The sequence below is a fragment of the Sphingomonas sp. SL1004 genome, assembly GCF_057815015.1.
Map to the genome: position 1 here is coordinate 3934268 of NZ_JBYMUX010000001.1, position 55887 is coordinate 3990154.

Annotated in this window: 61 protein-coding genes and 1 tRNA gene (1 of these 62 running past the window's edge); 41 read left to right on the forward strand and 21 right to left on the reverse strand. The window is 64.5% G+C overall.

The genetic code is table 11. The annotated features are described in order from the left end of the window. Positions 1–71 precede the first annotated feature (71 nt). Both AC3D24_RS18100 and zwf read left to right on the forward strand, forming a co-directional pair. The gene (locus AC3D24_RS18100) at positions 72–1619 is read left to right on the forward strand and encodes a cation:proton antiporter (RefSeq protein WP_489032492.1); all 1548 of its coding nucleotides are present in this window, start codon (positions 72–74) and stop codon (positions 1617–1619) included. 109 nt (positions 1620–1728) lie between these two features. Continuing rightward, on the forward strand, positions 1729–3231 hold the full coding sequence (gene zwf, locus AC3D24_RS18105; RefSeq protein WP_489033221.1) for a glucose-6-phosphate dehydrogenase: 1503 nt from the start codon (positions 1729–1731) through the stop codon (positions 3229–3231). Positions 3232–3363: 132 nt separating this feature from the next. Here the strand turns inward: zwf and AC3D24_RS18110 are convergent, their stop codons facing one another. Continuing rightward, positions 3364–3651 carry a hypothetical protein gene (locus AC3D24_RS18110; protein ID WP_489032493.1) on the reverse strand — a complete coding sequence of 96 codons (288 nt, stop codon included), beginning with the start codon at positions 3649–3651 and terminating at the stop codon, positions 3364–3366. A gap of 28 nt (positions 3652–3679) precedes the next feature. After that, entirely contained in the window at positions 3680–3910 is a 231-nt protein-coding gene (locus tag AC3D24_RS18115) for a hypothetical protein (RefSeq protein ID WP_489032494.1), read from the reverse strand. A 119-nt stretch (positions 3911–4029) separates the two neighbouring features. Here AC3D24_RS18115 and AC3D24_RS18120 point away from each other — a divergent pair, with 119 nt between their 5' ends. Further along, the gene (locus tag AC3D24_RS18120; protein ID WP_489032495.1) at positions 4030–5091 is read left to right on the forward strand and encodes an SDR family oxidoreductase; all 1062 of its coding nucleotides are present in this window, start codon (positions 4030–4032) and stop codon (positions 5089–5091) included. Positions 5092–5270: 179 nt separating this feature from the next. Here AC3D24_RS18120 and AC3D24_RS18125 read toward each other — a convergent pair whose 3' ends face one another. After that, positions 5271–7655: a hypothetical protein gene (locus AC3D24_RS18125; RefSeq protein ID WP_489032496.1), complete on the reverse strand. Its 2385-nt coding sequence runs from the start codon at positions 7653–7655 to the stop codon at positions 5271–5273. Between the two features lie 130 nt (positions 7656–7785). On the opposite strand from AC3D24_RS18125, the gene AC3D24_RS18130 reads away from it, so the two are divergent. Both AC3D24_RS18130 and AC3D24_RS18135 read left to right on the forward strand, forming a co-directional pair. Next, on the forward strand, positions 7786–9069 hold the full coding sequence (locus AC3D24_RS18130; RefSeq protein ID WP_489032497.1) for a Xaa-Pro dipeptidase: 1284 nt from the start codon (positions 7786–7788) through the stop codon (positions 9067–9069). Positions 9070–9345: 276 nt separating this feature from the next. Continuing rightward, positions 9346–10671, forward strand: a complete 1326-nt coding sequence (locus AC3D24_RS18135; RefSeq protein WP_489032498.1) for a hypothetical protein — start codon at positions 9346–9348, stop codon at positions 10669–10671. A 298-nt stretch (positions 10672–10969) separates the two neighbouring features. Here the strand turns inward: AC3D24_RS18135 and rplL are convergent, their stop codons facing one another. The 3 genes from rplL to AC3D24_RS18150 form a co-directional block, all read right to left on the reverse strand. Further along, positions 10970–11344: a 50S ribosomal protein L7/L12 gene (gene rplL / locus AC3D24_RS18140; RefSeq protein WP_056047577.1), complete on the reverse strand. Its 375-nt coding sequence runs from the start codon at positions 11342–11344 to the stop codon at positions 10970–10972. Between the two features lie 64 nt (positions 11345–11408). Continuing rightward, positions 11409–11924, reverse strand: coding sequence for a 50S ribosomal protein L10 (gene rplJ / locus AC3D24_RS18145; RefSeq protein ID WP_055879768.1), 516 nt, complete (start codon positions 11922–11924; stop codon positions 11409–11411). A gap of 276 nt (positions 11925–12200) precedes the next feature. Beyond that, complete coding sequence (locus AC3D24_RS18150; RefSeq protein ID WP_489032499.1) at positions 12201–12557, reverse strand: GFA family protein; 357 nt, start codon at positions 12555–12557, stop codon at positions 12201–12203. Positions 12558–12897: 340 nt separating this feature from the next. On the opposite strand from AC3D24_RS18150, the gene AC3D24_RS18155 reads away from it, so the two are divergent. Next, positions 12898–14700 carry a tryptophan halogenase family protein gene (locus AC3D24_RS18155; RefSeq protein WP_489032500.1) on the forward strand — a complete coding sequence of 601 codons (1803 nt, stop codon included), beginning with the start codon at positions 12898–12900 and terminating at the stop codon, positions 14698–14700. Between the two features lie 612 nt (positions 14701–15312). Here the strand turns inward: AC3D24_RS18155 and rplA are convergent. Both rplA and rplK read right to left on the reverse strand, forming a co-directional pair. Beyond that, on the reverse strand, positions 15313–16005 hold the full coding sequence (rplA, locus tag AC3D24_RS18160; protein WP_136189394.1) for a 50S ribosomal protein L1: 693 nt from the start codon (positions 16003–16005) through the stop codon (positions 15313–15315). Positions 16006–16009: 4 nt separating this feature from the next. Beyond that, a complete protein-coding gene (gene rplK / locus AC3D24_RS18165) occupies positions 16010–16441 on the reverse strand; it encodes a 50S ribosomal protein L11 (protein WP_056047586.1) in 432 nt (143 codons plus the stop codon). A 426-nt stretch (positions 16442–16867) separates the two neighbouring features. On the opposite strand from rplK, the gene AC3D24_RS18170 reads away from it, so the two are divergent. Continuing rightward, entirely contained in the window at positions 16868–17833 is a 966-nt protein-coding gene (locus tag AC3D24_RS18170; RefSeq protein ID WP_489032501.1) for a hypothetical protein, read from the forward strand. Positions 17834–17969: 136 nt separating this feature from the next. Here the strand turns inward: AC3D24_RS18170 and AC3D24_RS18175 are convergent, their stop codons facing one another. From AC3D24_RS18175 to AC3D24_RS18195, 5 genes are all read right to left on the reverse strand, one after another. Then, the gene (locus AC3D24_RS18175; RefSeq protein WP_489032502.1) at positions 17970–18575 is read right to left on the reverse strand and encodes a hypothetical protein; all 606 of its coding nucleotides are present in this window, start codon (positions 18573–18575) and stop codon (positions 17970–17972) included. A 222-nt stretch (positions 18576–18797) separates the two neighbouring features. Further along, positions 18798–20297: a hypothetical protein gene (locus tag AC3D24_RS18180; protein WP_489032503.1), complete on the reverse strand. Its 1500-nt coding sequence runs from the start codon at positions 20295–20297 to the stop codon at positions 18798–18800. A 747-nt stretch (positions 20298–21044) separates the two neighbouring features. Beyond that, entirely contained in the window at positions 21045–21581 is a 537-nt protein-coding gene (gene nusG / locus AC3D24_RS18185; RefSeq protein ID WP_055872668.1) for a transcription termination/antitermination protein NusG, read from the reverse strand. A gap of 13 nt (positions 21582–21594) precedes the next feature. Next, positions 21595–21792, reverse strand: coding sequence for a preprotein translocase subunit SecE (gene secE, locus AC3D24_RS18190; RefSeq protein ID WP_056047594.1), 198 nt, complete (start codon positions 21790–21792; stop codon positions 21595–21597). A gap of 580 nt (positions 21793–22372) precedes the next feature. Continuing rightward, a tRNA-Trp gene (locus AC3D24_RS18195) sits at positions 22373–22449 on the reverse strand. 168 nt (positions 22450–22617) lie between these two features. Here AC3D24_RS18195 and AC3D24_RS18200 point away from each other — a divergent pair. Further along, on the forward strand, positions 22618–23631 hold the full coding sequence (locus AC3D24_RS18200; protein WP_489032504.1) for an alpha/beta fold hydrolase: 1014 nt from the start codon (positions 22618–22620) through the stop codon (positions 23629–23631). Positions 23632–23685: 54 nt separating this feature from the next. Here AC3D24_RS18200 and AC3D24_RS18205 read toward each other — a convergent pair whose 3' ends face one another. Then, positions 23686–24417 carry a hypothetical protein gene (locus tag AC3D24_RS18205; protein ID WP_489032505.1) on the reverse strand — a complete coding sequence of 244 codons (732 nt, stop codon included), beginning with the start codon at positions 24415–24417 and terminating at the stop codon, positions 23686–23688. 267 nt (positions 24418–24684) lie between these two features. Between AC3D24_RS18205 and rpsL the strand changes: the two genes are divergently transcribed. The 31 genes from rpsL to AC3D24_RS18360 all read left to right on the forward strand — a co-directional run bounded on the left by rpsL (position 24685) and on the right by AC3D24_RS18360 (position 47403). Then, positions 24685–25056, forward strand: a complete 372-nt coding sequence (rpsL, locus tag AC3D24_RS18210; RefSeq protein ID WP_010164594.1) for a 30S ribosomal protein S12 — start codon at positions 24685–24687, stop codon at positions 25054–25056. 136 nt (positions 25057–25192) lie between these two features. Beyond that, on the forward strand, positions 25193–25663 hold the full coding sequence (gene rpsG, locus AC3D24_RS18215) for a 30S ribosomal protein S7 (protein ID WP_055872660.1): 471 nt from the start codon (positions 25193–25195) through the stop codon (positions 25661–25663). 94 nt (positions 25664–25757) lie between these two features. Further along, positions 25758–27854, forward strand: coding sequence for an elongation factor G (gene fusA, locus AC3D24_RS18220; RefSeq protein ID WP_489032506.1), 2097 nt, complete (start codon positions 25758–25760; stop codon positions 27852–27854). Positions 27855–28067: 213 nt separating this feature from the next. Next, the gene (gene tuf, locus AC3D24_RS18225; protein ID WP_132741515.1) at positions 28068–29261 is read left to right on the forward strand and encodes an elongation factor Tu; all 1194 of its coding nucleotides are present in this window, start codon (positions 28068–28070) and stop codon (positions 29259–29261) included. Positions 29262–29429: 168 nt separating this feature from the next. Further along, the gene (locus tag AC3D24_RS18230) at positions 29430–30392 is read left to right on the forward strand and encodes a hypothetical protein (RefSeq protein WP_489032507.1); all 963 of its coding nucleotides are present in this window, start codon (positions 29430–29432) and stop codon (positions 30390–30392) included. 284 nt (positions 30393–30676) lie between these two features. After that, positions 30677–30985 (forward strand): 30S ribosomal protein S10, encoded by a 309-nt coding sequence (gene rpsJ, locus AC3D24_RS18235; RefSeq protein WP_007406109.1) that lies wholly within the window; start codon positions 30677–30679, stop codon positions 30983–30985. A 288-nt stretch (positions 30986–31273) separates the two neighbouring features. Continuing rightward, the gene (gene rplC / locus AC3D24_RS18240; RefSeq protein WP_056060507.1) at positions 31274–32020 is read left to right on the forward strand and encodes a 50S ribosomal protein L3; all 747 of its coding nucleotides are present in this window, start codon (positions 31274–31276) and stop codon (positions 32018–32020) included. A gap of 2 nt (positions 32021–32022) precedes the next feature. Next, positions 32023–32649 carry a 50S ribosomal protein L4 gene (gene rplD / locus AC3D24_RS18245; protein ID WP_056047616.1) on the forward strand — a complete coding sequence of 209 codons (627 nt, stop codon included), beginning with the start codon at positions 32023–32025 and terminating at the stop codon, positions 32647–32649. Beyond that, entirely contained in the window at positions 32642–32956 is a 315-nt protein-coding gene (locus AC3D24_RS18250; protein WP_056047618.1) for a 50S ribosomal protein L23, read from the forward strand. Before rplD ends, AC3D24_RS18250 begins: the two co-directional genes overlap by 8 nt. Positions 32957–32960: 4 nt before the next feature. After that, positions 32961–33800 carry a 50S ribosomal protein L2 gene (rplB, locus tag AC3D24_RS18255; RefSeq protein WP_055872649.1) on the forward strand — a complete coding sequence of 280 codons (840 nt, stop codon included), beginning with the start codon at positions 32961–32963 and terminating at the stop codon, positions 33798–33800. A gap of 1 nt (position 33801) precedes the next feature. Next, positions 33802–34077 carry a 30S ribosomal protein S19 gene (gene rpsS, locus AC3D24_RS18260; protein WP_031393761.1) on the forward strand — a complete coding sequence of 92 codons (276 nt, stop codon included), beginning with the start codon at positions 33802–33804 and terminating at the stop codon, positions 34075–34077. Then, positions 34077–34454: a 50S ribosomal protein L22 gene (gene rplV / locus AC3D24_RS18265; protein ID WP_056047621.1), complete on the forward strand. Its 378-nt coding sequence runs from the start codon at positions 34077–34079 to the stop codon at positions 34452–34454. Before rpsS ends, rplV begins: the two co-directional genes overlap by 1 nt. Then, positions 34454–35161: a 30S ribosomal protein S3 gene (gene rpsC / locus AC3D24_RS18270; RefSeq protein ID WP_055872646.1), complete on the forward strand. Its 708-nt coding sequence runs from the start codon at positions 34454–34456 to the stop codon at positions 35159–35161. The genes rplV and rpsC overlap by 1 nt, the downstream gene beginning before the upstream one ends. Before the next feature lie 15 nt (positions 35162–35176). After that, the gene (gene rplP / locus AC3D24_RS18275; RefSeq protein WP_031393758.1) at positions 35177–35611 is read left to right on the forward strand and encodes a 50S ribosomal protein L16; all 435 of its coding nucleotides are present in this window, start codon (positions 35177–35179) and stop codon (positions 35609–35611) included. 4 nt (positions 35612–35615) lie between these two features. Further along, complete coding sequence (gene rpmC, locus AC3D24_RS18280) at positions 35616–35822, forward strand: 50S ribosomal protein L29 (protein ID WP_055872644.1); 207 nt, start codon at positions 35616–35618, stop codon at positions 35820–35822. Between the two features lie 10 nt (positions 35823–35832). Further along, entirely contained in the window at positions 35833–36105 is a 273-nt protein-coding gene (gene rpsQ / locus AC3D24_RS18285; protein WP_031393756.1) for a 30S ribosomal protein S17, read from the forward strand. A 267-nt stretch (positions 36106–36372) separates the two neighbouring features. After that, complete coding sequence (gene rplN / locus AC3D24_RS18290; RefSeq protein ID WP_031393755.1) at positions 36373–36741, forward strand: 50S ribosomal protein L14; 369 nt, start codon at positions 36373–36375, stop codon at positions 36739–36741. Then, positions 36741–37058 carry a 50S ribosomal protein L24 gene (gene rplX / locus AC3D24_RS18295; protein ID WP_056047623.1) on the forward strand — a complete coding sequence of 106 codons (318 nt, stop codon included), beginning with the start codon at positions 36741–36743 and terminating at the stop codon, positions 37056–37058. Before rplN ends, rplX begins: the two co-directional genes overlap by 1 nt. A 49-nt stretch (positions 37059–37107) precedes the next feature. Continuing rightward, entirely contained in the window at positions 37108–37671 is a 564-nt protein-coding gene (rplE, locus tag AC3D24_RS18300; RefSeq protein WP_082441396.1) for a 50S ribosomal protein L5, read from the forward strand. 65 nt (positions 37672–37736) lie between these two features. Next, the gene (rpsN, locus tag AC3D24_RS18305; RefSeq protein ID WP_056015537.1) at positions 37737–38042 is read left to right on the forward strand and encodes a 30S ribosomal protein S14; all 306 of its coding nucleotides are present in this window, start codon (positions 37737–37739) and stop codon (positions 38040–38042) included. A gap of 10 nt (positions 38043–38052) precedes the next feature. Then, positions 38053–38448, forward strand: coding sequence for a 30S ribosomal protein S8 (rpsH, locus tag AC3D24_RS18310; protein ID WP_031393751.1), 396 nt, complete (start codon positions 38053–38055; stop codon positions 38446–38448). Further along, complete coding sequence (gene rplF / locus AC3D24_RS18315; protein ID WP_056047628.1) at positions 38448–38981, forward strand: 50S ribosomal protein L6; 534 nt, start codon at positions 38448–38450, stop codon at positions 38979–38981. The genes rpsH and rplF overlap by 1 nt, the downstream gene beginning before the upstream one ends. Continuing rightward, positions 38981–39337, forward strand: a complete 357-nt coding sequence (gene rplR, locus AC3D24_RS18320; protein WP_031393749.1) for a 50S ribosomal protein L18 — start codon at positions 38981–38983, stop codon at positions 39335–39337. The genes rplF and rplR overlap by 1 nt, the downstream gene beginning before the upstream one ends. 3 nt (positions 39338–39340) lie before the next feature. Then, positions 39341–40132 (forward strand): 30S ribosomal protein S5, encoded by a 792-nt coding sequence (gene rpsE, locus AC3D24_RS18325; RefSeq protein WP_132898059.1) that lies wholly within the window; start codon positions 39341–39343, stop codon positions 40130–40132. 6 nt (positions 40133–40138) lie between these two features. After that, entirely contained in the window at positions 40139–40315 is a 177-nt protein-coding gene (rpmD, locus tag AC3D24_RS18330; protein ID WP_055872633.1) for a 50S ribosomal protein L30, read from the forward strand. A gap of 120 nt (positions 40316–40435) precedes the next feature. Then, complete coding sequence (gene rplO / locus AC3D24_RS18335) at positions 40436–40978, forward strand: 50S ribosomal protein L15 (RefSeq protein WP_248522399.1); 543 nt, start codon at positions 40436–40438, stop codon at positions 40976–40978. Between the two features lie 303 nt (positions 40979–41281). Next, the gene (gene secY, locus AC3D24_RS18340) at positions 41282–42646 is read left to right on the forward strand and encodes a preprotein translocase subunit SecY (RefSeq protein ID WP_055872627.1); all 1365 of its coding nucleotides are present in this window, start codon (positions 41282–41284) and stop codon (positions 42644–42646) included. 52 nt (positions 42647–42698) lie between these two features. Then, complete coding sequence (locus AC3D24_RS18345) at positions 42699–43346, forward strand: adenylate kinase (RefSeq protein ID WP_489032508.1); 648 nt, start codon at positions 42699–42701, stop codon at positions 43344–43346. Between the two features lie 576 nt (positions 43347–43922). Beyond that, the gene (locus AC3D24_RS18350; RefSeq protein ID WP_353468787.1) at positions 43923–44615 is read left to right on the forward strand and encodes a winged helix-turn-helix domain-containing protein; all 693 of its coding nucleotides are present in this window, start codon (positions 43923–43925) and stop codon (positions 44613–44615) included. A gap of 9 nt (positions 44616–44624) precedes the next feature. Continuing rightward, positions 44625–45971 carry a sensor histidine kinase gene (locus AC3D24_RS18355; RefSeq protein WP_489032509.1) on the forward strand — a complete coding sequence of 449 codons (1347 nt, stop codon included), beginning with the start codon at positions 44625–44627 and terminating at the stop codon, positions 45969–45971. Between the two features lie 172 nt (positions 45972–46143). Continuing rightward, entirely contained in the window at positions 46144–47403 is a 1260-nt protein-coding gene (locus AC3D24_RS18360) for an MFS transporter (protein WP_489032510.1), read from the forward strand. A gap of 33 nt (positions 47404–47436) precedes the next feature. On the opposite strand, the gene rsmD is transcribed toward AC3D24_RS18360, so the two are convergent. Together rsmD and AC3D24_RS18370 are read right to left on the reverse strand one after the other, a co-directional pair. After that, positions 47437–47979 (reverse strand): 16S rRNA (guanine(966)-N(2))-methyltransferase RsmD, encoded by a 543-nt coding sequence (gene rsmD / locus AC3D24_RS18365; RefSeq protein WP_489032511.1) that lies wholly within the window; start codon positions 47977–47979, stop codon positions 47437–47439. Beyond that, positions 47979–49571 (reverse strand): pseudouridine synthase, encoded by a 1593-nt coding sequence (locus tag AC3D24_RS18370; RefSeq protein ID WP_489032512.1) that lies wholly within the window; start codon positions 49569–49571, stop codon positions 47979–47981. Before AC3D24_RS18370 ends, rsmD begins: the two co-directional genes overlap by 1 nt. 120 nt (positions 49572–49691) lie before the next feature. Here AC3D24_RS18370 and AC3D24_RS18375 point away from each other — a divergent pair, with 120 nt between their 5' ends. Both AC3D24_RS18375 and AC3D24_RS18380 read left to right on the forward strand, forming a co-directional pair. After that, complete coding sequence (locus AC3D24_RS18375; protein WP_489032513.1) at positions 49692–50123, forward strand: response regulator; 432 nt, start codon at positions 49692–49694, stop codon at positions 50121–50123. A gap of 88 nt (positions 50124–50211) precedes the next feature. Next, entirely contained in the window at positions 50212–51543 is a 1332-nt protein-coding gene (locus tag AC3D24_RS18380) for an AmpG family muropeptide MFS transporter (protein WP_489032514.1), read from the forward strand. 2 nt (positions 51544–51545) lie between these two features. Here the strand turns inward: AC3D24_RS18380 and AC3D24_RS18385 are convergent, their stop codons facing one another. The 5 genes from AC3D24_RS18385 to trpB all read right to left on the reverse strand — a co-directional run. After that, entirely contained in the window at positions 51546–52022 is a 477-nt protein-coding gene (locus AC3D24_RS18385; protein WP_489032515.1) for a DUF6628 family protein, read from the reverse strand. A gap of 68 nt (positions 52023–52090) precedes the next feature. Further along, entirely contained in the window at positions 52091–53410 is a 1320-nt protein-coding gene (locus AC3D24_RS18390) for a bifunctional folylpolyglutamate synthase/dihydrofolate synthase (RefSeq protein ID WP_489032516.1), read from the reverse strand. Between the two features lie 116 nt (positions 53411–53526). Beyond that, positions 53527–54378, reverse strand: coding sequence for an acetyl-CoA carboxylase, carboxyltransferase subunit beta (gene accD / locus AC3D24_RS18395; RefSeq protein WP_254686890.1), 852 nt, complete (start codon positions 54376–54378; stop codon positions 53527–53529). Further along, positions 54375–55187, reverse strand: a complete 813-nt coding sequence (trpA, locus tag AC3D24_RS18400) for a tryptophan synthase subunit alpha (protein ID WP_489032517.1) — start codon at positions 55185–55187, stop codon at positions 54375–54377. Before trpA ends, accD begins: the two co-directional genes overlap by 4 nt. A gap of 160 nt (positions 55188–55347) precedes the next feature. Beyond that, positions 55348–55887 carry the 3' portion of a tryptophan synthase subunit beta gene (trpB, locus tag AC3D24_RS18405; protein ID WP_489032518.1) on the reverse strand. Its footprint extends 702 nt past the window's final position, so the window shows 540 of its 1242 coding nt (coding positions 703–1242); the start codon falls outside the window, past its right edge; it ends in the stop codon at positions 55348–55350.

Here is a 55887-nt window from a genome sequence, read left to right on the forward strand (position 1 = left end):
GGGAGGAGGATCGCGCGGACTACGCGCGGAAACCATCGGACCCATAGCCGCCCGCCACCCGTTGCGTGCGCGTGCACCTATTTGAAAGTCTCGACGCGATCCTGCTCGCCGCGCTGGTCCTGCTGGTCCTCGCACGCAAGCTGAACGTCCCGTACCCCACGCTACTGGCCGCAGCCGGGCTCGGTTTCGCCGCACTGCCGTTCGCGCCGGAGATCAGCGTCGAGCCGCATCTCGCGCTCGCCCTGTTCATCGCGCCGGCCTTGCTCCACGCCGCCTACCACACCAGTCCGCGCGCGCTGCGCCGCTACTGGTTCCCCTTGTTGTCGCTCGCGGTCTTCGCCGTGCTCGTCACCACCGCCACCGTCGCGCTGGTCGGCGTGACGCTAGGCGGACTCCCGCTCGCCGCCGCGTTCGCGCTAGGCGCGATCGTCGCGCCCCCCGACGCCGCCGCCTCCGAGGCGGTACTGGGCGAAGTCGGCATCCCCCGCCGCGGCCTGCTCCTGCTCCAGGGCGAGAGCCTCCTCAACGACGCGACCGCATTGCTCCTGTTCGGCCTCGCCAGCGCGTTCGCGACACATTCGGACACCCCCGTGACGCCGTGGGCGCTCGCGGCCGCAGTCCCCGGCGGCATCGTCTTCGGCGCGGTGGCGGCGGTGGCCTACCTCCGGATCGTCCGGCTGTTTGCGGGCACGTTGGGGTCCAGCCTCGCCGACTTTGCGGTCACGTTCGGCATCTGGCTGCTCGCCGAGCGATTGCACATCTCGTCGGTGCTGGCGGTCGTCGTCTTCGGCATGATCCTGTCGCAGCGCCGGCCGATCGACCAACCCGCACGCGATCGCCTGCAGAGCGAGGCGGTATGGTCCGCCGCCGTGCTCGTGCTCAACATCGTCGCGTTCATGCTGATGGGCCTGCAGTCGCGCGACGTACTGATCCATCTCCCCGCCGCCGAACGCTGGCCGGCGATCGGCTTCGCCGCCGCCGTCCTCGCCACCGTGCTCCTGACGCGCGTCGCATGGGTGTTCTTCGTGCGCTTCGTCGAGGGCGTGATCGCCGCGCGCTATGCACCCGCCTGGCTTCCGAAGCCACCGCCGTGGAACGCGTCGGTCGTGCTGTCATGGTCGGGTATGCGTGGCCTCCTGACGCTGGCCACCGCTTTTGCCTTGCCGCAATCCGTGCCGGGTCGCGACCTCATCGTGCTCGCCGCGTTCGGCGTCGTCATCGGCACGCTCGTGATTCAGGGCCTGACGCTCGGCCCGCTGATCCGTCGGATGAATCTTGGCGAGGATGCCGGACTGGCCGACAAGATCGCGCCCGCCCGGAAACGCCTGATCGAGGCCGGCCTCGCGGTACTTCCCGCGCGGGAGGGCGACGCCGCCGACGCGCTCCGTTTCCGTTATGGCGCAGCCGGCAAGGTCGCGGTCGAGGCCGACGATCCACAGGCGACGTCCGAGTTCGACGAACTCCACCTCGAGATGATCGCCTGCCAGCGAAAGGTGTTGCACGCGATGCGCGACACGGGTGAGATCGCCGAGGACGTCTATCGTCGTCTGCAACAGGAGCTCGACTGGTCGGAGGTCGATGCGCGCTCGTTCGGCGACAACGTCCTCAAGGCGACCTGACGCGTTCCGGTCCGGCCCGCGGAACATCGACACGCGCCCCGATGTTTGAGAAGACGAACGATAAAGGGTGATCCATGTTCGAAATCGAGACGCGTTCGTGAGCCAGTCCGTGAAGCCCCCCGCCGTAAAACCCGCCCCGCCTACGACGCTCGTGATCTTCGGCGCCATGGGCGATTTGACACGTCGACTGTTGATGCCAGCACTGATCAACATGACCCGGCTGGGTCTGGTCGGCGACGACTTCCACGTGCTCGGCGTCGGTATCGACCAAGGCAATGATCAGGTTCTCCGCGATGCGCTCGGCAACTTCGACGCGAAGGGCGGCGAGGGGGCAGGGGATAAGGGAGACGCCTGGGCACAGCTCAAGGATCGCGTGGGCTATCTCCAGGGCGATTTCACGCAGGATGCGGTCTACGAACAGCTCAAGGCGAGGGTGAGCGGCAACGTCGCCTTCTATTTCGCGGTTCCGGCGAAGTTCTTCGGCACGATCGTCGACAAGCTCGCCGACCACGGCGTGATGGCCGAGACGCCGCACGCGTTCCGCCGGATCGCGATCGAGAAGCCGTTCGGCCACGACCTCGCCTCCGCCCGCGAGCTCAATGCGCGCATCCTCGCCCGAGTGTCCGAGGCGCAAGTCTATCGGATCGATCATTTCCTCGGCAAGGAAACGGTCCAGAACATCATGACTGCGCGGTTCGCCAATATGATGATCGAGCGCGTCTGGAATGCGGATTGCATCGCCCACGTCCAGATCACCGCGGCCGAGACGGTCGACGTCGGCACCCGCGGCAAGTTCTACGACGGCACCGGCGCGCTGCGCGACATGGTGCCGAACCACCTGTTCCAGCTGCTCGCGATGGTCGCGATGGAGCCGCCCGCGAGCTTCGATGCCGAGGCGATCCGCAACGAGAAGGGCAAGGTGCTCAAAGCCGTCCGCGTCTATTCGCCGGGCAAGGCCAAGCGGAACGGCGTCCGCGGCGCGTACACCGCGGGCAAGGTGCAGGGCCACGATGTCCCCGCCTACACCTCGACCGCCGACGTTGCGCCCGACAGCCACACCGAGACCTATGTCGCGCTGAAACTGATGGTCGACACGTGGCGCTGGGCCGGCGTGCCGTTCTATTTGCGCACCGGCAAGGCGATGACTTGCCGCGATACGGAGATCGTCATCACCTTCAAGCCGGTGCCGTTCGCGTCGTTCCACAAGACCGCGGCCGAGATGCTGCCCCCCAACCGCCTGATCATCCAGATCCAGCCCGACGAGGGGCTGAGCATGGACATCAACATCAAGCGGCCCGGCCTGGAGGTGGCGACCGCGCCGATCGCGCTCGATTTCCGCTACGCCGACGCCTTCGATATTGGCCACCTCACCGGCTACGAGTCGCTGATTTACGACCTTTTCGTGGGTGACCAAACCCTCTTCCAACGCGCCGACGCGATTGAGGCAGGTTGGGCTGCGGTGCAACCGTTTCTGGATCTTTGGGCGCATGACGCCGGCATGCCGGAACCCTACGAGGCGGGTACGCTCGGACCTGCCGCAGCGGATGCCCTCCTCGCGCACGACGACCACACTTGGCACGAACTCGCCCCCGCGGGCCAGACCGTCCCATGAGTCCACCCCGGCGAAGGCCGGGGCCCAATTGGGGAACGTTGCTAACGAGCGACAGTGCTTCGTTATGCCGACCTTGCCAATTGGGCCCCGGCCTTCGCCGGGGTGGTATGTTTATTCACATGCGATTCGTGCTCAAACGCGCTCGGTCAGCTCGATCTCGCCCTCGACCTCCATCTCGTCCTCATCGCCCATCTCGTCCATGTCAGGCATCGTGAAGTCCGCCTTCCAGTCGTAGACCTTCTCGTCCCCGCCCTGCACCCAGACGCGGACCGCGCCTTCGGTAATCTCGCCGCCCATCGCGCCGACGAAATCCGCCACCAGCGAATCCGCCGCATCCTCGTGATCGGTTGCGCCGGGAATCGTCGCGGCGGTCATCTCCTCGTCGAGTTCGATGATCTGCGCCCAATATTGCTTCGCCATATGTCGCTCCTGCGTAGATGAAAGGCCGTCAACCGGCGGTAACGATCGGGTGTTCCTCACGCAGCCGGTCCGCCAGCCGCTCGACCGCGTCGACCTCGCTCGCGCTGCCGGACGGCGTCACCGCCCAGTTGCAATGCGCGTGCGTCGCAAGGCTATAGACCTTCACGTCGCCGACGATCAGCCGCCACCGCCGCCGGTCGCCGCTATTGTACCGGACGAGGTTGGTGACGAACAGGCTCTGGAGATCCGATGCGGTCATCCGCGCCCCATAGCGACAATCGCTTGCCCGCCGCCACCGCAAACGGCCCGCGGTGGATCCCGTCCAGATTACGGCGCGTTTGGGATCGGAACAGATCATCTAGATTACGGGAATTGCACATGTCCAAGACGGCACTGGTAGTGGGAACGAGCGGGATCGTCGGCAGCGCGACCGCCGCGGCGTTGGTGAAGTCGGGCTGGACCGTCCACGGTCTCGCGCGGCGCCCGACTGAGCAAGACGGCGTGCAGCCGGTCGCGGCGGATCTCCAGGATCCCGCCAGCCTCGAAAAGGCCCTAGCGGGCCTCAAGCCCGATGCTGTGTTCATCGCTACCTGGTCACGCCAGGACAGCGAAGCGGAGAACATCCGCGTCAACGGCGGCATGGTCCGCAACCTGCTTGGCGCGCTCTCGCCTGCTGGCAGCGTCGGCCATGTCGCGCTGGTGACGGGCCTGAAGCATTACCTCGGACCATTCGAGGCGTACGGGAAGGGCACGCTCCCGCAGACCCCGTTTCGCGAGGAACAAGGCCGCCTCGACGTCGAGAACTTCTACTACGCGCAGGAAGACGCCGTGTTCGAGGCGGCGGCACGCGACGGCTTCGGCTGGAGCGTTCACCGTCCGCACACGATCATCGGCAAGGCGGTCGGCAACGCGATGAACATGGGCACCACGCTCGCCGTCTACGCGACGTTGTGCCGCGAGACCGGCCGTCCGTTCCGCTTCCCGGGCTCGGCCGCGCAGTGGAACGGCCTGACCGACATGACCAGCGCCAGCCTGCTCGCCGACCATCTGATCTGGGCCGCGACCACGCCTGAGGCCCGCAACGAGGCGTTCAACGTCGTCAATGGCGACGTCTTCCGCTGGAGCTGGATGTGGAGCCGCATCGCCGAATGGTTCGGTATCGAGGCCGCGCCTTTCGACGGCACGATCCTGACACTGGAGGAACAGATGGCCGACGACGCCGGCATCTGGCGCGAAATCGCAGCCCGCGAAGGCCTCGCCGAGGCCGACCTGTCACGACTTGCATCGCCGTGGCACACCGACGCCGATCTCGGCCGCCCGATCGAGGTGGTGACGGATATGAGCAAGAGCCGCCGCCTCGGCTTCAAGGAATACCAGCCCACCGACGATGCGTTCTTCGACCTGTTCGCAGAGCTGCGGGCGGATCGGCTGATCCCGTAACATCGGGCGCAGAAGCGGGCCTCAATAGCACCGGCTGTTGAAATCCTCCCCCGCCAGGGGGAGATGGCAGGCGCAGCCTGACGGAGGGGGCGGCAAGCGAAACGCGCGTTCCGTGTCCTACCCCTCCGTCACCTTCGGCGACACCCCCCCCTTGCGGGGGAGGATTTAGCGGTCGAACGTCAGCTTTCGACCGCCACCGTTGCCATCACCCCCGGATCATCCCGCAGCTTCAAATACAGCGCGCCGCCAACCGGCTTGGGCACGGTCAGCGAAGCCCCGGTAAACCCCTCCGGCACCCGCACCGCATCCGCGAAACCGGCATTCGCCGCCACCGAATCGATCAGGAACAGGTCAGTCCCCGCCAGCGTACACGCATCCTTGCACATCACCCCGGCCAGCGCCGGCACCCGCACCAGGCTCGTCAACGGCACCCAATCGCCCGAGACGCCGTCCTGCACCAGCCGCCACCGCAGCGGCCCATGCGCGGACACGCCCAGCGCCTTGCCCAGCTCGACCGACACCACCGCGATCCGCTCGTCCTGCACGGTCAGCCCGCGCCCCGACGCGACGCTCGTCGTCGGCCCACCGGCAACCGCCCCGATCTCGACGCTGTCCCCCGCCGCAAACCGCGTCGCTCCCTCCGCACGCAGCGAGAAGGTCAGCCGGGCATCCTGCGCGATCGCCGTATCACCGGCCAGCACGACCTGCAGGCCAGGGGAGGGTGGAGCCACCACGGTCTTCGCGATCAGCGTTGCCTTCGGCCGCGCCGCTGCAACGACGAACTTGACCGACCGCTTCCGCCCGTCGCTCAGCGTAACGAGCGCCGTCTTCGCCTGACCTGCCGCAAACGACGCGGCATCTGCGGTCAGTTCCAACCGATCGGTCTTGTCGGCGCGCACCACTTCGCCCGGCTTGAACGCCACGCCATCGATGCTCAGCGCAGAAACCAGATCAAGCCGCGTCCCCGCCAGCGTCCCCGAAGCATCGCCTGCATACAGCGTAAAGCCGTCGATCCGCCCCGCCTCGGCCAACGCGGTCAGCGCGATCCTCTCCGGCGCCTCGACCCCGTATTGCTTCACCAGCAGCGTCAGTTTCCCCGGCGCCGTCTTCGCCAAGGGCAGGGTAAGCCCGATCCGGTCGCCAGTGGAGGTCCATGCCAGCGGCACGTCTCCGGTACCGCCAACCAGCGTCACCGCCTCCACGCAGCTCGGCGTGGGCCCGGCCAGCGCCACCGCATTGTCACGCCCGACCACCAGATTCTCGGGATCGGTATCCACCATCGTCCACCCGCCGGCCCGTGGCACCTGCAACCGAAACCGCGGCCCGTCGAACGGCGTGAACCCCCAGCGCCCATGCAGGCTTGCATCGGTCACGCTGCTCAAGCCAGCCGTCCGCATCCCGACTTGATCGAGCACATAGCCGCCCCGCTCGGCATCCGCCTGCACCGGCAGCTCGACCACGCCGCCCTGCGGCGTCGTCACCCGCAGCATCATGTCGTGGGCAAACTTCGTGGCATAGATCAGCGGCGCACCCTCGACCGGCAACACCAGATCGGGCTTCGCCGCACAGACCAGCCGGTCCGCCTCCGCCCGCCGCATCGTCGGCGTCTGCGGCGCACCAGCCTCGATCACCGGCATCGCCACGACCATCACCGATTTCGGACTCGCGAACGACGGCGCCGCGTTCAGCAACAGCGCCAGCCGATCGTCCCGCGCCCGCGCCAATGCCGGAATGTACCGGAACTGCGTCGACTGGAACGCGCCGAAGATCTTCGCGATATCGCGCACCACGCCAATATACGGGCTGTAATACCCCAGCCCGCCCTCAGGGGTCGCACTCAGTTGCAACGCCAGATCGGTCGGCGCCCCCACCAAAGTATCCGCCAGCGTCGAACTCTGTCCATCCGCCAGCACCAGCGAATCGCGGCTTTGGGTGAGGCACGACGCCTGCAGATCCGCGGCCAGATCCAGACACTCCGCCTTCAGCTTGATCGCCAGGCTCCGCGACAACAACGGCGACACCGCCTCGATCCGCTCCGGCCGCGTCCGCTCCAGCGCATGGATCCCGTCGAGAAATGCATCGAGCCGCGCACGGTCGAGCGACGCCTGATCCAGATCCTGCACCGCGCGCACGAACGCCCCCGGCTGTTTGCGCACCGCGGACACCACCGCATCGAACCCGCCGCTCTCCGGCACCAGGAACACCACCAGCTGCCGCGCACCGTCCGGCACCGTCAACGCCAGCGCGTTCTTCTTCGCCTTCCACGTCTCGGCCTTGAAGAACCAGGACTTGGGCGGCGGCTCGGTCGCGCCCCGCAGGAACGCCGCGACCAGCAGATAGCGCGCGCCGTCATCCTTCTTGCCCACCGCCAGGTCCGCCCCGATCGCAACACGGTCCCCCGTTGCCAGCGTCGGCACCTGCGCGATCGGCAACGTCGTCGTCCCGTGCGTCACCGCCACGCGAAGAGTCGGCCCGGTCAGGTCGAACGGCGCCGGATCCGCCCGCGCAGCCATGGGCACCAGCGCAGCAGTCAGCGCGCAGAACGGAAGAAATCGAAGCATCATCACGGGCGATCTCGTCGTCGGAAGCATCCCCGATGGCCTGTACCGGTGTCGAGAATAGGGCAAGCCGCAGCACTTGCCCGATCGACTGGCGTCCCGCACACAGCGCGCTACTCGGGGAAGGGACAATTACATGATCGGGCGCATTCTCATCGCCACGCTGCTCGCGACCACCGCGGCCACCGCAACTACCACCGCAGACGCCAAAACCGTCGTGGTCACCGCCGCGCACATGATCGACGTCCTCGCCGGCAAGCGCGTCGACGACCCACAGGTCACGATCGTCGACGGCCGCATCACCGCCATCGGCCGCAAGGGTGACGCGGTCCGCGCCGGCGCCGAGCGCGTCGACCTCGGCACGCGCACGCTGCTCCCCGGCCTGATCGACATGCATGTCCACCTCACCAGCGACCCGACGCTCAGCGGTTATCGCCAGCTCGAATTCACCGACAATTTCTGGACCGTGGTCGGCGTCGCCAATGCGCGCAAAACCCTCGACGCCGGCTTCACCACCGTCCGCAACGTCGGCTCGGCCAATTATGACGACGTCGCGCTGAAGCAGGGCATCGAGCGCGGCTACGTCCCCGGCCCGCGCATCGTCCCCGCCACCTACGCGCTCGGCGCGACCGGCGGCCACTGCGACGCGACCGAGTTCCCGCCCTCGATCCAGGTCCCGCACCCGCAGATCGCCAACACGCCCGACGAGTTCCGGGGCGCGGTCCGCACGATCCGCAAATACGGTGCCGAGGTGGTCAAGGTCTGCATGACCGGCGGCGTCCTCTCGAAGACCGACAGCGTCGGCGCGCAGCAGATCAGCCTTCCCGAGATCAAGGCGATCGTCGAGGAAGCGCACATGCTCGGCATGAAGGTCGCGGTCCACGCGCACGGCGTCGAGGGCATCAACGATGCGCTCCGGGCAGGTGTCGACACGATCGAGCACGCCAGTCTCGCCGACGCCGAATCGTTCAAGCTCGCCAAGGCCAGCGGCGCGTGGTTCGACATGGATATCTACGACGACGACTATATCCTCGCCGAGGGCGCCAAGAACGGTGTCTTCCCCGAAAGCCTGGAAAAGGAACGCCAGGTCGGCCTCAAGCAACGCCAGACCTTCCGCGCCGCGCATGCCGCCGGGGTGAAGATGCTCTTCGGTACCGACGGCGGCGTCTACCCCAACGGCAACAACGCGCTCCAGTTCGCCAAGATGGTCGAATGGGGCATGACGCCGCTGGAGGCGATCCAGGCAGCGACTTCCAGCGCCGCGATCGCGTTGGGGAAGACGGCAGACGTCGGCGCGATCCAGCCCGGCCGTTTTGGTGACCTGATCGCGGTCGATGGCGACCCGCTAGCCGACGTCCGCCAGCTGGAGCATCCCAGCTTCGTCATGAAGGGCGGGGCAGTGGTCATCGCACCAAAGTAAACCGCATTCGCTGATCCTCCCCCGCCAGGGGGAGGTGGCAGGCGCTTGCCTGACGGAGGGGGAGGAAAGGGCAACCAAGGTTTCGTGTCCTCCCCCTCCGTCACCTTCGGCGACACCTCCCCCTGGCGGGGGCGGATAGACGTTCAGCGCTCACACCCCCAGCCACGTCTCACCGCTACCAAGGCGCAACTCGTCGCAACGCGGGTTGCCGTCGGCCCGTGTTCAGCCTCCCCCGCCCACAACGCCGCGACGACCGCGCGCAGGGGATTTTCGACGATGACGACCGACCGCGGGGCGCTGGCCGCCCTGCTCGCCACCATGACGATGTTCGCGTCGGCAAGTCCGGCCATGGCACAGGCCGAGCAGACCGCTCCGGTCCGCGGGCTGGAGGGCCTGGCGAACCCCGCGCCGCAGACCGGCACGTCTATCCCGATTCCCGACGCACCGAAGATCGTCCTGCCGAGCGAGACGCCCGCGCCCCGCCGCGCAACCCGCCCGCGCGCTCCGGAAAAAGCCGTCGCCGACAAGGCCGCCGCCGAGCGCCCAGCCGTGCGCACCGAACCGAATTCGCGGCAGACGCGCGACGCCACAGAGCCGACGCGTTCATCGGCCCGGACCCAACCCGCGCCAATAGCCACGCCTGCTCCCGAGCCGGCGTCGCAACCGTCCGAAACTCCCTCGACGGAGTCCGCCCCGCAAGTCGTCGCCCCGCAATCCGTGGAGCCGCAATCCGTCGAGCCGCAACCCACGCCCGACACGACGACCCAATCGACGGTCACCGCGCCCGAGACGGGCAGGGCAATGCCGCTCTGGCTTTCGCTTGCGGTTGTCATCGTCGTGCTCGGCGCGCTCTGGGCGCTCCGCCGCAAACCCCGCGGGCGTCGGCAGGACCGCGAAGAGGTCGAAACCGCCGTCGAGCCCACACCGGAGCCGTCCGCGCCCGAGCTTGCCGCCGCGCCCGAACCCGCTGTCATCTCCAGTGCCGCTGCAGCCACAACCCGATCGGTCCAGCCCGTAGCGGCTCCGGTTGTGCCGGCTACGTCCGCCGCGCCGAAATTCCTCGAACCCCGCGCAAAGACGCCGCCACCACCGCCAGCCGCCCCGCGGGCCCGCGTAACCTGCGATCTCCGCCCCTTGCGCGCCGGCCTCAACCTCCTGAGCGCCACCGTCGAGTGCGAGCTCGTCGTCACCAACACCGGTACCGCGCCTGCCGAAGCGATCCGCGCCGGCGTCGCGCTGCTGACCGCGCATGCCGGCCAGGACACCGATCTCGCGCAGTTCAACGCCGCGCCGATCGGCCGCCCGGCCACGCCGCCGTTCGCGCTCGCACCTGGCGAGACTCGCACGATCCGCACCGTCGTCGCGATCGCGCGCGACGCGATCCGGACGATGACCGCGGCCAACCGCCCGATGTTCGTCCCCGTCGTCGCTACCAATATCCTCTACACCACCGCCGGTGACGACGCGCAGACCTCCCGCGCGTGGGTCGTCGGCATCGAACGCGTCGACTCCGCCAAGCTCGCACCATTCTGGCTGGATGCCCCCGCGAAGATGTTCACGACGGTCGCCGCCAGGCCGCATGCGGCGACGTTCGAGCGGTAAATTGAAGGGAGGGGGCGAAGACGCTTGCCCCCTTTCCGTTCGTGCTGAGTAGAGACCGAGTAGCTCCGTAAGGAGCGTATCGAGGGCTCGTATCGAAGCACCGGTCCCGCACGCAACGTCAGCGGACCAGCCATCAACACACACGAAAAAAGGGCGACCCCATCGCTGGGGCCGCCCTTTTTCTTAGCTGCGGCCAGCAGGGGCAAAGCCCCTGCTTCGTCGGTCGGTGCAAGCACCGCCGGCCGGCCTTGCTGGAGAGACGATTTAGGCTACGCTAAATCGTCTCTCCAGCTGCGGCTTACTTAACCTCAACCGTGGCGCCAGCTGCTTCGAGCTGAGCCTTGATCTTGGCGGCCTCGTCCTTCGACACGCCTTCCTTGACGGCCTTGGGAGCCGACTCGACCAGCGTCTTGGCTTCGGTCAGGCCGAGCGCGGTGATCGCACGGACTTCCTTGATGACGTTGATCTTCTTGCCACCGTCGCCGGTCAGGATGACGTCGAATTCGGTCTGCTCTTCTGCTGCAGGAGCAGCGGCGCCGCCGCCTGCTGCCGGTGCTGCGACCGCTGCTGCGGCCGAAACGCCCCACTTCTCTTCGAGCAGCTTCGAAAGCTCAGCTGCTTCGAGAACGGTCAGTTCGCTCAGGCTCTCAACGAGCGCGTTCAGGTCTGCCATGATAAATCTCCATCTCGGGGCTCGTGCCCCATCAGTTCAAAAAGGTAACGAAAGGCCTGCAAGATCAGGCGGCTTCCTTCTCCGCGTAGGCGGAAAGCACGCGCGCGAGCTGCGCTGCCGGAGCCTGCGTGATCGTTGCCAGCTTCGTGGCGGGTGCCACGATGAGGCCAACGATCTTGGCACGCAGTTCGTCCAGCGAGGGCAGCGTTGCGAGCGCCTTCACACCGTCGACGTCGAGGGTCGTCGCGCCCATCGCCCCACCCACGATTTCGAACTTGTCGTTCGTCTTCGCGAATTCCACGACCACCTTGGCGGCCGCGACGGGATCGATGGAGCTGGCCAGACCGACCGGACCCGTGAGCATGTCGCCCAGCGAGCTGTAGTCGGTGCCGTCCATTGCGATCTTGGCAAGCTTGTTCTTCGAGACCTTGTAGGTCGCGCCGGCGTCGCGCATCTTGTTCCGCAGCACAGTGGACTGTGCGACGGTCAGGCCGAGGTTGCGCGTGACAACGACGACGCCGACCTCGGAAAAGGTGCGGTTCAGCTCGGCTACGGCCGCGGTCTTTTGATCACGATCCATGCCATTCTCCACGTTTTACGAGTTCACCGCTTGCGCAGTGGACCCGGTTACTAACCGGAGGCGCAGACAAACCCGCGCTTCCGGGTGTCTCGTCGATGGGGCATGGGAGAGGGCGGCACGCAGATGGGCCGACAAAATCTCATTCCCCGTCTAGGTGGGAGATTAAGCACCGGCAAACCCGCTGCACCCACTGTCTCGGACGGAGTTCGACGAGCAAGCCCGCCGAACGAAGCCGCGCCTTAGCGGAATTGGCGCGGGAGTCAATCGTCAGGTCGGTCAGGCGTCCAGGTAAAGCCCGGTATCGGCGCCATCGAGCCGCCGTATGCGGGCCGCCGTTAGGATATCGGTCGGCATCAGGCGCGCGTTGATGCCGATCCTGTCGATCGTCGGGTCGACTTTCGTCCAGTGCGTCACACACCCGCATCCGCCGCAGCGATGGAAGCGCAAGGTCCGGGCGCCCCAACTATAGATGCCGGTCGGCCCCGATGCCCCAACGCGCACGTCGCCCGCCCGGTAATACGCCCAAAGCACGCCGTAGCGGCGACAGATCGAGCAATTACAGTCGGCGACCCATTCGGGTGCATGTCCGGTGGTCAGCGTCACCGCGCCGCAATGACAGGAAGCTTCGATCATAGGCCGACCCGTGGCCCAGATCCGCGCGACGTTCACGCGTTTTCGTATCGCCGGTCATGCGGACAAAGGGGGGCAATCGCGCTTCCGTCCGCCTGCTCGAGCTCGCCGAACTTTCGCGATATCATGTCGGACTGCGTCAGCGGGAACGCCCGATGAGGACAACGGCACCGGCCTAGTCGCAAAAAAGCGCGGCAGACAAGACAGTCTGGCTCATGGAGGGAGGCACGTAAAGACATACCACCCCGGCGAAGGCCGGGGCCCAAATAGGAAGGCCATCGTCACGACGGACCGCGCTCCGTTAGCGACGTCTCCCAATTGGGCCCCGGCCTTCGCCGGGGTGGTGCAAATTGGGGAGGGGGTCAGTCACAAACATCGAAACCCGACCGATCCCGACCCCACCCGCCAACGCGCCCATGATAGCCTCCACCCCAGGAGGCCGCCCATTCCCAAGCCCATCACCGATATCGTCATCGTCGGCGGCGGCACCACCGGGTGGCTGGTGGCGGCCCAACTCAACCACCGCCTGCAATGGGGCCTCGGCCACCCCGACGGCGTCCGCATCACGCTGATCGAATCCCCCGACATTCCGATCATCGGCGTCGGCGAGGCGAGCATACCCCCGATCCGCGCCATGCTAAGTCTGCTCGACATCGACGAGGACGAGTTCGTCGCCCGCACCCAGGCCACCTTCAAGCTCGGCGTCCGCTTCGATGACTGGGACCGCGCCGACCCGAGCGGGGCAGGGGCCGCAGCCAGCGGTACGCCCGTGCGCAGCTTCGTCCACCCCTTCACCGGCGGGCTGCAACTCGCCGGCCGCAACCCCGCAGCCTCGCTGCTTGCGTACGGCCTTCCCGAAGACGTTACGATCAACCCCCAACTAGCCAATCTCGTCGGCCACGGCGTCGCCGCCATCGCCGCGCACCGTTCCCCGCGCAGCCCGGCCGACGCCCCCTATGCCGGCGCGATCAACTACGCCTATCACTTCGACGCAGGCCTGTTCGCCGCCTTCCTCCGCGAAATCTGCACCGCGCGCGGCGTCGAGCACGTCCGCGACACCGTCGTCGGCGTCGACCAGGACGATCGCGGCCATATCGCTGCCCTTCACCTCGGCTCGGGCGCCCGCCGCGCGATCGAACTCGTCATCGACTGCTCCGGCTTCCGCGGCCTGCTCATCAACGAAGCGTTGCACGAGCCCTTCATCTCCTATGCCGACTATCTCCCCAACGACCGCGCCGTCGCGATCCAGATCGCGCACGACCAAACTAGCGCCCTTCTTCCCGCGACCGTTTCCACCGCCAGCGACGCCGGCTGGACCTGGCGCATCCCGCTGCGCTCGCGCGTTGGCACCGGCCACGTCTTCGCGAGCGGGTTCATGACCGACGATCAGGCGATCGACACGCTCGTCCGCCGCAACACCGGCTTCGCGCCACTCACCGACGCCCGCGCGATCCCGATGCGGGTCGGCCGCTGCCGCAACTCCTGGGTCGGCAACTGCGTCGCGATCGGCCTCGCCAGTGGCTTCATCGAGCCGCTCGAATCGACCTCGATCCAGTTCGTCGACTATGCCTGCCGCCGCCTGCTCCGCGCGATGCCCAGCCGCGCGTTCGAGGCCGCGCAGATCGCCCGCTTCAACACCGAGATGGCGGAGCTGTACGAGGAGGTTCGCGATTTTCTCGGCCTCCACTTGACCCTCGGCAATCGCCGCGACACGCCCTATTGGCGCGCCGTCGCGCACGATGCGAAACGCTCGGACGCGCTCCAGCACTGCCTCGATCTCTGGCGCCACGCTCTCCCCGACGATTTCGACCCACGCGGCCACGTCGCATTCGGCGCTGGTAGCGTACGCGCGGTGCTGTTCGGCAAGGGTTTCTACACGAGACCGATCGCTACCGGCACCGACCTCCTCCCACGCGAACACTGGGACCGCTACGCCCGCCAGATCGCCGGCCTCCAGCAGCGGCTGATCGGCTCGCTCCCGTCGCACGCCGAGATGCTCCGGATCACCGTCGACCGCGCCGAGATTGGCGCCACCGTCGCACGCAAACCGCCAGCCTTCGCGATGCCCGACAAGCACGACCCGTTCGCGCACGAACCGCAGATCATGGCCCCGGACACGCACCTCGCGCGAGCGCTGGGCGGGTAGGGCGCCGATCTTGATCCTCCCCCGCCAGGGGGAGGTGGCGCGAAGCGACGGAGGGGGAGGACGCGGAGCAGAGGTTTCCCTTTCCGCCCCCCTCCGTCTGGCAAGCGCCAGCCACCTCCCCCTGGCGGGGGAGGATCGTGAAACCAGCACATTCAGATACCGGTCCGTTCCCTTCCACCGCCCCGAGCCGCGCCACCGCCGCGCCTCCGCTGCGCCTCCGCTGCGCCCCGCTCCGCCGCCCCGCTCCGCCGCGCCCTGCACCGCCGCGTCGCGCCACGCCGCGTCCTCCCCCGCCCCCCTGCCGTTCGTGCTGAGTAGCGACCGAGTAGGCTCGCAGCGCCGTATCGAGGGCGCGTATCGAAGCATGGGCCCCTCGCACAAACCTGTCCCATGATACGCTGCTTCGACGAGCTCAGCCGCTACTCGGGACGAACGGGACAGGCATCCCGCCACCCTCGCCGAAGCCAGACGCAAAAAGGGCCGGGATCGCTCCCGGCCCTTCTCAACTCCAGCGGCAGGACGGGAGTAAATCCCGTCCTCGTCGGTCGCGGTAGAACCGCGCCGGCCGCGCTTTCGCCGTCTCGGGATTAGCTTGCGCTAATCACGTGCGGCTCAGGCGCCAGCAACCTCAGCCGTATCGACCTTGATGCCTGCACCCATGGTCGACGAGATCGCGACCTTCTGGACGTACTTGCCCTTGGCGCCGGTCGGCTTGGCCTTGACCACCGCGTCGACCAGTGCGTCGAAGTTCGCGCGCAGGTCTTCCGCTGGGAACGACGCCTTGCCGATGCCCGAATGGATGATGCCGGCCTTTTCGACGCGGTATTCGATCTGGCCGCCCTTGGCTGCCTGAACGGCCGCTGCGACGTTCATCGTCACCGTGCCGAGCTTCGGGTTCGGCATCAGGCCCTTGGGACCCAGCACCTTACCGAGGCGACCGACGATGCCCATCATGTCCGGGGTCGCGATGCAGCGATCGAAATCGATCGTGCCACCCTGGATGATTTCCATCAGGTCTTCGGCGCCGACGACGTCTGCGCCTGCTGCGAGGGCTTCTTCAGCCTTCGCGCCGCGGGCGAACACGCCGACGCGGACGGTCTTGCCGGTGCCCTTGGGCAGCGTCACCACGCCGCGGACCATCTGGTCTGCGTGACGCGGATCGACGCCCAGGTTCAGCGCGACTTCGATCGTCTCGTCGAACTTCGACGTGGCGCCCGACCGTGCGAGACCGATGGCCTCGTCGATGCCGTGCAGCTTGACGAGGTCGACCGTGACGGCCTTCTGCTTCTTGCTCAGCTTAGCCATGATCTCAGCCCTCCACCACTTCGAGGCCCATTGCGCGGGCGCTGCCTTCGATGATCTTCGTCGCAGCGTCGATATCGTTGGCGTTGAGGTCCTTCATCTTCGTCGTGGCGATCTCGCTCAGCTGCGAGCGCTTGATCGTGCCGGCGACGACCTTGCCGGGCTCCTTCGAACCCGACTTGAGACCAGCGGCCTCCTTGATCAGGTACGATGCTGGCGGGGTCTTGGTCTCGAACGAGAACGAGCGATCCGCATAGACCGTGATGACGGTCGGGATCGGCATGCCCTTCTTCAGTTCGCTCGTGCCGGCGTTGAACGCCTTGCAGAACTCCATGATGTTCACGCCGCGCTGACCCAGCGCAGGCCCGATCGGCGGCGCGGGCTTTGCCTCGCCTGCAGGGACCTGCAGCTTGATGTATCCGGTAATCTTTTTAGCCATGTCACTCTCTTGTATGGGGCTTTGAGCGCAACAGCGCCTCGCCCGGTGAGTCTAGCGGTGATGACGGCTACCCTTCGGCAACCTCCCGCAATTCCAACAATGAAGGTGGAAGCCGGCGCGCATACCCCAAAACCCGCAAAGCGGCAACACCCGCTTCCCCCTTCTTCCCCGCGCCCTTCTCCTCCGCGCCTCCGCGCCTCCGCGCGAACCCCGAATCTTCTACTCCTCTAACTCCTCTTCGCGCCCTCGCGCCTTTGCGTGAACCAATCCTACTAAAGACTGCGCCTCCTTGTTCTCCCGCGAAGGCGGGAGCCCAGTCTGGATCCCCGCCTTCGCGGGGAAACAAACTTGGACATCCGCGCCGAGTACCCCGCACCCAGCACAAGCCCCCTTGCAATGTAGGATATCGAGGCAGACCCAATAGCGATGGCGCGCCCCTCCACCCCCTACCAGTTCACCCGCCGCCAGGCCGCGCAGAACGCCGCGTTCCTCGCCGTCCTCCGCCGCACCGGCAACGCCCGCGAAGCCGCCAGCTCGCTAGGCTACAACCGCTCCACCTTCACCAAGCGCCGCGCCGCTCACCCCGCCTTCGCCGCCAAATGGGACGCCGCCCTGGCCTTCGCCTCCGCAGCCCTCAAAGATCCTCCCCGGAACGGGGAGGGGGACCGCCGACCAGAGGTCGGGGGTGGAGGGGGCTCGCCCCAAACGCGACGCGCCGACACCACGCCCACCACGACAAGAACCGCCAACGGCCGCCTCCAGCTCCGCCGCCCGCCCGCCAACCGCCTGGGTCACGCCGCCGAGCAAGCCTTCCTCACAGCACTCTCCGCCACCGCCAACATCCGCCTCTCGGCCGCCGCCGCCGCCGGCTTCAGCCACTCCGCCTTCTACGCCCGCCGCAAAGCCAGCCCCGCCTTCGCCCGCGAAATGCGCCTCGCGCTGGAGGCCGGCTACGAACAGGTCGAGGCCGCGCTACTCGCCGGGTCCATCCTCGGCGCGCACGACCATGACGAGTGGCGCCACAACGATCCCCCGCCGATCCCGCCGATGACCGCGAACCAGGCGCTGCAACTCCTCCACCTCCACGCCAAGACGGTCCACCTCCAGGAGGAGCCGCCCCACATCAAACGCCGCCGCGGCGAATCGAGCGAAGCGCACAGCTACCGCCTGACGGCAATGTACGAAGCCCGCCAAGCCCGCGCCCGCGAAACCTTCGACATCGCCGAAGCCGCCCGCAACGAACGCGGCGAACCGACGCTGACCAACCCGTATCCCATACGCCTACCAGCGCTCGATCAAGTCACCGGCTGGAGCAAGGCCGACCCGACCAAGGCGCCGCATGACCGCGATGTCGCGCTGTTCGGCGGCTGGCGCCTGAGGGGCCGGAAATGACGGTGCCAGTTTTGAGGAGAGGAAAGCGGACAGGCCGCTTTCGCAGATGCCGTGCTATCTTGGATGTCCGTTCATAGGAAGGTTCTGTAGCCAGACGCTCTGAACCTGCGGCGTTCCCAAGATTTATTCGCCATCCCTACCTGCGTTTTACTCGGCTTACTATTATACCAATCTCGCGAGAGGTTAGGGGAGTAGCGAACCTATTCAAGCGCTGTGCGCTGTAAGTGGCATGTTGCATGGCAGTAACAAATATCTCGACTAAACCTTTTAGATGCACGTCGCGGAACGCCGCCTGCCGTCCGTCAGCCTTCATCTCCTCGAGCTCGGACAGTGCCTTCGTTGACATTCCCTTATCGCGAGCCATCAGTTGCCAGCGCTTTAATCGAATTTCGAAACGGCCATCGATGGCAATTGCCGTCTCAAGTTCAGCTACGGCAACGTCAAGCGCCCCCCTAAGTTCGGCCTTCTCGGCCAGCACTTCGTGATAGGCGCCCGTTCCGCCAGGATGCGATTGAAGATCGCTGAGCGCGTCTTCGTATCGCTTCGGCAGATCGGCGGGGGCCGGACTTCGTGACGTCGATCCTGCGTCCATCCAGAGAAGATATATACGGCAAAGGCCATGCTTTGTGAAAACGGTCTGTCTTACCTTTGCCCAATCTTTGGCGTAAATCTCGGCAAGTCCGAAATCAGGGGATCGTGTAAGCAGGATACACTTAATTAAGGGTCGGTAAATGCGCTCCAACCGATTATTCTTTCCCTGGTTTAGTCTAAGAGCCTCCTCGTATTTTTCCTTTGCCTCTAAGAACCGCTGCTGAACCTCTAAGCTAAATGCCTCGAGATAAGAGCCAATCTCTTTGTTATTGTAATCACTATTAAGAAGCGTAATGCAGGTTTCGACGTCACTACTGTGACCCGTCCTTATTGCTGCGAGTCCAAAGTAACGGAGAAGTTCGGTCCGTGAGGCCTAAGAGAAGGATTCTCTTGCCGTGAACGCTTTTTTCAAAAGACGATGCGCTGCCGAGTGCTGCCTTGCATGATAGAGGCGCACACCCGCCTGGAACCAGTGCGATGCGGAGATAAATTTTTCGATGAACGTCGGGAGTTCGTCCTTACCCGTCCAAAGCGCTGCTTGGATGCGAGCTTCTATCCGGATAAATTCATTTTCCTGTGTTTCAAAATCTATCGGTGACTTCGCAAAGTTTTCAATAACCGAACGGCGCCAATCTACGAGGTCCGTACGAACCAGATGGCGAGCTAGCCGTCCTGACAAGAACGGCGTCAGTCGATATAGTCCGCCGCCGTCGCGCTCGACAAAGCCAATCTTCATGCACTTCGAGATAATATTGAGAATTGACTCGCTGGCGCCTTCGAAAATCACGTCTAGATCTCGAGGATCGCAGGGACTTACGTCGTTCAAAAACAATAGAAGGCGCTGGCAGTGTATGTCATCGTGCAAAGTCCCAAATGCCCAATCCACATAATAGGCGATGGACTGGAGTGCGGTGTTCTTCGCATGAGCAACCAGTTCGTCAACCTCTCCAAGATCGATTACCGAGCTGGCCGCCTGAGCAAGTGTTACAAGCAAGCCAAGATTACCTTGCGCTGCCTCGATCATGTCATCGACAGCCTTTGCGGTCCACCGGTCCGGCTGGGGGTCGAAATGTGCTAAAAGGGATTCAGTAAACGGAGTGACTTCGTAGCTCGAAAAGCCAGGCACCCTCTGTTCCGCTAGTTTATCAAAGCAGGCTTTTCTACGGTCAATGGATAATGGCATTTGTGACACGATGAAGAGCTTAGGCCTCTGTGAAGAAGCTAGGGCACCGACCACGTCATCGAACCATTCGGGCAAGTCTACATTGTTCTGAAGGATCATCTCGTGCCGGAAAACGACATAGTTCCCAGCTTGGAAGATCCGGTCGATCCTCGCAGCGACACCGGAAGGCAGAGCGGCTTCCTCAGCCTCCTGCACATGCTGCAGCCGCTCGATATCAGCACCCAGCCCCAAGCTTTCTAGCTTGAGGCAGACTTGCAGTGGGAGGGAAGCGGCATTGATATCGATCGGGATGATGCGCCCGTTCGGAGTCATCGACCTGTTCAGCTGCTTTACAAGCGTAGTGCGTCCAGCCCCCGGAAAGCCGGATATCCACATCGCTGGGAAGCATTTGAACCGCTCCTTTTGCGCAGCTGAGCGCATCGGCTCAAGTATATCATCACGTGAGAACATCGGATGGGCTACGTCCATCGCGGGCTCGATGAAACGCTGCACCAGATGATTTGCGTCGTCACGCGTAATGTTCGGCCTAGAGGTGCGAACATCAAGAAGTCGCTTCAGATCCGAATAAACTGGCTTAAGTTCGCTGGGCAGATCGTCGTTCCACGTTATCGGAAAGTCGTCCAGCCGGAGAATTAATGGGGAAAGTATTCCATCGGCGACTAGCTCGGCCGCTTGGCTCAGCTCCCGCACGCAACCTCCGGCCGTCACGCAATCCTTAGACCAAAAAACGATGATAAATTTTGAGGCTGGAAGCTCCCGCCTCGATATTTCGTCCCAAAGTTCGGCACCCTCGTCGCCTGACGTTGAGTAAAGGTACGCCCAGTCAGCAGGAAGTTTCTCCCATATATAGCGGGCGAACCCCTCATCCTTCGAGCTCACCGAGAGAAATACAGGAAACATAGTTTTGTAGGCTCCGCATGACCCGCGACAGGCTAAGAGATCCTAGTCTGCCTCCGAACGCATCTTACACGACAATAACCATCGCCCTCCATTCTGCTAGGGTCAACGAGCGGCGTCTATCAAGAATGGCGGTAAGCGCCCTGTGAGCCTTGGACTGGGCGTTTCTTTCGAAGCGCGTGTTCGCTTACAGATTCGTCAAGCGAAAGGCCGCGTGCACGTGGCGCAGTAATTGGCGGGATAGCATGCGGTTTTTGGGCCTATGGATTTGCGAGCTGGGCGTCCCCAAGTCCAAAAGTGCTTCTTCGGACAAATCGTCTGCCTCTTCACGTCATCCTGACGAAAGTCAGGATCCAGAGCCAAGCAGACCAGCGTTCCGTAATTCTTGATCCCAACTTTCGTCAGGATTACCGAACGTGCAGGAAATGTGCGGCACTCTGAGCGCTCCTAAATCCCGCGTCGTCGGCCGAGCCGATGGCCCGCCGGCCGGGCTGGCGCCGTCTCGCGATTAGCCATTGGCTAATCGCGTGCGGCTTGGCCTTACTTGCTTCTTTCGACCTGCTCGAACTCGAGCTCGACCGGGGTCGCACGCCCGAAGATCGACACCGAAACCTTAACGCGGCTGCGATCGAAATCGAGTTCTTCCACGAGGCCGTTGAAGGTCGCGAACGGGCCGTCGAGGACCTTGACCTGATCGCCGATCTCGTAGTCGACCTTGACCTTCTGCTTGGGCGCAGCGGCGGCTTCTTCCTTGCTGTTGAGCATCCGCGTGGCTTCCGCCTCGCTGATCGCCTGCGGCTTGCCCATGCTGCCCAGGAAGCCGGTGACCTTCGGCGTGTTCTTCACCAGGTGATACACGTCGTCGTTCATGTTCAGCTTTGCCAGCACGTAGCCCGGCATGAACTTGCGCTCGACCGCGATCTTCTTGCCGCGACGGGCTTCCGTCGTGGTCTCGGTCGGGACTTCGATCTGCTCGACGAGCTGCTCGAGACCCATCCGGGTCGCCTCGGCCATGATCGAGTCGCGGACCTTGCCCTCGAAGCCCGAATAGGCGTGAATGATGTACCAGCGCGCCATGACGGAACCTTGCTTACTGAGCGAGTTTGAGGAGGGCGGAGACGATCGCTTGCAGGATCGAGTCGACGCCCAGGAAGAACAGCGCGAGGATCGTCGTCATGATCACCACCATCACGCCGGTCATGACCGTCTCGCGACGCGTCGGCCACGTGACCTTCGCGGTCTCGTTGCGGACCTGCTGGATGAATTCGAGGGGGGACGTCTTCGCCACGATGTTCTTCGAACCCGCTGATTGAGAAACTGAGATGCGAGGCATAGACCCACTAGCCGCTCCCTGTGAAGGGGCGCGGCGGCAGGTCCGTCCTCGCTGTCGGAAGCGCGGCAGATAGCTTTGGTGGCCGGGTAAAGCAAGGGCGCGGCAGGAGAGGGGCGGGGCGCCGCGCGATGTGGGCCGCGCGAGACCGCCGACGGACTGCAATTGAATGCAGCCGAGAGGACGCGTGGCGGAGAGAAGTGGCGGGGGAGAGCGCTTGGGTCACTCGATCCCCCGCACGATCGTCTTGCCGGTGCCGGTTTGACCGGCGGCTCCGCTCCCACGGTTTCTATTTATCGTTCGGCTTGACGACGGCGTACGATGCATACGCCGAACGCAGGCGAAAAAAAAGGCCGGTACGAGACCGGCCATGAAAGTTTTTAGGAGAGGATGCCTGAAAGGCCTGATCTTTGTGCATCGCAGCAGATAATTTCTCAAGTGCGCAATATGCATCAAGGAATGCAGTTTCTGCAATCGCGATGGGCGCAAGAATGCGGCTGGCGCAATCGTCACCATGTCGGTCGAATTTTTAAGGGGGTGGCAGGAGTGCTCGGATTCGAACCGAGGGCCTTCGGTTTTGGAGACCGACGCTCTAACCAACTGAGCTACACTCCTACACGGACGCGCCCCTTACCCAGCGTTTTCGAGAAGGGCAAGCGCCGCGCGTGCAATTCGTTCTGGCAACCGCTCCCGCATCATCGTCGTAAGGATGGTGCGTTGCACGACACTGGGTTTGCCCGTTAACCTTAGGCCGTCTCGTTGGATGTAGGAAAGCGTAATCGTATGAAGGCGGGAATGAAGATGCTGGGGCTGCCGATCGCCGCGCTCCTGATGGGGGCGGTGCCGGTACCGCAGGTGCCGGACCTCGGCCCGCAGCTCGAACGCTTCACCTACCCCTGGCCGGTGCAGACGATGGAAGTCGATATCGTCGGCGCGCCCGCACAGATGGCCTTCATGGATATCGCGCCGCAGCGGCCCAACGGCCGCACCGTCGTTCTGCTGCACGGCAAGAACTTTTGTGGCGCGACCTGGGGCAGCACGGTGCGGGCGCTCAGCGAGGTTGGTTACCGCGTCATCGTTCCCGACCAGATCGGCTTCTGCAAATCGTCCAAGCCGCGGGCGGCGCAGTATAGTTTCGAGATGCTGGCGACGTTCACCAAGCGGCTGCTCGAATCGCGTGGGATCACGCGCGCGACGATCGTCGGGCATTCGATGGGCGGCATGCTCGCGATGCGGTATGCGATCCTCTATCCGGCGTCGGTCGAGAAGCTGGTGCTGGTCAATCCACTCGGCCTGAAGGATCGCTCCGAAGAGGGCGTGCCCTACACCGACGTCGACACGCTGTGGGCGAACGAGAAGAGGACGAGTTACGCGTCGATCAAGGCGTATCAGCTCGAGAATTATTATCACGGTGTGTGGAAGCCGTCTTACGATCGCTGGGTCTGGATGCAGGCGGGTATGTATCAGGGGGCAGGGCGCGACACCGTGGCGCTGGCACAGGCGAAAACCAGCGAGATGATCAAGGCGCAGCCGGTCGCGCACGAACTCTACCGGATCACGCCTCCCACGACGCTTATCGTCGGCACGCTCGACAAGACGGCTTTTGGCCGTGCGCAGGCGCCGGCGAATTTGCGCAAGTTTCTCGAGCCTATTCCGATGGTTGCGCCGCGCGCGGTGAAGCAGATGCCGAATGCGAAACTCGTGATGCTCGAGGGGCTAGGGCACTCGCCGCAGGTCGAGGATCCGGCGCGATTCGAGAAGACGTTGCTGGCGGTGCTGGAAACGCCGCGGCGTTAGGGGGCGGGCGGCCTTGCGATCCTCCCCCTGGCGGGGGAGGATCGTGAGGTCCGATCAGACTCGAGCAAACACGGGGTTGTCGTTCGCCGCGGGTCCGACGAGCGGCTTCATCACCAAGGCGAGAGTCACCATGAGCGTCAAGGTTGCTGGCATCGGTAGTCCGGCCGCCGCCATCAGTTCGGCGAATCCTGTCAGCAGCGATATCCGGCGGTCCCGGTGCACCATGGCCAGTGCAAGCGGGATGGCCATCGATACACCGGGCATGACCAGTGCGTAGCCAAGGCCGCAGGTCAGCGTGGCGGCGGTAAGCATTTCCGGCATGAGTGGTCTGTCGGACAGCGTTGCGGTCAGCCACGCCAGACTCCCGAATGCGAGCGCCGCTAGCAATCCCGTCATCTCCGGTTGAGGGGGCGCCGACCAAAAGCCTACCCAACTTGGCGCGAGGGATGGCGTGCCGAGCGCGACGATCGTGATGCACGCGAAGAGCGGGATGAGCAGGAGCATGCGGGGCCTGACCCCCCGACTGACGACGAGTCCGATCGCAAGCGGGAGGAGCATCGCACCATAGGCGGCCAGCCCGCACGCCAGGCCGGCGGCCGCGAGCATTGCGTTATGTCGTCGCTCGCTGGCCGCGACCAAGACGGCGATGGAGGCAAGATCGCATAGCAGATTGGACGCAAACGACTCCGCACCGTGTGACAGTGCCACCTCAGCGGTGATCGTCAGCCCGAGCAGGGGCGCGATCGGAACGGCAAGGCGGCGCTGGGGCAGGTGGGCGGATATCATCCGTGGCCCTTGCGCCAGCCGACGTTTCCACCGCGTTAAACCGGTCGCAGGACCCGGGCGCAAACCGATTCCGCCCCGTTGACCTTGCCCCCGTCCTGACCTATAGGCGCGGCCTGTTCTTCGGGAGTGTTTCCCGCCGGGCATGCTTGAACATTGCTGGATGCATTCCAGGACCTGAGGGGCGCTCCCGCGTTCCTGTGGTCCTTTTTGTATTCTCAGGCGCCTCATGGCTCCAGCAAAGTAACCACTTGAAAGGTGAAGGCTTCAATGCCGACGATCAACCAGCTGGTCCGCAAGGGCCGCGATCCGCAGAAGGCCAAGTCCAAGGTCCCTGCGATGGAAGCAAATCCGCAGAAGCGTGGCGTTTGCACGCGCGTCTACACGACGACCCCGAAGAAGCCGAACTCGGCTCTGCGCAAGGTGGCCAAGGTTCGCCTGACCAACCAGCGCGAAGTCATCAGCTACATCCCGGGCGAGGGCCACAATCTTCAGGAGCATTCGGTTGTCCTGATCCGTGGCGGTCGTGTCCGCGATCTTCCCGGTGTTCGCTATCACGTCCTGCGCGGCGTGCTCGATACACAGGGTGTGAAGGACCGGCGTCAGTCGCGTTCCAAGTACGGCGCCAAGCGTCCGAAGTGATCATGCCGGGGGCATGATCATCCCGGAAAGATCGCTTCTCTAGCGGTCTTATCCGGGATCCACGCCTCGGAAGTTACGAAGCTTAGTAAGCCCCGGACGTGTTCCGGAACCGGCTGAAGTCTACAAGGAAATTGAAATGGCACGTCGTCGTCGTCCCGAAAAGCGGGTCATCCTGCCTGATCCCAAGTTCGGGGATGAGGTTCTGTCGAAGTTCATGAACAGCGTCATGCTGGACGGCAAGAAGTCCGTCGCAGAGCTGATCGTGTACGGTGCATTCGAAACCGTCGAGCAGCGCGCCAAGCGCGACCCGATCGGCGTTTTCCACGATGCGCTGAACAACGTGAAGCCGGGCATCGAGGTCCGTTCGCGCCGCGTTGGTGGTGCAACGTACCAGGTGCCGGTCGAGGTTCGTCCCGAGCGTGCACAGGCGCTGGCGATTCGCTGGCTGATCGGTGCGGCGCGTTCGCGAAGCGAGAACACTATGGCCGCACGGCTGTCGGGTGAGCTGATGGACGCCGCCAACAACCGTGGCAACGCGGTCAAGAAGCGTGAAGATACGCACCGGATGGCGGAAGCCAACCGCGCCTTCTCGCACTACCGCTGGTAACCGCGATGCAGGCGGTCTTTCGCCTGTAACGCAAACACCTATATATTGGGGAGCCGGCACGTTCGGCTCCCCATATCCTTAAGGAAGCACGATCATGGCCCGCAGCCATCCGCTCGACCGTTACCGTAACATCGGCATCATGGCGCACATCGACGCCGGCAAAACGACGACGACCGAGCGCATCCTCTATTACACCGGCAAGTCCTACAAGATCGGCGAAGTGCACGAAGGCACTGCGACGATGGACTGGATGGAGCAGGAGCAGGAGCGCGGGATCACGATCACGTCGGCTGCGACCACCTGCAAGTGGCGTGCCGAAGAAGGTAAGGGCGAAGAGCACCTTATCAACATCATCGATACCCCGGGCCACGTCGACTTCACGATTGAGGTTGAGCGTTCGCTTCGCGTGCTCGACGGCGCGGTCGCATGCTTCGACGGCGTTGCCGGTGTCGAGCCGCAGTCCGAGACCGTGTGGCGTCAGGCCGATAAGTACGGCGTGCCGCGCATGTGCTTCGTCAACAAGCTCGATCGCACCGGTGCCGATTTCTACTTCTGCGTGAACTCGATCATCGAGCGCCTCGGCGCGCGTCCAGCCGTGCTGTATCTCCCGATCGGCATGGAGGGCGGCTTCAAGGGCCTCGTCGATCTCGTTGAGAACCGTGCGATCATCTGGCTCGAAGAGAGCCTGGGCGCGAAGTTCGAATATGCCGAGATCCCTGAGGATCTGATCGAGAAGGCCGCGAAGTATCGCAGCGAGCTGATCGAGATGGCCGTCGAGCAGGACGATGCGCTTATGGAGGCCTATCTCGAAGGTAACGAGCCGAGCGTCGCCGACCTCAAGAAGCTGATCCGCAAGGGTACGCTGAGCATGGCGTTCGTCCCCGTCGTTTGCGGTTCGGCGTTCAAGAACAAGGGCGTTCAGCCCCTGCTCGACGCCGTCGTCGACTATCTGCCTTCGCCGCTCGACGTTCCCGCGATCCAGGGTCTGAAGCTCGACGGCGTGACGCCGGACGAGCGTCCGTCCTCGGACGAGGTTCCGTTCTCGGCGCTCGCGTTCAAGATCATGAACGATCCGTTCGTCGGTACTCTGACCTTCGCCCGCATCTACTCGGGCAAGCTGGAGACCGCATCGCAGGTCACCAACTCGGTCAAGGACAAGAAGGAAAAGGTCGGCCGCATGCTGCTTATGCATGCGAACAGCCGTGAGGATATCCAGGAGGCTTTCGCTGGCGACATCGTCGCTCTCGCGGGTCTCAAGGATACCACGACCGGTGACACGCTCTGCGCGATGAACGCACCGATCATTCTCGAGCGGATGGAATTCCCCGAGCCCGTGATCGAGCTTTCGGTGGAGCCGAAGACCAAGGCCGACCAGGAGAAGATGGGCGTCGCGCTCAATCGTCTCGCACGTGAAGATCCTTCGTTCCGCGTTTCTTCCGACCCTGAGTCGGGCCAGACCATCATCAAGGGCATGGGCGAGCTCCATCTCGAGATCCTGGTCGATCGCATGAAGCGTGAGTTCAAGGTCGAGGCGAACGTCGGCGCTCCTCAGGTCGCGTATCGCGAGTATCTGAAGAAGGCCGTCGACGTCGACTACACGCACAAGAAGCAGTCGGGCGGCACCGGCCAGTTCGGTCGCGTGAAGGTGAAGGTCACGCCGGGCGAGCGCGGTTCGGGCATCACGTTCAAGGACGAGATCAAGGGCGGCAACATTCCGAAGGAATATCTGCCTGCGATCGAGAAGGGCTTCCGCGAAACTGCTGCTTCGGGTTCGCTGGTCGGCTTCCCGATCATCGATTTCGAGATCGTGCTGTATGACGGCGCGTATCACGACGTCGACTCGTCGGCTCTGGCGTTCGAAATCTGTGCGCGTGGCGCGATGCGCGAAGTGGCACAGAAGTCGGGCATCACGCTGCTCGAGCCGGTCATGAAGGTCGAAGTCGTTACCCCGGAGGATTATCTGGGCGACGTCATCGGCGACATGAACAGCCGTCGTGGCCAGATCCAGGGCACCGACAGCCGCGGCAACGCGCAGACGGTCGAGGCGATGGTCCCGTTGGCGAACATGTTCGGCTACGTGAACTCGCTCCGTTCGTTCACGCAGGGTCGCGCGAACTACTCGATGCAGTTCTCGCACTATGACGAAGTGCCGCAGAACGTTGCGGACGAGGTGAAGGCTAAGCTGGCGTAAGCCCGAGGCGCACCGAGCCAGGTTTTCCTGGCTCGGAGACGCCGAAAGGCCGGCCGGCTTCGGTTCATGACCGAAGTTCGACGACGCGGAATTCACTTCCGCGTCGGCCTCTCCCCAAGCAGGGGCTGGCGCAACGCTTTAACAGCCGCTATTGGGCCGCGTTCGCGCGGTTCCCGGGGTGGCACCGGAATACGAATCAGAAGGTAGGAAACAATGGCCAAGGCAAAATTTGAGCGGAACAAGCCGCATCTCAACATCGGCACCATCGGTCACGTCGATCATGGCAAGACGTCGCTCACCGCTGCGATCACGAAGGTTCTGGCAGAGACGACCGGCGGTACCGCCGTCGACTTCGCCAACATCGACAAGGCTCCCGAGGAGCGCGAGCGCGGCATCACGATCTCGACCGCACACGTCGAGTACGAGACGGCCAACCGTCACTACGCGCACGTCGATTGCCCGGGCCACGCCGATTATGTGAAGAACATGATCACCGGCGCAGCCCAGATGGACGGCGCGATCCTCGTCGTTTCGGCGACCGATGGCCCGATGCCACAGACCCGTGAGCACATCCTGCTCGCACGCCAGGTCGGCGTGCCTGCCATGGTCGTGTTCATGAACAAGGTCGATCTGGTCGACGACGAGGAAATCCTCGAGCTGGTCGAGATGGAAATCCGCGAGCTGCTCAGCTCGTACGACTTCCCGGGCGACGACATCCCCGTCATCAAGGGTTCGGCTACCTGCGCACTGTCGGGTTCGAACCAGAAGCTCGGCGCCGACGCCGTCACCGAGCTGATGCAGGCTGTCGACGAGTACATCCCGCAGCCAGAGCGTCCGCTCGACAAGCCGTTCATGATGCCGATCGAGGACGTGTTCTCGATCTCGGGTCGTGGTACGGTCGTCACCGGCCGCGTCGAGACCGGCATCGTCAAGGTTGGCGAGGAAGTCGAGATCGTCGGCATCCACCCGACCGTCCGCAAGACCACGGTCACGGGCGTCGAGATGTTCCGCAAGCTGCTCGACCAGGGCCAGGCTGGCGATAACGTCGGCGCGCTGATCCGCGGCGTCGCACGCGACGAAGTCGAGCGTGGCCAGGTGCTCTGCAAGCCAGGCACGATCAAGCCGCACACCGACTTCAACTCGGAAGTGTACGTGCTGTCGAAGGAAGAGGGTGGCCGTCACACGCCGTTCTTCGCCAACTACCGCCCGCAGTTCTACTTCCGTACGACGGACGTGACCGGCACCGTCGAGCTGCCTGAGGGCACCGAGATGGTTATGCCAGGCGACAACGTGTCGCTCGGCATCAAGCTGATCGCACCGATCGCCATGGACGTGGGCCAGCGCTTCACGATCCGCGAAGGCGGCCGTACTGTCGGTGCAGGCGTCGTCAGCCAGATCGACAAGTAAGCATCCTCTCCTTCGGGAGTTGATCGAAAAGAGCCCGGCTTCTCGCGAGAGAGGCCGGGCTTTTTCGTGTTTGGTGTTGTGTAGCTGGGCAAGCGCGTGTTTCGTGTCATCAGCGTAGCGAACAATGTCGAGCCTTAGTGCTGGGCGCATTTCGGGGGATCTGAGCAAATGGCCCGCAACGTGCCTAGGGATCATCACTGGTGGCCGGTTGCCCTTCAAGACTACTGGGCTAACAAAAACGGCGAAGTGTCTTGGATTGAACCAGATGAGAAGGTTGGCAAAAAGAAGCATCGCAACCGTAAGATCGGTTACAAAATTCATGGCCATACGCTTTCTCGCGGGGGTGGTTGGCCTAATACAAATTTTGAGACCGAGTTTGATATTGATGCCAAGGTACATGACATTGTCACGTATCTGGTAAAACTAAAGCCGCTTGGTCAAAGCTTGCGAGAAGTCGTCGCGCTTCTGAAATGCGCCTTCAATAAGGAGCGAAAGCTGCTCGATTTATCTAAAGTATACCACATCGAGGAGCGGATCGGTCGCGACCTGCTGCTGCTGATCTATTCGCTTTTGATCCGGAGCCCATCCAGCTGTTTTAAGTACGAGTCTTTTCCGGAGCGCTTTGGCCTTCCCGTCAACGAGGATGTAGGAAAGGCAAACATGCTGCAGAACTACCGGATGGCTAAAAAGCTATGCGAGAGCGGTGTGCTGACTAATCGTTTCTTTGTTTTACTACATTCTGATTTCAAGCACTTCATATGCGGCGACGGGTATTTGGATTGGCTTTCGGGTGAGCTCCAAGCTGGTCGCGTGGGAGGCCGCGCGCTTATCCCTCTGACGCCAAACCTATGCGTCTATATATGTACGCCCATTGCGATGCGGTCTGACCGTAACTGCGCGTCCCTTCGGGCGCCGGCATGGATGGTCGATCGGGTGAATGAGATCGTGCAAATCTATTCACGCGACAAACTGTTTTTCCTGGGTCGAAAGCCGCAACTGACCGATGAATTTCGAAAGCGCCAGTTTCTACAGCACTCGAGTTATTCGGTAGACTTGTTCCAGATGTTTGACGAACTCGCCGCGCCCCGCTCGCCTTGGGCTGGCTTTCAGAGAAGCTCGGCACCGTTTTAGCTCGATCCTACCGAAGCACGTGTGCATCGCCCCTCTGGCGAGGCGGCCGGCCGGCTTAAAGGGAGCCTGCGTGCTGATAGTCAAAAAGCGCGGTCGCCGATGACCCTACCGCAGCGTCACGTTCTGTACGCTGCTTTGCAGTCATGCGATAAGTCAGGTCGATAGGAAAACCCTCTCCCCCCGGTTGCATTTCGACCGACTCTCCCGTAATGGCCCGCCTTCGGTTTAAACATCAACCAGCAAGAGCCCGGAAACGGGCCCGCTCTTTCGCATCGGTAGGGACTATGGACAGCAATATCCGCATTCGTCTGAAGGCGTTCGATCACCGTGTGCTCGATCAGGCCACTGGCGACATCGCCGACACCGCACGCCGCACCGGCGCACTCATCCGCGGTCCGATTCCCCTTCCGACGCGCATCGAAAAGTTCACCGTGAACCGCGGCCCGCACATCGACAAGAAGTCGCGCGAGCAGTTCGAGGTGCGCACGTACAAGCGTATGCTGGATATCGTCCAGCCGACGCCGCAGACGGTCGATGCGCTGATGAAGCTGGACCTCGCCGCTGGCGTTGACGTCGAGATCAAGCTCGCCTAAGGGCTGGCGCGGCGTGGTCGACCGGTAACGGTCCCGCGCCGCTCTACATTGGGATACCGCCGTCGGTGAAAACCGACGGGGCAGCGTCCCCCGTCACGCTTCCGCATTTGCAGAAGCACCAGCCCGGGACGGGGGCACGTTTCGTATTTACCGGGTTGAACCGACTCCATTCAGGGCTTTTGCCGGGGATGGGGTCAGGTGGACGCATCATGGAGCTCGCTCCGGACATGGTCCGCAAGCCCCTGAGGAATAGTCCGACGGGGCCTCTGTCTAGGAAGGGACAAGATCATGCGTACTGGCGTGATCGCGAAGAAGATGGGGATGACCCGCCTGTTCCAGGAAGATGGTCGGCACGTGCCGGTCACCGTTCTGGCGCTCGAAGGCAATCAGGTCGTTTCCGTTCGCGAAATGGATCGTGACGGCTACACTGCCGTCCAGCTTGGTGCAGGTGTCGCCAAGTCGAAGAATGTCGCAAAGCCGCAGCGCGGCCATTTCGGCAAGGCCGAAGTGGAGCCCAAGGCTGTCGTCCATGAGTTCCGCGTGAACGCAGACGGCCTGCTCGACGTCGGCGCCGAGATTTCGGCTGACCATTACGTCGCAGGCCAGATCGTCGATATCCAGGGCAAGACCCAGGGTAAGGGCTTCCAGGGCGGCATGAAGCGTTGGGGCTTCGGCGGTCTGCGGGCAACCCACGGCGTGTCGGTCTCGCACCGTTCGCTCGGTTCGACCGGTCAGCGCCAGGATCCGGGCAAGGTCTTCAAGAACAAGAAGATGGCCGGCCACATGGGCGACAAGTATCGCACCCAGCAGAACCTCGAGATCGTATCGACGGACGTCGAGCGTGGTCTCCTGTTCGTCAAGGGTTCGGTTCCTGGCTCCAAGGGCGGCTGGCTCTTCGTCAAGGACTCGGTGAAGGTCGCGCGCCACGCCGACGCACCGTTCCCCGCCGGTCTCAAGACCGCAAACAGCAACACCGCAGCAGACACGCCGGCCGAAACGACCGACGCACCTGCAGCCGACGGCCAGGAGGGCTGAGCGTGAAGATCAAGGTTTCATCTTTCGCCGGCACTGACGCAGCGGACATCGAGCTCAACGACGAGGTCTTCGGTCTCGATCCGCGCGCCGACATCCTGCACCGTGTCGTCACCTGGCAGCTCGAGAAGCGTCGCGAGACGGCTCGTGGCACCCGTGAGCGCGCAGACGTCGCACGCACCGGCAAGAAGTTCGGTCGCCAGAAGGGCGGCGGTACGGCTCGTCACGGCGATCGTCGCGCACCTGTGTTCATCGGTGGTGGTAAGGCTCACGGCGCACGCGTCCGTGACTTCAACCCGTCGCTGAACAAGAAGGTTCGCTCGCTCGGCCTGCGGATGGCGCTCAGCAGCCACGCCAAGGCGGGTTCGCTGGTCATCATGGACAGCCTGGCTGTCGAGGGTGGCAAGACCAAGACGCTGCAGGGCGATCTCGCAAAGCTCGGCTTCGGCAAGCGTGCGCTCGTCATCGACGGCGACATGGTCGACACCAGCTTCGCATTCGCTGCGGGCAACCTGTACGAAGTGAACGTGATGCCGGCTGCCGGCGCGAACGTTTACGACATCCTGAAGCATGACACGCTGGTGCTGACGCGCGCCGCTGTCGAAAAGCTGGAGGCGCGCTTCCATGGCTAAGAAGCAGAAGGCGGGCATCGATAATCGTCATTACGACGTTATCCTCGCGCCGCACATCACCGAGAAGACGACGACCCTGTCGGAGTTCAACGCGGTTGTGTTCAAGGTATCGAACGATGCCACGAAGCCCGAGATCAAGGCGGCCGTCGAGGCGCTGTTCGACGTGAACGTCGTCGGCGTGAACACGCTCGTCCAGAAGGGCAAGACCAAGAAGTGGAAGGGCACGAACTACTCGCGCTCCGACATGAAAAAGGCAATCGTGACGTTGAAGGACGGTCAGTCCATCGACGTGACGACGGGGATCTGAGGCCATGGCACTCAAGCATTATAATCCGACATCGCCGGCACGCCGCGGTCTCATCCTGGTCGACAAGTCGTCGCTCTGGAAGGGTCGCCCCGTCAAGGCGCTGACCGAAGGTAAGCACAAGACCGGCGGTCGTAACAACAAGGGCCATGTGACCTCGCGCGGCATCGCCGGCGGTCACAAGCAGAAGTACCGCTACATCGACTTCAAGCGTCGCAAGTGGGACGTCGAGGGCACTGTCGAGCGGATCGAGTATGATCCCAACCGCACCGCGTTCATCGCCCTGGTCAAGTACCCGGACGAGGAACTCGCCTACATCCTGGCGCCACAGCGTCTGGCCGTCGGCGACAAGGTCCTCGCGGCCAAGAAGACCGACGTGAAGCCAGGCAATGCCATGGAACTCGGTCAGATGCCGGTCGGCACCATCGTCCACAACGTGGAGATGAAGCCGATGAAGGGTGGCCAGATCGCCCGTTCGGCCGGCACGTATGTGCAGGTCGTCGGTCGCGACAAGGGCATGGTGATGGTCCGCCTGAACTCGGGCGAGCAGCGCTACATCCGTAGCGATTGCATGGCGACGGTTGGCGCGGTCTCGAACCCCGACAACCAGAACCAGAACCTGGGCAAGGCAGGGCGTTCGCGCTGGATGGGTATCCGTCCTCTGACGCGCGGCGTCGCCAAGAACCCGGTCGACCATCCGCACGGCGGTGGTGAAGGCCGTACCTCGGGTGGCCGTCATCCGGTTACGCCTTGGGGCAAGCCGACGAAGGGTGCGCGCACGCGTCATAACAAGTCGACCGACAAGATGATCATCCGGTCGCGTCATTCGACGAAGAGGAAGGGCTAACATGGCTCGTTCAGTCTGGAAGGGCCCCTTCGTGGACCTTCATCTGCTCAAGAAGGCAGAAACCGCCCAGGACACCAACGCGCGTTCGCCGATCAAGACCTGGTCGCGTCGCTCGACGATCCTGCCGTCGTTCGTGGGTCTCACGTTCAACGTCTATAACGGCCGCAAGTTCGTGCCCGTCTCGGTCAACGAAGACATGGTCGGCATGAAGCTCGGTGAGTTCGCGCCCACGCGCTACTTCCCCGGCCACTCCGCCGACAAGAAGGGCAAGCGCTGATGTCTAAGCAAGTCAGCCCGCGCAAGGTCGCGGACAACGAGGCGCTTTCGGTCGGTACGCAGATCCGTGGTTCCGCGCAGAAGCTCGGCCTCGTGGCTGCGCTGATCCGTGGCAAGAAGGTCGGCGATGCGATGAACATCCTCGCCTTCTCGACCAAGGGCATGGCGATCGAAGCGCGCAAGGTGCTGGCCTCGGCCATCGCCAACGCCGAGAACAACCACAACCTCGACGTCGACGCCCTCGTCGTCGCCGAGGCTTCGGTCGGCAAGTCGATCACGATGAAGCGCTTCGCTACCCGCGGCCGCGGCAAGTCGACCCGCATCCTCAAGCCATTCAGCCGTCTGCGCATCGTCGTGCGCGAGCAGGAAGAAGCATAATGGGTCAGAAGAGCAACCCCATCGGTCTGCGTCTGCAGATCAACCGTACCTGGGATAGCCGCTGGTACGCCGAAGGCGCCGACTATGGTCGGCTCCTGCTCGAGGATCTCAAGATCCGCGCATTCATCATGAAGACGCTGCCGCAGGCCGCGATCTCCAAGGTGGTCATCGAGCGTCCGGCCAAGCTGGCCCGCATCTCCATCTTCGCTGCACGCCCCGGCGTGATCATCGGCAAGAAGGGTGCGGACATCGAGAAGCTGCGTTCGACGATCGGCAAGATGACGTCGTCGACCGTGTCGCTGAACATCGTCGAGATCCGCAAGCCGGAAGTCGATGCGCGTCTCGTCGCGCAGGGCATCGCCGATCAGCTCGAGCGTCGTATCGCCTTCCGTCGCGCCATGAAGCGTGCGGTCCAGTCGGCGATGCGTCTCGGTGCCGAGGGCATCCGGGTGAACTGCGGTGGCCGTCTTGGTGGCGCCGAGATCGCACGGTCGGAGAGCTATCGTGAGGGTCGGGTTCCGTTGCACACGCTGCGCGCGAACATCGATTATGCCGAGGCTACGGCGCACACGTCCTACGGCGTTTGCGGCGTGAAGGTCTGGGTCTTCAAGGGCGAGATTCTCGGCAACGATCCGACGTCGTACGACCGCATCATGATGGAGGCTCAGACCTCCGGTGTGCGGCCGCAGCGCGACGATCGTCGCTAAGGGGCAGGAACAGACATGCTGCAACCAAAAAAGACCAAGTTCCGGAAGGCCTTCAAGGGCAAGATTTCGGGCGACGCCAAGAGTGGCTTCTCGCTCAATTTCGGCTCCTACGGCCTCAAGGCGATGGAACCCGACCGGATCACCGCACGCCAGATCGAGGCGGCCCGCCGCGCGATCACGCGTCACATGAAGCGCCAGGGGCGTTTGTGGATCCGCATCTTCCCAGACCTTCCGGTCTCGGGAAAGCCAGCCGAAGTTCGCATGGGTAAGGGCAAGGGCGCGCCGGAATACTGGGCCGCTCGCGTCAAGCCGGGTCGGATCCTGTTCGAGCTCGACGGCGTCGACGGCAAGATCGCCGCCGAGGCGTTCGAGCGGGCGGCCATGAAGCTGCCGATCAAGGTAAAGGTCGTTGCCCGCCTGGGTGACACCTCGCATCTGGGAGGCGAGTAAGATCATGGCTCGTATCGACGACATGAAGACCAAGAGCGACGACCAGCTGTCGGAGTCACTCGGCGAACTGAAGCGCGAGCAGTTCAACCTGCGCTTCCAGGCCGCCACGAACCAGCTCGAAAAGCCGAGCCGCGTTCGTGAGGTCCGCCGCGACATCGCTCGCATCAAGACCCTGCAGGCTCAGCGCACCAGCGCTGAAGCCGCGAAGTAAGGAACGTATCATGCCGAAGCGCGTGCTGACCGGTCTGGTCGTGTCCGACAAGGGCGACAAGACGGTGGTCGTGAACGTCGAGCGTAAGGTGAAGCACCCGCTCTACGGGAAGATCATCCGTCGCTCGAAGAAGTATCATGCTCATGACGAGAGCAACGAGTTCAAGCAGGGCGAGACCGTGCGGATCGAAGAGACCGCACCGATCTCCAAGCTGAAGACCTGGAAGGTGATCGAGCGGGTCAACACCCACGCGACGCCGGAGCGGGCTTCGGCCGAGGGCTGAACTGGTACGCTCCAAACCCCGTCATCCCAGCGAAAGCTGGGATCTCGTGGTGAAGGGCGATCGGCTCGAACAGGGATACTCCAGCTTTCGCTGGAGTGAAGGGTTTGAGTTAAGAGGGCAGGGGGGAAACTTCCTGCGCTCTTGTTTTCGTAAACTGGAACGGCTAAGCGGCCGCTCCTCCCCGCTGCGGTTCGTCCGTGGCGGGGTGATTTTTTAGGCGGGGTTCGGTCGGTATCGACCCCAGAGACAGAGAAGGGATACGGATCCATGATCCAGATGCAGTCCAATCTCGACGTCGCTGACAACAGCGGCGCGAAGCGGGTGCAGTGCATCAAGGTGCTTGGGGGTTCCAAGCGTCGTGTTGCAGGCGTTGGCGACATCATCGTCGTCAGCATCAAGGAAGCGCAGCCACGTGGCCGTGTGAAGAAGGGCGACGTTCACCGCGCGGTGATCGTGCGTACCGCCAAGGATATCCGCCGTGCAGACGGTACGGTCATCCGCTTCGACGGCAATGCCGCGGTGCTGGTCAACAAGAACGAGGAGCCGATCGGCACCCGTATCTTCGGCCCAGTCGTTCGCGAGCTGCGCGGCAAGAAGCACATGAAGATCATCAGCCTCGCGCCGGAGGTGCTGTAATGGCGTCGCAGCGTATCAAGAAGGGTGACAAGGTCATCGTCTTGTCCGGCAAGGACAAGGGCAAGACCGGTGAAGTCACCGTCTCCATGCCGAAGACCGACAAGGTCGTCGTATCGGGCGTCAACATCGCCGTGCGCCACACCAAGCCGACTCAGGGTGACCCGCAGGGTGGCCTGATCCGCAAGGAAGCACCGATGCACGTTTCGAAGGTCGCGCACGTGACCGCCGACGGCAAGCCGACCCGCGTCCGCTTCGAGGAGCAGGACGGCAAGAAGGTCCGCGTCGCCGTCAAGACCGGGGAGAAGATCAATGGTTGATCAGAACACTGGCAAGCAGGCCGGCACCGAGGCCGTCTACGTCGCGCGCATGCGCAAGCTGTACGACGAGACGATCATCAAGGCGATGACCGAGAAGTTCGGTTACAAGAACGTCATGGAGATCCCCCGGCTCGACAAGATCGTGCTGAACATGGGCGTCGGCGAAGCCACGCAGGACAAGAAGAAGGTCGACCAGGCTGCTTCCGAAATGGAGCTGATCGCCGGCCAGAAGCCTGTCGTGACGAAGGCCAAGAAGTCGATCGCGCAGTTCAAGCTGCGTGAAGGCATGCCGATCGGCGTGAAGGTAACCCTTCGCCGCGAGCGCATGTACGAGTTTCTCGACCGTTTCATCACGATCGCTCTTCCCCGCGTCCGCGATTTCCGCGGTCTCAACCCGAAGAGCTTCGATGGCCGCGGCAACTATGCCTGCGGTATCAAGGAGCAGATCGTGTTCCCAGAAATCAGCTATGACCGGGTCGACAAGGTCCGCGGCATGGATGTGATCGTGACGACGACCGCAAAGACCGACGACGAGGCTCGCGAGCTTCTGCGTCTGTTCGGTTTCCCGTTCCCGATCGAAGACGACGCTGCCGACGAGAAGAAGGCAGCTTAACTACCAACCGCCGCCCCTGACCTCGTGTCACGGGCGGCGCTTCAGGAAAGAAAGAACTTAAGTCGATGGCGAAACTGAGTTCAGTCAACAAGAACGAGCGCCGCAAGCGCATGGTCAAGCAGTATGCCCCGAAGTACGCGGCACTGAAGGCAATCGCAGCGGACAAGACGCTCGATGACGGTGAGCGTCTGATCGCTCGCCTCAAGATGGCGGCACTGCCGCGCAACGCGAACCCGACCCGCATCCGTAACCGGTGCGAGCTGACCGGTCGCCCGCGCGCTTATTACCGCAAGTTCCGGCTCTGCCGTATTCAGCTGCGCGATCTGGCCAACAAGGGCCTCATCCCCGGCGTCACGAAGTCGAGCTGGTAAGGACTAAATCATGGCAGTGACCGATCCCCTGGGTGATTTGCTCACCCGTATCCGTAATGGCCAGCGCGCGAAGAAGGACTCCGTCCTCACGCCGGCGTCGAAGCTGCGCGTCCGCGTGCTCGACGTTCTGCAGCGCGAAGGCTATATCCGTGGCTATAGCGAAGAGCAGATGGGCCCCGCGGCCGGCCTTCGCATCGAGCTGAAGTATTTCGAGGGCCAGCCTGCGATCAAGCATGTCGCGCGCGTCTCGAAGCCCGGCCGTCGCGTCTATTCCGGCTCGCAGGAACTCCCGCGCGTCCGTAACGGCCTCGGCATCACCATCGTCTCGACGCCCCGCGGCGTGCTGTCGGATTCCGAAGCACGCGAGCAGAACGTCGGCGGCGAAGTCCTCGCGGAGGTGTTCTGATGAGCCGCATTGGTAAGAAGCCGGTCACCGTACCGGCGGGCATCACGCCGACCATCGAGAACAAGCAGCTGACGATGAAGGGCCCCAAGGGTACCCTCAAGATGCCGCTTCGCGACGAGATCAGCTACACGATCGAAGACGGCGGCATTTCGGTGCAGCCGGCGAACGACACCAAGCGCGCTCGCGCGTTCTGGGGCATGCAGCGTACCATGGTGCAGAACCTGGTCACCGGTGTGTCGGAAGGCTTCACCAAGAAGCTGCTGATCACCGGCGTCGGCTATCGTGCCGCAGCGCAGGGTCGCAACCTCAAGCTGCAGCTCGGCTACAGCCACGACGTCAACATCGACGTGCCGGAGGGGATCGAAGTCAAGACCCCCGACAACACGACGATCGAGATCTCGGGTTCGGACAAGCAGATGGTCGGTCAGCTGGCCGCGGAAATTCGTCAGTGGCGCAAGCCTGAGCCTTACAAGGGCAAGGGTATCAAGTACGACGGCGAGTTCATCTTCCGCAAGGAAGGGAAGAAGAAGTAATGACCAAGGGACTTTCTCTTTTCGCCAAGCGGCGTCGCCGCAACCGTACCGCGCTCCGCGCACGTGCAGGCACCCGTCCGCGGTTGTCGGTGCATCGCTCGGGCAAGCACATCTATGCCCAGGTGATCGACGATGCCGCCGGCACGACGGTCGCATCGGCCTCGACGCTGGAGAAGGACGTGCGCGGCACGTCCGGCGCCAACATCGACGCGGCGACTTCGGTCGGCAAGCGCGTCGCCGAGGCTGCCAAGGCAGCGGGCGTGACCCAGGTCGTGTTCGATCGCGGCGGCTTCCTCTACCACGGTCGCGTGAAGGCTCTTGCCGATGCCGCGCGCGAAGCCGGATTGGAGTTCTAAGACATGGCTGACGAAAACAACACGCCGGCAGTAATCGCTCCCGAGACGACCGCACAGGACGTCACGGCTCAGAACGTTCCGCAGAGCACTGGCTACCAGGGCAACAACGGTGGCGGTCGCGGTCGCGGCGGTCCCGGTGGCGGCGGCGGTGGTCGTGGTGGCCCCGGTGGCAACCGCAGCGGTGGCCCAGGCGGCAACCGCGGTGGTCGCGACGGCGGTCGCGGTCGTGACAATCGTGGCGGTCGTCCCGGTGCGGACGATGGCGGCGAAGAGCTGATCGAGAAGCTGGTGCACATCAACCGCGTCTCGAAGACGGTCAAGGGCGGTAAGCGTTTCGGCTTCGCAGCGCTCGTCGTCGTCGGCGACGGCAAGGGCCGTGCAGGCTTCGGTCATGGCAAGGCACGCGAAGTGCCGGAAGCCATCTCGAAGGCGACGGCTGCTGCCAAAAAGAAGATGGTTCGCGTTCCGTTGAAGGACGGTCGCACGCTGCATCATGACGGCAACGGTCACTTCGGTGCCGGCAAGGTCACGCTGCGGTCGGCACCTCAGGGTACGGGCATCATCGCCGGTGGCCCGATGCGCGCCGTCTTCGAATCGCTGGGCGTTGCGGACGTTGTGACCAAGTCGGTCGGCACGTCGAACCCCTACAACATGATCCGCGCCACGTTCGAGGCCCTTGGCGAGCAGACCTCGCCCAAGGCCGTCGCACAGCGTCGCGGCAAGAAGATCGCCGACCTGCTCGGCCATGGTGGTTCGAAGACCGCCGAGGCCGATGCAGCTGCGATCACGGAGTAAGCGATCATGGCAACCATCAAGATCACGCAGACCGGTTCGCCGATCCGCCGCGAGAAGGATCAGCGCGCAACGCTGATCGGTCTCGGTCTCAACAAGATGCACAAGACCCGCGAGTTGGAAGACAGCCCAGAGGTCCGCGGCATGATCCGCAAGGTGCAGCACATGGTGTCGGTCGAAGGCTGAGCCTTCACGCTACCTAGTGACAAATACCGGGAAGGGGGCTAACGGCCCCCTTCCTCATTTCCGGATTCTAACCCGGCGAATTCAAACCAGCGCGTAACAAGCGAAAGCGAGTGCATTACCATGAAGCTCAACGAACTCCGCGATAACCAGGGTGCCCGTAAGTCCAAGATGCGCGTCGGACGCGGCATCGGCTCGGGCAAGGGCAAGACCGCAGGCCGCGGCCAGAAGGGCCAGAAGAGCCGCGAGGGCGTGTCCATCGCCGGCTTCGAAGGCGGCCAGATGCCCCTGCACATGCGTCTGCCTAAGCGCGGCTTCAACAACATCTTCCGCAAGGACTTCGCAGAGGTCAACCTCGGCGCGATCCAGCTCGCGGTCGATGCCGGCAAGATCGAGGCTAACGCCACGCTCGACCACGACGCGCTGAAGGCCGCTGGCCTGGCACGCGGCGGCAAGGACGGCGTACGCCTTCTCGCCAAGGGCGAGCTGACCACGGTCCTTTCGTTCACCGTCGACGGCGCGTCGAAGGGCGCGATCGAAGCGGTCGAGAAGATCGGCGGCAAGGTCGAGGTGATCCACTTCGTGCCAGCAGCCGAGAAGGCTGCCGCCAAGAAGGGCGTGAAGTACAAGGAGCGTGCGGCGCACAAGGCGTCGTTCAAGGCTTAAGCCGAACTAGAGGGGGCGGGTGCGAAAGCGCTGGCCCCCTTTTTATTTGCCTGACTTAGCGTCTTCCCGTCGCCCACTTCTGACCTGCCGCCGTTCAGCGATTTCCCTTCCTCCGTTCGCCCTGAGCGAAGTCGAAGGGTACGTCACTCGGGGCAATGTCCTTCGACTTCGCTCAGGACGAACGGTACCGGGGGCGAACGGAAGTAGCCTTAGCCATTAGACAAGCGCGCTGCTGCGCCTATATGAGCGGCGGGGGCGGTCACAACGCATCCCGCCTTCTTTGTTTCCAGGACGATCACACGCATGGCATCCGCAGCCGACCAGATGGCGCAAAGCATCAGCCTTTCGAAATTCGCGAAGGCGACCGACCTCAAGAAGCGGTTGTGGTTCACGATCGGTGCGCTGATCATTTTCCGCCTGCTCAGCTATGTTCCGCTGCCAGGTGTCGACCCGACCGCGCTTGGCTTGCTCTCGCAGCAGACCCAGGGCGGCGTGCTCGATTTCTTCAACACCTTCTCGGGTGGTTCGCTCAGCCGCATGTCGCTGATCGCGCTCGGCGTGATGCCCTACATCACCGCCTCGATCGTGGTGCAGCTCGCGACCTCGCTGTCGCCGACGCTCGCCGCCATCAAGAAGGACGGTGAATCGGGCCGCAAGCGCCTTAACCAGTACACGCGCTACGGCACCGTCGGCCTGACCGCGGTGCAGGGCTATTTCATCGCCGTCGGCCTTGAGACGCTCGGCGCCGCACAGGGCATCCAGGCGGTCATCGAGCCCGGCATGATGTTCCGCGTCGCCGCGGTCATCTCGCTGATCGGCGGTACGATGTTCCTGATGTGGCTCGGCGAGCAGATCACCAGCCGCGGTATCGGCAACGGTGTCTCGCTGATCATCATGGCCGGTATCGTCGCGCATCTCCCCGTTACGCTCGTCAACCTGCTCGAAGGCGGCCGCTCGGGCTCGCTCGATCCGATCAAGCTGATCGGCATCGTCGTCGCGGTGGTCGTGCTGATCCTCTTCATCTGCTTCATGGAGCGCGCGCAGCGCCGCATCCTGATCCAGTATCCCAAGCGCCAGACCCAGCGCGGCATGCAGGCCGATCGCAGCCATCTGCCGCTGAAGATCAACACCGCGGGTGTGATCCCGCCGATTTTCGCCTCGTCGCTGCTGCTGATGCCGCTGACGATCTCGCAGTTCGCCGGCCAGCGCGTTGCAGGCGAATCGAAGTGGGGTGACTTCATCATCACGCTCAACCAGTACCTGCAGCACGGCTCGCCCGTGTACATGCTGCTGTACGGCGCCGGCATCATCTTCTTCTCGTTCTTCTACACCGCGGTCGTCTTCAACCCCGAGGAAACCGCCGACAATCTGAAGCGCAATGGCGGGTTCATTCCCGGCATCCGCCCGGGCAAGAACACCGAGAACTACTTCGATTACGTGCTGACGCGCATCACCGTCATCGGTGCGGCGTATCTGACGATCATCTGCCTGTTGCCGGAATATCTGGTGACCGCGTTGCAGATCCCGTTCTATCTCGGTGGCACCAGCCTGCTGATCGTTGTCAACGTGACGATGGACACGGTGACGCAGATCCAGTCGCACCTGTTGGCGCACCAGTATGGCGACCTGATCAAGAAGGCGAAGCTCAAGGGCAATCGACTTCGTTAAGCTGCGGGTCTAACGCGGTAAAAATCCTGCACGAACGAGGGGAGTGCGTTTCGTGAATATCATCCTTCTTGGACCGCCCGGCGCGGGCAAGGGCACGCAAGCCGCCACGCTTGTCAGTGAGCGCGGCATGGTGCAGCTTTCGACCGGCGACATGCTGCGTGCAGCCGTCGCCGCCGGAACGCCGGTCGGCCTTCAGGCAAAGTCCGTCATGGAATCGGGCGGTCTTGTCTCGGACGAGATCGTGTCGGGTATCATCGGCGAGCGTCTTGACCAGCCGGACACGGCGAACGGCGTCATCTTCGACGGTTATCCCCGGACGGCTGCGCAGGCGGAGGCGCTCGACGGTCTGCTCGCCGATCGTGGCCGGACGCTCGACTACGTCATCGAACTGGGCGTCGACGAGGCGGCATTGATCGACCGCGTCGTCGGCCGCTACACCTGCGCCAAGTGTGGCACGGGCTATCACGATCGCTACAAGAAGCCTGTCGTGGCGGGCATCTGCGACGTCTGCGGCTCGACCGAGTTCAAGCGCCGTCCTGACGATAACGCCGAGACGGTCCACAACCGCATGGCCGAATACCGTGCGAAGACCGCCCCGATCCTGCCGATCTATGACGCCCGGGGGCTGGTTCACCGGGTCGATGGCATGGCGGATATTGCGCATGTCGGTTCGGCGATTTCGGCAATTCTCGACAAGTAATAGGCGTAAGTAAGCGTGTTACCCGCGAAGGCGGGGGCTCAGGCCGAACCCTCGCCTTGCGGGGGAACACGGCATCGGGCGTGACGATCTTACGCCTCCCTCTCTTACGCTTCTCTGTTTCTCCCCCCACTCCGTCATCCCGGCGAACGCCGGGACCCATGGTTGCGGAGTTGGTGGTGGTTGCAAGCTAATGCATGGTCCGCCGTATCCGTGGGTCCCGGCGTACGCCGGGATGACGGGGAGGGGCCGGGACGTATCGCGGGGGTGCTTTGCTCGCTTGATCCCACAACGCGCGGCGGTACCACCTTCGTATTCGTATTCGCGTTGCTCTCACCGTCGCCCGCGCCCCCCCCCTCAACATGACGAAAATGTCACCCCTCGGTCATCGCCCTGACCCCCACCCGATCCTAGAACCAACCCGTGGCCAGCAACGGCCGCACGCGTTTCCAGAGATCGGTGCCCGTCACTCCCGGGGGTACCGTGGGGGCCGGTGGGAAGACTTCTTTCCGCCGGCCTTTCCGTTTATGAGGGCAGGAGATAGTGACCGATTTCGGTGGCAGGGAAGGTGATACCGCGTTGAGCCGCAAGATTCTGATCGTCGAGGACGACGCCTCGACATCCGCCTATCTTGCCAAGGGTTTGGCCGAAGCGGGGCATGCGATCGAAGCCTGTGCAGACGGCCGCGACGGCCTGTTTCTTGCGAGCGAGGGTATCTTCGACCTCATCATCGCCGACCGCATGCTGCCCGGCCTCGACGGCCTGTCGATGGTCAGCGCGATTCGTGCCGCCGGCATCGCGACGCCCGTCCTGATCCTCTCCGCGCTCGCCGCCGTCGACGACCGCGTCGATGGCCTGAAGGCCGGCGCCGATGACTATCTCTGCAAGCCGTTCTCGTTCGCCGAACTCTCCGCACGCATCGAGGCCATGCTCCGCCGCTCGGACCGCGCCGCGACCGAGCCGCAGAAGACCAAGCTCTCCGTGGGTGACCTAGAGATCGACCTGCTCGCCCGCGCCGTCTCGCGCGCCGGGCGCTCGATCCCGCTCGGTGCGCGCGAATTCAATCTGCTCGAATTTCTCGCGCGCCACGCCGGCCAGGTCGTGACGCGGACGATGATGCTCGAGAAGATCTGGAACTATCATTTCGACCCGGGCTCGAACGTCGTCGACGTCCATATCGGCCGCCTCCGCCGCAAGCTGGAGGACGGCTTCCCGACGCCGATTCTGCACACGGTCCGCGGCGCCGGATACCGGCTCGCCGTCGAAGGCTGATTCGGGGTGGTGATCCGCCTTTCGGTAACCGCGCGGATCGCACTGCTCTCGATCGCGTTGGCGCTGGTGTCGAACCTCGCGCTGGTCGGCTTCGTCTGGAAGACCACCAGTGCCGATGCGATCGATGCGATCCGCCGCGAGACCACCGAACAATCCGAAGCCCTGCGCGCGGTATGGCGAAGCGGTGGACTGACCGCGGTTCGGCAGGCGATCGATAGCGCGGTCGTTCCCGGTGACGTTTCGCTGGTGCTGGCGGTGATCGATCCCAAGGGCCGCGCGGTCGTCGGCATCTCACCCGCGCGTCTCGCCGTGCCGCTCCGCATCACGCAGTTCCGGATCGCGCGGCTCGGCTCCGACGAGCTTTGGTCCGCGCGGGAGACGGGGTACGCCCTCCACCCGCTTGGCGATTATTGGCTGCTCACCGGCCGAAACCTCGACCTGATCGCTGCGGAGGAGCGTGCGATTGAACGTGCGCTCGCGGTGGCGGTCTTCCTGTCGCTGGCGCTCGGCGTGATCGGCGGGCTGGTGCTCACACGCTACGTCAGTCGCCGGCTCGATGGCATCGCCAGGGCGATCGAGGCAGCCGGCGAGGGCGACCTTTCTCGGCGCGTCGATATGATCGCGGGCGGCGGAGACGCGTTCGATCGCCTCGCCGCGCGGCTCAACGTCATGCTCGGCAAGCTCGAAGGCGTGATGGCCGAGTTGCGGATCGTTACCGACAGCCTCGCGCACGATCTTCGCTCTCCGCTGGCTCGGCTGCGCACCAAGACCGAGCAGGCGGTGTTGATCGCCGATCCGGACGCGCGCGAGTCGGCGCTCGGCGGCCTGCTGGTCGAGACCGATCTGGTCATGCGGATGCTGACGATGGTGATCGAGATCAGCCGCTCGGGCTCGGTCTCGCGCGATCGGTTCATCGAGGTATCGCCCGCCGATCTTCTGGAGGAAATCGGCGAGCTCTATGCGCCCGTCGCGGAGGATGCCGGGCTAGTGTTCACGATCGCGATCGATGACCGTCCGCCACCGATGAAGCTCCACCGCGAACTCATCAGCCAGGCGATCACCAACCTGATCGACAACGCGCTCCGGCACGGCGCGGGGGGCGGCGAGGTCACGTTGCGGATCGTCCATCGCACCGATGGCGTGGCGATCCAGGTCGAGGACCGTGGCCCGGGCATCGCCGCCGCAGACCGCGCGCAGGCGTTGAAGCGCTTCGGCCGCCTCGACAGTGCGCGGTCCACCCCCGGTGCGGGCCTTGGCATGGCGCTGATCGAGGCGGTAGCGCGGCTCCACGATGGCCACTTCGAACTCGCCGACAACGCGCCGGGCTTGGTCGCCCGCATAGTCCTCCCAGTCTGATCCTCCCCCGCAAGGGGGAGGTGGCTGGCGCTTGCCAGACGGAGGGGGAGGAAAGGCTAACCTCGGCTGCGTTTCCTCCCCCTCCGTCGCTACGCGCCACCTCCCCCTGGCGGGGGAGGATTAGTAGTGGCAATCGGTTGACCTCAACGGCGACCACGGCGAGACCATGTCCATGACGACGCTAGCCTCCCATCGCCGCATCCTCGCCGCCAGCTTGGTCGGCACCGCGGTCGAGTTCTACGACTTCTACATCTACGCGACCGCCGCAGCGCTCGTGTTCGGGCCGTTGTTCTTTGCAGGGCAGTCCTCCTCGGCGCAGCTGCTGCTCAGTTACGCGACGTTCGGCCTGGCCTTCGTCGCGCGGCCGGTCGGGGCGATCGTGTTCGGGCATTTCGGCGACCGGGTCGGGCGCAAGTCCACGCTGGTCGCGTCGCTCTTGCTGATGGGTGGATCGACCGTCGGGATCGCGTTCCTGCCGACCTATGCGCAGGTCGGCTGGATAGCACCCGCGTTGCTCTGCCTGATGCGGCTGGGGCAGGGGCTTGGCCTCGGCGGCGAATGGGGTGGGGCGGCGTTGCTAGCGGTCGAGAACGCGCCGCCGCACCGCAAGAACACCTGGGGCATGTTCCCGCCGCTTGGTGCCCCGGTTGGGTTCCTCGCGGCAAACGGGCTGTTCCTGGTAATCGGCTTGGTGCTCGACGACGCGCAGTTCGTCGCGTGGGGCTGGCGGATCCCGTTCCTGCTGAGCGCGATCCTCGTCGGGCTCGGGCTGTGGGTGCGGTTGAAGCTGACCGAAACGCCGGCCTTCCTCGAAGCCGAGGCGACCGAGGCTCTCCCCAAGGTGCCGATCGCGACGTTGTTGACGAAGCACCTCCGCGCGACGCTGGCCGGCACGTTCGGCGTCATCGCGTGCTTCGCTCTGTTCTACCTCGCGACCGCATTCGCGCTTGGCTATGGCACCAAGACACTCGGCTATTCTCGCGAGGCGTTTCTGGCGGTCGAGCTGGTCGCGATCTGGTTCCTGGCCGGCGGCGTGATCGTGGCGAGCGTGCTGGCGGACCGGCATTCCGCCGCGCGGATGCTGGCGATCGGGTTTGCGGGCTGCATCGGCATCGGCGCGTTGATGGGGCCGATGCTGGGCTCGGGATCGCTGTTCACGGTGTGGCTGTGGCTGTCGGGTGCGCTGTTCGTGATGGGGTTCGCGTACGGGCCGCTCGGTGGCTGGCTGCCAAGCCTGTTCCCGGCTGGGGTGCGCTACACCGGCGTGTCGATGACGTTCAATCTTGGCGGCGTACTCGGCGGTGCGCTTGCGCCGATCGTCGCGGAGGCGCTGGCACCGCGTGGATTGTGGCTGGTCGGCGGGTATCTGATGGCGGCGGGGGTGCTGAGCCTCGGCGGGCTGCTGATCCTCGGTCGCACAGCCAGGCACTAGTGTGTTCTCCCGCCTTTGCGGGAGAACAAGCTTTTACGCTGACAACGGCCGCAACAGCGTCAGCCGCGCCTTGCCGTGCACCCGCGTGGCGTCGACCTCGAAGCCGGCCAGCTCGACGACCTCGGCCTTCGCCGTTTCCAGGCTGATCCACGTCGCCGGCCCGACCCAACCCAGCCGCGACAGCTTGTCGAGCGCGACCAGCCCGGCACCGGTGGCGTAGGGCGGATCCATCAGGATCACGTCGAGCGGTGCCGGTGCGGGCCCGAGCGCCATCACCGAGGTCGCGCGGACATCGCCGCGGATCTCCAGCTTGGCGAGATTGGCCTTCAGCGCATCGACCGCCAGCTTGTCCGATTCGACGAACATGCACGTTGCCGCGCCGCGTGACAGCGCCTCGATCCCGAGCGCACCTGAGCCGGCGAACAGATCGGCGACCGCCAACCCCTCGAAACTTCCCACGCGGCTCGTCAGCATCGAGAACAAAGTCTCGCGCATCCGGTCCGCGGTCGGGCGGGTGGTGTCACCCTTGGGCGCGGCGATCTGACGGCCGCGAAACAACCCTGCGATGATACGCATCAGCGCTTCCCTCCACGTGGTGCACGGGGCGGATGACCGCGCCCTCCCGACGGACCCTTGCCGGGCGCCGTAGGCCGAGTCCCTCGCTCGGGCCGCGCCGGCGCATCGCGCACCGGCCGCGGTTCGGCACCCGGACGCCCGGACGCACTGCGCGCCGCCCGCTTGTCGAGCGAACTGCGGCCGCGGGAATCATCGGCTTGCGGACGAAAGCCACGCTGCGGCTCCTGACGCTGCGGCGTTTCCGCGCGGCGTGGCGTCACGGTGCCACCGGCGCCGACCCGAGACGGGGCTGCACGATCGCGCGGCGGCTTGGCGGCACGGAAGTGTTTGATCTTCGGGCTGGTGCTCAGTTCCTCGCCGCGATCCGCGCGCTCCTGACGAACATAAGGCTTGGACATGTCGCCACTGGTCGGCCGGGCGTGATGCGCCCCCGTCGGCCGAGCGGCATTGCGCGTGTCCGGCCGTGCCCAGGGATCGTTGACGTCGCCGCGTTGCATGGCCGCGGTCGGGCGGATCCGCTCGGGCCGTGCAGGTCGTGATGGACGATCGGTCGGCACAGTGCCGCTGGAGAAGCCTGAACTCGCCGGCGCCGTGTACGGGCTGCGAACCGGGGCACGTGCCCCGCCGGGCGCAGGCCGTGCGCCTTGGGCGGGCCGCGCACCCGTCGTGGGTCGCCCCATCGGTGCAGGCCGTGGTGCATTGCTGCCCCGCTGGCTCGACCGCGCGCCGATCCCGGCTCCCGCGCCGGCGCTCGCGCTGATACCAATGTTCGCGCGGGCACCGGGACCCTCGGGCCGACCCTTGGCCAGTTCCTTCTGGAACGCGACGACGTCATGCTGCAGCACCTCGCCGATCTGTCCCGGCGGAAGATCGCCGAGCACGAACGGGCCATAGCGCGTCCGGATCAGGCGCGAGACCTGAAGCCCCAGATGCTCCAGCACCCGGCGGACTTCGCGGTTCTTGCCCTCGGTCAGGATCATCTCGATCCACACGTTTGCGCCGGTCCGACGCTCGATATTGGCATTGATCGAGCCATAGCGCACACCCTCGATCTCGATCCCCTCGATCAGTTCCTCGAGCTGCGGCTGCGTGATATTGCCGTACGCACGCGCACGATAGGCACGCTCGACGCCGGTCGCGGGCAGCTCGAGCTGGCGCTTCAGTCCACCGTCGGTGGTCATCAGCAACAGCCCCTCGGTGTTGAGATCGAGCCGACCGACCGGCACCAGCCGTGGCAGGTCCTGCGGCAGGCGATCGTAAATCGTCGTACGACCCGCCGGATCGCGCTCGGTGACCAGCAGCCCGGTCGGCTTGTGATACAGGAACAGGCGCGCGGCGCTTGGCGCCTCGACCGGATCGCCGTCGACCGTCACGCCCGCCAGGTTGCGCAGGATCGTCGCAGGCGTGTCGACCAGCGTGCCGTTCAACGCGACTCGGCCATCGGTGATCATCCGCTCGATATCGCGGCGCGAGGCTATTCCGGCGCGCGCGAGCAGCTTGGCGATGCGGTCGCCCTTTACCGGTGTTGCAGGAGTTGCGGGCGCGTCGTTCGACGGGCTGGCAGTCGGGTTATCGTCTTTTGAAGTCGTCATGGCGCGGCTGATACTATGGATCGGCCGTCAGCGCGAAAATATTTGCGACCGTTCGTGCTGCGGTGCGTTAACACCCGCAAGCGTAACGACCTTTCGCGCGCGACCGGGGGCCTTTCGGCAATGTTGTTCGGCAAGAAAAAGCGGCAGATCGTCCGGCTCCTCGTCGTCGAGGACGAACCGCTAGTGGCGTTCGACACCGAATATTTCCTGGCCGAGGCGAAGTTTACAATCGTTGCGACGATCGACCGCGTTGCAGACGCGTTGCCAATTCTGGCGAGCGACACCGTGATCGACCTGGTGTTGGTCGACGTGAACCTCGCCGACGGATCCGGCATCGACGTCGCGCGCGCGGCGCATGCCCGAGGCGTGCCGGTGATGTTCGTGACCGGGAGTTGCCCGGTCGAGGCGACGACGCTCGCCGCCGGCTGCATGGCCAAGCCTTACGCACCGCGCGACCTGATCGCGGCAATCGAGGCGATCGAGGCAACGCGCGCCGGCAGTAAGCCCAAGCGCGTACCGTACGGGTTTACGTTGTTTGAAGCGAAAGCCTGACGTTTCCCTCACTGCCCGTCGCCTGACGGGTAGCGCGGTTGCGATTTCCCGTTAGGGTCCCCCGCAAGCGAGTGGGAGCGTAAGTGCGATGGGCGGGACCGAAGAAAAGCGCTGGAGCGATGGGTTTCGACCGTATGTCGAGAAGGCCCCGCTGGCCGCGCTCGCGCTCGGGATATCGTCGGGCTTCCCCTATGCGATGATCGGCGCGACGCTGACCACCCGGCTGGCGGCGAGTGGCATCGACAAGAAGACAGTGACGGCGTTCAGCCTCGCCTTCCTCGTCTATAATCTGAAATTTCTGTGGGCGTGGGTCGTCGATGGCGTCCGCCTCCCGGTGATCGGGCGGCTCGGCCAGCGTGTATCATGGCTGATCGTCACGGCCGCGCTGGTCGTCGCGGCGGTCATCAATCTCGCGCTGATCGACCCGGCGGCGAGCATCGCCTCCACTGCAACCGCGGCGATCCTGGTCGGCGCGGCGGGCGCGACCTTCGACGTGGTGATCGACGCGTTCCGGATCGAGACGCTGGAGCCTCGCCAATTGGGCGTCGGATCGGGCATGAGCCAATATGGCTGGCGGATCGGCTCCGCGGGGTCGGGCGCGCTGGCGCTCGTGGTCGCCGAACGTGCCGGCTGGAACGCCGCCTATCTGGCATGCGTGGTATTCGCGTTGCCGGCGGTGCTGGCGGGCTTGGCGCTGGGCGAGCCCGAACGCCGGCGTCCGCCGGTCGAACGCCGCGGTCTCGCCGAGGGGGTCCGCGCGATCTGGGGGCCGTTCGTCCAGTTCTTCTCGCGCGAGGGGGCGTTCGTCGTCCTGGCGTTCATCCTGATCTTCAAGGTCGGCGACACGCTCGCCAACCTTACGCTGCGCCTGCTGTTCGACGACCTCGGCTTCACCGGCGACGAGATCGCGTTCTACGATGTCGGGATCGGCTTCATCGCGTATCTGGTCGGCATCTTCATTGGCGGCATCCTGTACGCGCGGATGGGGATGAAGCGATCGGTGCTGTTCTCGCTCGTCCTCATGGGCGTCTCGAACCTGTCGTTCGCCGCGCTGGCGGCGGCAGGGCATTCGAACTTCGGCATGGCGGCGGCGATCGGTTTCGAGAACGCATCGAGCGGCTTTGGCGGCGTCGTCGTGATCGCGTATTTCTCCGCGCTGTGCGATCTGCGCTTCACCGCCGCGCAGTTCGCGCTGATCTCGGCAGCAGCGAGCATCGTCGGACGGATCGTCACCGGCACGACCGCCGGCGCCCTGATCGAGGCGTTCGGCTATGTCGATTTCTACCTGCTGACGACGGTGCTCGCGGTACCGGGGATCGTGTTGTTCTGGTGGATGAGCCGGTCGGGGATGATCGACCGCTCGATCGGCAGCGCGGGCGTCGAAGGAGAGGGCGACGCGCGGGCTGGCGAGCCCGTCTAGCCTTACATCGTGACCGGTCGCCCCTCGTCGGCGAACGCGGCGGCGACGGCTGCGGCGCTGGCGAGGACGCCGTCGACGCGGCGGACGCCTAGGAGATCGGTCATCAGATAGCGGGCTGTCTCGGGCGCGGTCTCGACGCGCGCGAGGATCGACAGCATCGCCGACTCGGCCGGTGTCATCCGCGCACAGCAGCACGGCGCGATCGCGATCGTTCCCGCCGACGTGCCCGCCAGGTCGGCCATCAGCGCGCGCAATAGTACCAGCGGACGACGGAAGCTCTGCCCGAAGGCGGTGAACATCGTGTGCGCGGCGCGGGCGTCCGATAGGCCATGCGCGCCCATCCGGCGCATCGCGAACAAAGCGATCCGCGCGTTTTCACAAGGCGGTAGTGGATGCGGCAGCAACGCCGTCGCACTGGCGATCAGGGTGGTCGAGGCGGGGGGCGAACTGGGCGTCGAACTGGGGCGGGTATCGGTCATTCACGCGACTCCGTGGTGGTCGCCACAAACTCGCGTGTTGGTTATTGATAGTCAATAGCAATAAGGACTCAGTCAGGCGGTTGATCGTTCGTGGCGAGCACTTCACCGGCGAGGTAGAGCGAACCGGCAATGAGGACGACGTTGGATCGATCACCACGGCCTACGATCAGGTCTAGTGCGTCGGTGGGCGTCTGCGAGGTTTCCGCGGTCTTGCCGAAACGTTCCGCGAGCGCTGCAAGGGTCTCGGGAGCATGGTGCGCATGGCCGGGGACCGGGATCGCGACGACGTGGCCGACCGAGGGCGAAAGAATCCGCATCACAGCCTTGGCATCCTTGTTGGCGAGCATGCCAAGGACCAGCGTGACTGGGCGGCCCTTGGCCAGCGTTCGCAATGCCCGCGCGACCGGTTGCGCAGCGTTGGGGTTGTGCGCGCCGTCGAGCCACACTTCGCTGCCCGCCGGGAGCCGTGCGAGCAGGGGGCCATCGGACAGGCGCTGCATCCTGGCCGGCCAATGCGCCCAGTCGGCGGCGGCACGCATTGCGGCTTCGGGGATGTGCAATGCGCCCTGATGGCGAAGCATCGCGATCGCGAGCGCGAGGTTGCGCGACTGGTGCGCGCCGACGAGGCGGGGGCGGTTGGTGACGACCGAGAATCCGGTGTCCTCGTAGCGGACGGTCGAGCGCGCAGTCTCACTGGTCCAGGCGGTGCCGCGGGCGTGGACGGGGGCACCCGAGGCGGCGGCTACCGCGGCGATCTTTGCGCGGAGGGCCTTGGGATAGTCCATCGTGACGAGCGGCACGCCGGACTTGGCGATGCCCGCTTTCTCGCCGGCGATCTCCAGCAGTGTGTCGCCGAGGAACGACTGGTGATCGATGCCGAGCGCGGCGATGCCGGTAACGACAGGGTTGGGGATGACGTTGGTCGCATCGAGCCTGCCGCCGAGACCGACTTCGACGATCGTCGCCGCCGCTGGCGTGCGCGCGAAGGCGAGGAACGCGGCGGCGGTGGTGACCTCGAAGAAGCTGGCCTGGAGGTCGGCAGCGTGGCCGAGCACTTCCGACAGCAAGGCGGCGAGCAGCTCGTCGTCGATCAGCTTGCCCGCAAGGCGGATGCGTTCGTTGAAGCGGACGAGGTGCGGCGAGGAATAGACGTGTACGCTGTGCCCGGCGGCTTCGATCGCGGCGCGGAGGAACGCGCAGGTCGAACCCTTGCCGTTAGTGCCCGCGACGTGGAACACCGGGGGGAGATTGAGGTGGGGGTCGCCGAGGCGGCTCAGGAGCGCGGTGATGCGCTCCAGTCCGAGAATATCCGCTCCGGGCGACAGCGCGGTCAATCGGTCGAGCTGCGCCTGAACTGCGGGCGAGGAAGAAACGGCGTGGTCGGGCATTCTGGCTCCCTCTCCCCTCCGGGGAGAGGGCTGGGGTGAGGGGCTGTACCGGGGCGCGGCGCTGCTGGGCTGCCCCTCACCCCGACCCTCTCCCCGGAGGGGAGAGGGAGTGGAGATTACGCCGCTTCGCGCGCGCTGAGATACCCGATGACCGTACCGAGCTGTTCGCGCAGGTCCTTTCGGTGGACGACCATGTCGATCATCCCGTGCTCGAGATAATATTCGCTCGTCTGGAAATCCTCGGGCAGCTTCTCGCGAATCGTGCTTTCGATCACGCGGCGACCGGTGAACGCCAGCGTCGCCTTGGGCTCGGCGATCTGCACGTCGCCGAGCATCGCATACGCCGCCATCACGCCGCCCGAGGTCGGGTCGGTCAGCACGACGATGTAGGGGAGCCCGGCATCGTGCAGCATCTGGATCGCGACGGTGCTGCGCGGCATCTGCATCAGGCTGAGGATGCCCTCCTGCATGCGCGCGCCGCCCGATGCGGTGAAGATCACGTAGGGCACTCGGTCCTCGATCGCCGCCTCGACGCCGCGGACGAACGCTTCGCCGACGGCCAGACCCATCGAGCCGCCCATGAAGCCGAAGTCCTGCACGCCGACCACGACCCGGTGGCCGTCGATGCTCCCGCGCGCGTTGATCAGTGCGTCCTGCTCGCTGTTGTCGGTCCGTGCTGCCTTGAGGCGATCAGTGTACCGCTTCTGGTCGCGGAACTTGAGCGGATCCTCGGGGACTTTCGGCGCCGGAAGCTCGCTGCAGCTACCTTCGTCGAACAGCTGCGCGAAGCGGATCTTCGGTCCAATGCGGTCGTGGTGATCGCATTTCGGGCAGACGTACAAATTGTCCTCGAGCTCCTTGGTGAAGACCATCTGCCCGCAGCCCTTGCACTTGTGCCAGAGATTTTCCGGCGTCTCGCGCTTCGCGACGAAGGGCAGGACGTTGCGGACGCTGTTGAGCCAGCTCATGCAGGAACCTTTCGGGCCGAAGCGACGGCGTCGGCGAGCGACTTGATATAGGCGCGGACCGGTTCGGCCGCAGCGGCGCCGTGTTGTGCGACCAGTTCGACGATGGCCGAGCCGACGACGACGCCGTCCGCGACGCGCGCGACGTTTGCGGCCTGCTCAGGCGTGCGGATGCCGAAGCCGACTGCGATCGGGATGTCGGTCTGTGCCTTGAGGCGGGCGACGGCGTCCTCGATCGAGGATTGTTGCGCCTGCTGCAGCCCGGTGATGCCGGCGACCGACACGTAATACAGGAACCCGCTCGCACCATCGAGCACGGTCGGCAGGCGGGCCGCGTCGGTGGTAGGCGTGGCGAGGCGGATCAGGTCGATCCCGGCGGCACGCAACTGCGGGCCGAGCGCATCGTCTTCCTCGGGCGGCACGTCGACGCAGATCACGCCGTCGACACCGGCGTTGGCGGCGGCTTCGGCGAACCAGTCCGCGCCGCGCCGGAGCATCGGGTTGCCATAGCCCATCAGGACCAGCGGCACGTCCGGATGCCGCGCGCGGAACGCGGTGGCGGTCGCGAGGATGTCCGCGGTGCGGGTGCCCTGCGCGAGGCTGCGGATGTTCGCGGCCTGGATCGCGGGACCGTCGGCCATCGGATCAGTGAACGGCATGCCGAGCTCGATCGCATCCGCGCCGCCCGCGACGAGTGCGTCGAGGATCGGGCCGGTAGCCTCGGTGGTGGGATCACCCGCGGTGACGAACGTGATGAGCGCGGCGCGTCCGGCGGCGGCGGTGCGCGCGAAAGCGGCGGCGAGGCGGCTCACTTGCCCCCCTCCCGCAAGCGGGAGGGGCTGGGGGTGGGCACGCGGCTTCCTCCAGCGTTGCGGCGGGCGATGGTGAGGCTCGAACCAGCGGTGCGGCTGGTGTGAACGCGAGCCCACCCCCGGCCCCTCCCGCTTGCGGGAGGGGGGAAGGAGGAGGCGATCATATCGCCACCCCGAGCGCTTCTGCGACGGTGAAGATGTCCTTGTCGCCACGACCGCACAGGTTGGCCAGGATGATCTGGTCCTGCCGCATCTCGCGCGCCTTCTTCGTCACCGTCGCGATTGCGTGCGATGGCTCCAACGCGGGGATGATGCCCTCGGTCCGGCACAGCAGCTGGAACGCGTCGAGCGCCTCGGTGTCGGTCGCGCTGTCATACTGGACGCGGCCGATATCGCGCAGCCACGCATGCTCGGGCCCGATGCCCGGATAATCCAGCCCGGCGGAGATCGAATGCGCCTCGGTGATCTGGCCGTCCTCGTCCTGCAACAGGTACGTCTTGTTGCCGTGGAGCACGCCCGGAAAACCACCCGCGAGGCTCGCCGCGTGCTGCTTGTCCAGCCCATGCCCCGCCGCCTCGACCCCAAGCATCTGCACGTCGGCATCGTCGAGGAACGGATGGAACAGCCCGATCGCGTTCGAGCCGCCACCGATCGCCGCGACCAGCAGGTCGGGCAGGCGACCAACGCGCGCCAGCATCTG

Excerpts from the sequence above, each read along its gene's own strand:
- rpsH (WP_031393751.1), top strand. The coding sequence starts at position 38,053 with ATGGCAGTGACCGATCCCCTGGGTGATTTGCTCACCCGTATCCGTAAT.
- tuf (WP_132741515.1), top strand. The coding sequence starts at position 28,068 with ATGGCCAAGGCAAAATTTGAGCGGAACAAGCCGCATCTCAACATCGGC.
- secY (WP_055872627.1), top strand. The coding sequence starts at position 41,282 with ATGGCATCCGCAGCCGACCAGATGGCGCAAAGCATCAGCCTTTCGAAA.
- AC3D24_RS18390 (WP_489032516.1), bottom strand. The coding sequence starts at position 53,410 with ATGCCCGACCACGCCGTTTCTTCCTCGCCCGCAGTTCAGGCGCAGCTC.
- AC3D24_RS18170 (WP_489032501.1), top strand. The coding sequence starts at position 16,868 with ATGGCGCGCCCCTCCACCCCCTACCAGTTCACCCGCCGCCAGGCCGCG.
- rplB (WP_055872649.1), top strand. The coding sequence starts at position 32,961 with ATGGCACTCAAGCATTATAATCCGACATCGCCGGCACGCCGCGGTCTC.
- rplA (WP_136189394.1), bottom strand. The coding sequence starts at position 16,005 with ATGGCTAAGCTGAGCAAGAAGCAGAAGGCCGTCACGGTCGACCTCGTC.
- rplL (WP_056047577.1), bottom strand. The coding sequence starts at position 11,344 with ATGGCAGACCTGAACGCGCTCGTTGAGAGCCTGAGCGAACTGACCGTT.
- rplC (WP_056060507.1), top strand. The coding sequence starts at position 31,274 with ATGCGTACTGGCGTGATCGCGAAGAAGATGGGGATGACCCGCCTGTTC.
- nusG (WP_055872668.1), bottom strand. The coding sequence starts at position 21,581 with ATGGCGCGCTGGTACATCATTCACGCCTATTCGGGCTTCGAGGGCAAG.
- rplV (WP_056047621.1), top strand. The coding sequence starts at position 34,077 with ATGTCTAAGCAAGTCAGCCCGCGCAAGGTCGCGGACAACGAGGCGCTT.
- AC3D24_RS18115 (WP_489032494.1), bottom strand. The coding sequence starts at position 3,910 with ATGACCGCATCGGATCTCCAGAGCCTGTTCGTCACCAACCTCGTCCGG.
- rplE (WP_082441396.1), top strand. The coding sequence starts at position 37,108 with ATGCGCAAGCTGTACGACGAGACGATCATCAAGGCGATGACCGAGAAG.
- rpmD (WP_055872633.1), top strand. The coding sequence starts at position 40,139 with ATGGCAACCATCAAGATCACGCAGACCGGTTCGCCGATCCGCCGCGAG.
- AC3D24_RS18230 (WP_489032507.1), top strand. The coding sequence starts at position 29,430 with ATGGCCCGCAACGTGCCTAGGGATCATCACTGGTGGCCGGTTGCCCTT.
- AC3D24_RS18360 (WP_489032510.1), top strand. The coding sequence starts at position 46,144 with ATGACGACGCTAGCCTCCCATCGCCGCATCCTCGCCGCCAGCTTGGTC.
- accD (WP_254686890.1), bottom strand. The coding sequence starts at position 54,378 with ATGAGCTGGCTCAACAGCGTCCGCAACGTCCTGCCCTTCGTCGCGAAG.
- rpsS (WP_031393761.1), top strand. The coding sequence starts at position 33,802 with ATGGCTCGTTCAGTCTGGAAGGGCCCCTTCGTGGACCTTCATCTGCTC.
- AC3D24_RS18380 (WP_489032514.1), top strand. The coding sequence starts at position 50,212 with ATGGGCGGGACCGAAGAAAAGCGCTGGAGCGATGGGTTTCGACCGTAT.
- rplR (WP_031393749.1), top strand. The coding sequence starts at position 38,981 with ATGACCAAGGGACTTTCTCTTTTCGCCAAGCGGCGTCGCCGCAACCGT.
- rplK (WP_056047586.1), bottom strand. The coding sequence starts at position 16,441 with ATGGCTAAAAAGATTACCGGATACATCAAGCTGCAGGTCCCTGCAGGC.
- rplN (WP_031393755.1), top strand. The coding sequence starts at position 36,373 with ATGATCCAGATGCAGTCCAATCTCGACGTCGCTGACAACAGCGGCGCG.
- rplO (WP_248522399.1), top strand. The coding sequence starts at position 40,436 with ATGAAGCTCAACGAACTCCGCGATAACCAGGGTGCCCGTAAGTCCAAG.
- rplF (WP_056047628.1), top strand. The coding sequence starts at position 38,448 with ATGAGCCGCATTGGTAAGAAGCCGGTCACCGTACCGGCGGGCATCACG.
- AC3D24_RS18150 (WP_489032499.1), bottom strand. The coding sequence starts at position 12,557 with ATGATCGAAGCTTCCTGTCATTGCGGCGCGGTGACGCTGACCACCGGA.
- AC3D24_RS18200 (WP_489032504.1), top strand. The coding sequence starts at position 22,618 with ATGAAGGCGGGAATGAAGATGCTGGGGCTGCCGATCGCCGCGCTCCTG.
- rsmD (WP_489032511.1), bottom strand. The coding sequence starts at position 47,979 with ATGCGTATCATCGCAGGGTTGTTTCGCGGCCGTCAGATCGCCGCGCCC.
- rpsC (WP_055872646.1), top strand. The coding sequence starts at position 34,454 with ATGGGTCAGAAGAGCAACCCCATCGGTCTGCGTCTGCAGATCAACCGT.
- rpsG (WP_055872660.1), top strand. The coding sequence starts at position 25,193 with ATGGCACGTCGTCGTCGTCCCGAAAAGCGGGTCATCCTGCCTGATCCC.
- rplX (WP_056047623.1), top strand. The coding sequence starts at position 36,741 with ATGGCGTCGCAGCGTATCAAGAAGGGTGACAAGGTCATCGTCTTGTCC.
- AC3D24_RS18125 (WP_489032496.1), bottom strand. The coding sequence starts at position 7,655 with ATGATGCTTCGATTTCTTCCGTTCTGCGCGCTGACTGCTGCGCTGGTG.
- AC3D24_RS18385 (WP_489032515.1), bottom strand. The coding sequence starts at position 52,022 with ATGACCGATACCCGCCCCAGTTCGACGCCCAGTTCGCCCCCCGCCTCG.
- rpsQ (WP_031393756.1), top strand. The coding sequence starts at position 35,833 with ATGCCGAAGCGCGTGCTGACCGGTCTGGTCGTGTCCGACAAGGGCGAC.
- AC3D24_RS18250 (WP_056047618.1), top strand. The coding sequence starts at position 32,642 with ATGGCTAAGAAGCAGAAGGCGGGCATCGATAATCGTCATTACGACGTT.
- fusA (WP_489032506.1), top strand. The coding sequence starts at position 25,758 with ATGGCCCGCAGCCATCCGCTCGACCGTTACCGTAACATCGGCATCATG.
- rpsE (WP_132898059.1), top strand. The coding sequence starts at position 39,341 with ATGGCTGACGAAAACAACACGCCGGCAGTAATCGCTCCCGAGACGACC.
- AC3D24_RS18375 (WP_489032513.1), top strand. The coding sequence starts at position 49,692 with ATGTTGTTCGGCAAGAAAAAGCGGCAGATCGTCCGGCTCCTCGTCGTC.
- AC3D24_RS18370 (WP_489032512.1), bottom strand. The coding sequence starts at position 49,571 with ATGACGACTTCAAAAGACGATAACCCGACTGCCAGCCCGTCGAACGAC.
- rplJ (WP_055879768.1), bottom strand. The coding sequence starts at position 11,924 with ATGGATCGTGATCAAAAGACCGCGGCCGTAGCCGAGCTGAACCGCACC.
- rpsL (WP_010164594.1), top strand. The coding sequence starts at position 24,685 with ATGCCGACGATCAACCAGCTGGTCCGCAAGGGCCGCGATCCGCAGAAG.
- AC3D24_RS18110 (WP_489032493.1), bottom strand. The coding sequence starts at position 3,651 with ATGGCGAAGCAATATTGGGCGCAGATCATCGAACTCGACGAGGAGATG.
- AC3D24_RS18135 (WP_489032498.1), top strand. The coding sequence starts at position 9,346 with ATGACGACCGACCGCGGGGCGCTGGCCGCCCTGCTCGCCACCATGACG.
- AC3D24_RS18130 (WP_489032497.1), top strand. The coding sequence starts at position 7,786 with ATGATCGGGCGCATTCTCATCGCCACGCTGCTCGCGACCACCGCGGCC.
- rpsN (WP_056015537.1), top strand. The coding sequence starts at position 37,737 with ATGGCGAAACTGAGTTCAGTCAACAAGAACGAGCGCCGCAAGCGCATG.
- rpsJ (WP_007406109.1), top strand. The coding sequence starts at position 30,677 with ATGGACAGCAATATCCGCATTCGTCTGAAGGCGTTCGATCACCGTGTG.
- rplP (WP_031393758.1), top strand. The coding sequence starts at position 35,177 with ATGCTGCAACCAAAAAAGACCAAGTTCCGGAAGGCCTTCAAGGGCAAG.
- AC3D24_RS18205 (WP_489032505.1), bottom strand. The coding sequence starts at position 24,417 with ATGATATCCGCCCACCTGCCCCAGCGCCGCCTTGCCGTTCCGATCGCG.
- rpmC (WP_055872644.1), top strand. The coding sequence starts at position 35,616 with ATGGCTCGTATCGACGACATGAAGACCAAGAGCGACGACCAGCTGTCG.
- AC3D24_RS18120 (WP_489032495.1), top strand. The coding sequence starts at position 4,030 with ATGTCCAAGACGGCACTGGTAGTGGGAACGAGCGGGATCGTCGGCAGC.